The sequence below is a fragment of the Rossellomorea arthrocnemi genome (assembly GCF_904424705.1).
Classification (GTDB): domain Bacteria; phylum Bacillota; class Bacilli; order Bacillales; family Bacillaceae_B; genus Rossellomorea; species Rossellomorea arthrocnemi.
In genome coordinates, this window is record NZ_CAJGBF010000019.1 from 1 (window position 1) to 57,671 (window position 57,671).

The following is a 57,671-nucleotide window of genomic DNA, read 5'->3' on the forward strand; positions in this document are numbered from 1 at the left end:
ATGCATGTGAAGATCCTCCTTAGTTATGAGCGATTGGTTAGCACCTGCATCATAACGGAGGGTCTTTTTTTATGCAATAGATGAATTCTCATCTCACAGGAATAGCTCCTGCGGGAATAGCGGGAAAGTTGAGACCCCGCAGGGCAATAGCCCGAGGAGGCTCAACTCACGCCCCGCGGAAAGCGAGCACCCTTCGTTCCAATCAACTAGCACTCACTAATTAAAAAGCAACAAAGGTTGTGAAAACAGCTTTGTTATTAAAAGGGAGGAGAATTAATTTGGAATTCAGAACTGAAAGGTTATTTATTAGGCCGTTTATGAGTACGGACTTACAAGATGTATTTAACATATATAATAATGATGATACGTGTAGATACCTCTTGCATGATAAGTGGACTCTTGAAAATATGAAGGAAAAATTTAATAAAAAGTTAGAAAATAATGCACTCACAAAAGAAACACTGCTAAGTTTAGCAGTAGTACACCAAACGAAAGTAATTGGTGATATATCTGTGTGGTATACAGATATGAAAGATACTGTAGAAATAGGCTATAGCTTTTCTAAGGCGGCTTCAGGTAAGGGGTATGCTACAGAAGCTGTCAGTAATCTAGTCAAGAAGTTATTTAGTGAGTATCATGTCCACCGTATACAAGCCAACCTTGATGTACGAAATACATCCTCCCAAAAGTTGTGTGAGCGTATTGGGATGAGAAAAGAAGCTCATTTTATAAATGATTTTTGGAACAAGGATGAATGGACAGATAGCATTGTGTATGGAATGCTACTTTCAGATTTGAAATGATGTAACGAGCAGTTTCTTTGAAATACGAGACACGAATTTAAACAATCTGAATAACATCTAAAGAATTTATTCCAACGTAAGGAGGATTCAAATGGATAAACGAGTTCAGTTTGATTTCGAAATAGATTTTACAAATGGAGGCGGGATACAGGGACAGGAATTCCGTTTGGATATCGATGGAGATGACATCTCTGATGAAGAGCTGGCCGAATATATTGTAGAGGACATGAGGTTATTGATGGTAGGAGAAGTGAGAATATTGAACAAAAGAATTATTAATGAGAAACATAAACGAAACTCAGTTGAAAAGAAAACGGAATAGTGGTAATTTATTGTGAATTATTCAGCAAGAATGTACTTTTTAATTAAAAGGCTGTTCTTGTAAACATTGTTACTTTTGAAGAAGACAGTAGTAGTTGATTTCCGCTCCAATCAACTGTCCAAGCGTTCGCTAAAAAATGTCAGGATTGCTTTCTTGGCTAATAGTACGAATGCTCTTTTTCTTTTCTGATAAATATGGACCATGTAGCTCTGACACCAGATGCTCCTTTAGAGGGTGAGGGGAACTGGGTAGACTCCTACGGAAAACGGGCGTGCCGAGACCCCGGAAGCAAAGCTGAGGAGGCTCGGCCGAACGTCCGTGGAAAGCGGAGCAGTTCCCCTCACCCTGTAGCACACACTCCATGTCAGAGCATGTACAAATAGTGTATTGGTAATCATAACCACAATCTTTGAGAAAATAGCTATTTAAAAAAGGAAATAACCAACTCTAAATAGAATGTAATCACTTGAAGAGGAGAGTGATTTCGTTGTGAGAAAATCTTTACAAGTCACATCGTTACCAGGATATGAAGAAGAAATTGGTCGATGGTTATGGTGTTTAGAGGATGTTCGCCGTATTCTTTTGAAAGAAATAACCGGGATCAGCCAAAGCACCCTTGACACAAAAAGGGATGGTAGACAAACAATTGGCTCATTGTTATATCATATCGCCCTGGTGGAGGCGGATTGGTTATATGTAGAAGTTCTTGGTACTGAATGGGATCCGAAAATAGAATCGTTGTTTCCATATAACGTCCGTTCAGAAAACGGCTCATTAATCCATATTGAAGCACAAAGTATAGAAGAACATTTTTACCGTCTTAACAAGGTGCGCGAAGTATTCCTTTCCCACTTTCGTTCAATGGACTTAAAGGATTGGCGTAAATTGAGGACAGTTGAAAAGTATGATGTCTCACCTGAGTGGGTGGTTTATCACTTAATCGAACATGAATCACATCACAGAGGGCAGATTTTTCAATTGCTTAGGGAATTGCGGGAGGTTTAAGTGGGGCGATTATTTCACTTCGCGCTTTTTTGCTGAGTAAAATGATTGTAAGGCTGCGTTCAAAAGGGACACTTGATAGGGGGAGAAGCTATGCTGAGTAAGCCAGAAGCAAACGAGTATGCTCCATATTACAAGGGCTATGTGAGCAATGTACCAGAAGGAGGTTTGCTCAAGATTCTTGATATTCAACTAAAGGAAACCATGAATTTCTTAAATGATTTAAGTGATGACATGGCTGAGTACCGGTATGCTCCGGAAAAGTGGACAATCAAGGAAGTCATAGGCCACATAACCGATACGGAGCGCATTATGTGCTACCGCCTTCTCTGTATAGCGCGAGGGGAACAGGAGATGCTGCCGGGATATCATGATGAGGAGTACGTGAAAAGGGGAAATTTTAATCGGTTTTCTTTACCGGAGCTTTTACATCATCAATCTCTTGTCCGTCAACACACTATTCTCCTTCTGAGTAGTTTGGATGAAAAAGCCTTGCTCCAGCGTGGAAAAGCAAACGGGTCAGAATTGACTGGACGTGCTATTGGATATATCATTGCGGGCCATGAAATTCATCATCGAAGGTTGATTAGGGATCGATATCTGAATACCGATTAAAGGGAAACTTTCATTTCCACTACGTAGGCATACCCGGACAGGGTGGGATTCTTGTTTATAGGCGAATGGTTTTGAAGGAATTTAAGATTGATAAACATACATATGTAGACGACCTGCTTATGTATAAGTTTGTTAAATAGCAGTAAGTTAAGTCAAAAACTGGCTGATGATCTTTGGAAATTTACAGGAAAGATACTGATGTAACAAAATTGTTAGTATGAAGTTAGGGGGATTATTATAAAAAATATTAAACCATTAAATAGTATAATCGGCTATATAATAGCTTTTATTGCCTTTACGCAAGCTTACAATAGTCGGTTAGAGGGAAGAGAGATATCCTATTATATCTACTTAATTGGAGGATGCTTCCTCATCATTTTATACACCACTTCTTTCATCATCATCATCCGAAACAAAAGAAAAAATAAGAATGTAAATCCCACCTCAAATAATTAACCATTTTATTTTTTAATGAAATGAAAAAAATCGAAACTTTCACTCTTTGGCCCCCGTCTAATTAATAGTAAGTACTAGTAGAGAAATCATTTCGTAATTAATAGCTCCTCTCCGGCTTTCTTTCTCTAGTTAACGGGCCGTGACGGGTGAATGGGGGAAAAATCATGTGGCAACAAAAAATAATTAAAACAGAACGAGGGAATTTCGAAATATTTGAAGCAGGGAATGGTGAACCCTTATGTGTGACTCATTTATATAGCGAGTTTAACGAGGGCGGCTACCACTTTGCTGACGGGTTTGTGGACGACTTCAAAGTGTATCTTGTAAACTTGAAAGAAACGGGAAATTCCACTGAGATTCAAAATGAAGATGAATTAAGCATGAGTGAAACAAGCAAGGATTTAGAAGCGATCCGATCTGCTTTAGGATATGGTAGCTGGAACTATGCGGGACATTCCACTGGTGGGATGTTAGGGTTGGTTTATGCTGCCGATCATCCCGACTCTCTAAAACGATTAATTGTGGGTGGAGCGTCAGCTACTAATGGATATGTAGAACATCAGGAAAGTATTTATAGTGATAGAAATCCTCTTAACAACAGAATAAAAGAGGTATTTTCCATCCTTCAATCCCAAGATGCAACAAAAGAAGAGCGGATACAAGCAGGCAGGGAATGGACAGAAATGTCATTAAATGATCCGGGCAGATTTGATGATTACTTTTCTAAGCCAAGCAGTGGAAAAGTGGTGCAAAAACGTTTAGAATATTATTCTTATACCGAACTGCCAACGTATGATATTAGAGAAGACATCTCAAGGATCAAAACCCCGACCATCGTTTTTTGTGGGAGATATGACTCTCAATGCCCATTTGTGTATTCAGAGGAAATTTTCAACCTTGTTCCCAATTCAACCTTTTATATCTTTGAAAATAGTAATCATTCACCTCATTTAGAAGAAAAAGAAAAATTCAGCGGGATGGTTAAAGACTCTTTTCATTTGGTCTGAACTGATCTTCAGCTATAACTGAATGTTAAAAAACAAAGGAACTTCTATCTACCGAAGTTCCTTTGTTTTTTTCCATGACATACATTATGGGTGAAAAACAAGCTTCCAATAAGCGAAACAGATTAACGTACAAATCCAAGAAACAAACCCGAAGACTGTGACAATGGTCGTTTCAGACCAACCGTATTTTAAGCCATAGTGATAATGAATCGGTGTCATTCTGAAGATGCGTTTCCCAGAAAGTTTATAGGAGGCCACTTGTAAGATAACCGACAGTTGTTCTGCGAAATAAATAAAGAATAATACGGGAATGAGAATCTCCACTTTCTCAATAATCGCTAGAAATGAAAGTGAGCCCCCAATCGCCAATGATCCCGTATCCCCCATAAAAGCTTTGGCAGGAAAGATATTATAAATGAGAAAACCGAGTAAACATCCAATCATGATTAAACAAAAAAGCTGGACCTCTGATTTATCTGAAATCATAACAAAGAAAAAATAGGTAGGAATGGCGACCACTCCTAACAGACCGTCCAAGCCGTCTGTGAAATTAATGGCATTTGCAGAACCGACAACAAATAAGGTGATCACACTGAAATAAACGACCATTGGAAGATCCAAAGAGAAATGGTGATAAATCCTAATTGTCGAATCTATTCCGAGTTCGTTCATCACGTAGTAAAGCAGAGCACCGGTAAAAAGAAACTGGAAAAACAACTTAGTCTTCCCCGATACCCCTCCAGGATCCTGCCGGGACGCTTTCCAAAAATCATCCAAGAAACCTATAAAGCTGAACAAAATATATGTAGTCGCCAGGAAATACATCAGTGGTGTAGGTGAAAAAATTAAAGATACGATCGTTCCTACAAAAAGAATGATTCCAAACATTAACGGAGTCCCTTTTTTGATTTGGTGATTGGTTGGAAGTTCTTTTCTAATTGGTTGTAGAAGTTTTAATCTTCTTAAGAGTGCAATGAAGAATGGAGATAAAACTGAGACTAATATAAAAGCAATGATAGCCGGAATGATTTGATGAATCACTTCTTATCTTCCCCTTTTCTGGTTACCTACTATAAGTAAGTTCGATGGAGATTATTGATATCCTTTAATCTATTTTTGAATTTACAGAGTTGGGGTGAAATAAGCATGGAGAATCTGGCGTGGAGAAGGGTGTTTGGGTTCAGCAGCTGAATAAATCAAACACCGGTGCTTGGCACCAGTAAACCGATTTATACCTGGTTCATGTCCAGGATCAGAAGGATTAATCAAGCAGGTTAGTGAAAAATGAAAGAGGATGGGACCAAATTGATTTAATCTAGGTAAAACCCAAACAAATCTGCTTCGTATTGGGCAGATTTGTTTGGGTTTATTTTAGGTACATTTTATCTCCTGCGGGAAAAGTAGCTTATGTGAGACCACGCAGGCCTGCTGAGGAGGCTCAAGGGCTACCCGCGAAAAGCGTAGTCTTGCACGGAAATCATTAGCGGTTTAAAAACGTAAACTACTATTGTTCGTCTTTATATCGTAGTTTTTTAGTTTTGTCCCAACTTCTTTTTATTGGAATGTCTGACCTCCAGAAACATTCATCATGAACAGATATTCTTACGTCATTATTGAGCTGCCTTTTCTTCACTTTCTAATTGTTGAGCCCGTTGTCGCTTCGATTTTCTGAAGTAGAGCAATTCGTAGAACACAGGGACTACGACGAGCGTCAGTACTGTGGCTCCGGCAAGACCACCGATGACGACAACAGCAAGGGATTTCGATACTAGACTTCCATCTTCTGTGTGACCGAATAGAAGGGGAAGCATGGCGCAGATCGTGGCAATCGCAGTCATGACGACAGGCCGTAGTCGAGTGCCGCAGGCTTCTAAAATGGCATCACGAATAATCATCGTTTCTTCATTCTGTTTGACACGGTCGATCAAGACGATGGCGTTCGTAATGACGATACCAATCAGCATTAACGCACCGATGAGAGCCGTCGCGTCTGCAGGTACCCCGGCAATGAGCAGTCCAAGGACGGCTCCGATTGAGGCTAGGGGCAGCGTGATCAAAATGGCCAGTGGAGCTTTCAACGTCTTAAAGGTCAGGACCATGATCAGGTAGACAATTAAGATGGAAGCAAGCATCGTCATTCCAAGGTCCTTAAAGTCGTCTGCCTGCTGGGCAGCGGCTCCGCCCGTATCGAGAGAAACGCCTTTTGGCAGATCGATATTCTTGATTTCGGTATCAATATTTTTCGAAATGACTGAAAGTTCTTCAGGTTTCACCTCTGCTGTGATCCGGACATATAAGTCACCATCTTTATGAAGGACGGTACTTGGTTTCTCCTCTTCCGTGATGGAAGCCACTTCCGTAAGAGGCTGGATACCTGAGCTTGTTGCAATCGTTAAATCTTTCAGATCAGACATTGTATCAGGATTGACGCCGGCGTCCAGAAACACAGGAGTTGTTACATCATCCAAATTTACGGCTCCTATCGGCTGCGGGTTCAACAAAGAACGGATTTGCATAGCCGTTTGTTGGGCATTCGCTTTCTCCGTGTCGACGTTCACGGTGAAGACAGGTGACGTTTTCTCTTGATTGCTTGAGACTTTCTTCACACCATCCACATTCTCGATCTTATCCATAATCGTTTTGGAAGTGATCAGGAGTTCGTTGGTGTCATTTCCGACGACGTCATAGGTGATGCTTGAGTTGGAAGAGCCTCCGAAGATGGACGATGGAGATGCCGTAATCGTTACACCTTTTTCATCCTTTTTCGTTTCATTCACTTTTTCAATGAAGGAATCAGCATTGGCTCCTTCCTCCAAGATGATGGTGTATACCACCGTGTCCGGATCGCTCACGGCTCCATATTGAGCATTTTCTTCACTTGAGCCGTACTGGGTGATCAGGTAATCGTACCCTTGAAACCCGGATAAAGTGTCTTCGAATTCCGTTGTGCGCTCTTTGATCGTGTCTTCCGGTGTATCACTCGGGAACTCCATTGTCACAGCTACAAAAGAGGCGTCATTCGCACTTGTTGCAGCTTTCGGTAAAGCGATATATAGAGCGATGGATCCTCCGAATACAAGAACGGCCAATAGAATTGGAACAAATTTATGATTGAGTGACCAGCGCAGTACATTCACATAACGATGCGGCGTGTTGTGTTTCGGCAAGGTAGTATTTTTCAACATGCTGCGGCTTAATAATGGCACTACCGTCACGGCTACAAGCAGGGAAGCGAGTAATGAATACGTAACGGTCAATCCGAAAGGAAGCAGGAACGCTTTCAACGATCCGTTGACGAGTCCCATCGGCAGAAACACGGCGACTGTAATGAGAGTGGACGACGTAATCGCACGGGACACTTCCTTTGTAGCGAGTAGAACATTCTGCTTGGAAAGCTTCTCGTTCTGGCTTCGCCGGAAAATATTCTCGACCACGACGATACTGTCATCCACGAGCCGCCCGACAGCGACTGCTACCCCTCCCAACGTTAGGATGTTCAGTGTGACTCCGGATAACCAGAGAAGGAAAAGGGTGATACAGAGTGACAATGGAATCGAAACGACGGTAATCAGCGTCGGCTTGAATTTTCTTAAGAACAAAAGAATAACTAGAGTGGCGAATAAAGCCCCTAAGGCTACCTCGCGAACCATGCTGTTTACCGAGTTCTCCACCATATCTCCTGTGGTGAACAATGTCGTTGCTTCGACACCATCATAGTCTTTATTGATTTTATCCACGGTGTCCTTCACTTCTTCTCCAGCAGTAACAGCACTGGCATCACTTTCTTTAAACAAGACGAGTGCCAGGGCTTCTTTCCCGTTTACACGAGTGATGGTATTGTCAGCCTTCACTTTCTCAACGGTTGCGATGTCTTTCAGTTTAACGACAGGAGCATTTGGGACTTGCAGAGGAACGGGCAAGTTCTTAAGCGCATCAACGGAAGTCAAATTGTCCGAGACGTTGATTGTACTCTTCTGTCCATCAATCGTGGTGCTTCCGGCAGAAGCAGAGACATTTTGTCCTTGTAGCACTCCCATTACCGCGTTGACCGGGATATGTAACTTTTCCAGTTTGTCGTGGTCAAGATTGATTTGGACCCGGGCACTGTTTTCACCGGCGACACTTGCTTGAGACAAGCCCGATTGATTCTCAAACATCGGTTTCAATTCATCGTTGACGAGGTCAAGGTTCTCTTTCGTCAGTCCATCATCAAATGTCACCGATACCTGACCGATTGGAATCATAGAGGTATTCAGCTGAGAAACTTGCGGTTTCCCGACACCCTCAGGAAGTTGGATTCCTTTAATGGCATCCTCCACTTTATTTTTGGCTTCCTTCATATCTGTTTTGGAATCAAAGTTGATGGAAACCTGGGAATATCCCTCTCCAGTGGTGGATAGGATCGATGTCTTTCCTGAAATGGATGTGACAGCCTGCTCCACGGGCTCTGTGATGTTAGATGTCATGGAGCCGGCGTCATACCCCTGTCCAAGGGTGACGACCGTGACTTGTGGATTATCCGCTTCTGGCAAGAATTCCATAGGCAGACGGAAATAACTAATGATGCCGATAAGCAAAGTGATAATAACAAATAGTGTCATGGCTGCCTTATTGCGAAATACCCAATTGGTTAAAGCTTGCATGTGTTTCCCTCCTACTCATAATTTGGTTTTGAACCTTCTTTTCTAAGATACTTGATTACTGCCTGCATCACAGCCATCTCCAGGCTAATATTCACCTAGGTCTTGAGGCGTAGTTCATCCTTCTTTCCCAACAGTGGCCACAAAATTCATTTTACTAATGAGCAGGACCTTGTATTCTTAAAAACTTGTAAAATTTATGTAAGGTCCGATCATCTCAGTAAAAATATTCCTGCCACAATATAGTATTATAGTATTAATGGTAAGAAGTGGGAATGAGGAAATTCCAAAAGGCAAAACAAATGGCATGTAGACAAAAGTTTTACAAACAGATTGTCTAATGAAAGAATTTTTGAAATAATTGGAATTGAGTTAAGAATTTAAAAGAGAAGAGGGACCGTGTGAAAAAGAAGAAAAAGGTTTTAATCATAAGTTTACTGATCGTTGTGGTGTTGATGATCTTCCCGCCAATACTAGCCCCGGTGGTTCATAAAGCTGATTCACCGAGGTCTGCCTTAAGAGAAGCGATTTACAAGGATGGCCATTCCTATCAGAGCTTCTTGGCCTTCATTAAAAAAGGGGATTATCAAGATCAAGAATATGGCCAGCAATACCATGTGTATTGGTATAACTATAATAGTCCTACGGGGGATACAGCCACCATCTGTTATGCCAAGCTGAAAGAGAGTGAGGAGTATGAAGTGGCTTGTGGGACAGGGCCGTAATCATTTTATTAAGGGAAGGAACATCATAATGACACAAGCACTGATTTTCGATATGGATGGAACACTCTTTCAAACGGAAAGAATATTAGAGGTATCCCTTGACGATGCTTTTAATCGTCTGCGTGCATTGAAGAAATGGGATGGTGAGACCCCGATTGAGAAATACCGGGAGATAATGGGAGTCCCCTTACCAAAGGTATGGGAAACGTTGTTGCCTCATCATTCTTTGGAAGAAAGAGAGCAGACGGATGCTTTTTTTCTGGAGAGGTTAATACAAAATATAAGGGAAGGAAAAGGTGCCCTATATCCTCATGTTCAGGACGTATTCCGTTATTTAAAAGAAAATGATTACTCCATTTACATAGCCAGTAACGGTTTAATAGGATACTTAAAAGCGATTGTTGATTATTATGGCCTGAATCAATGGGTATCGGAAACATTCAGTATTCAGCAAATGGAATCACTGAATAAATCTGATTTGGTTCGGCATATTGTAGACAAATACCAGATTACAAATGGAGCCGTGATAGGAGACCGGTTATCGGATATCAATGCGGCGAAGGACAATGGCCTGGCGTCAGTTGGCTGTCGTTTTGATTTTGCCCGGGAAGAGGAACTGGCTAAAGCGGATGTGATCATGGAGGATTTAATAGAAATAAAAACTCTTTTTCCTGCACAAAAACAACGTATTAAATGAATTCGTTCTTTTTTAAAATGGAGATGGTGTAAACACGGGTTGTAATCCTATTTGTAAAAAAGATAGCGTAAGTTAGTACTGGAGGTGGCTATTTGAGTCGTAATCAAACGATCCATATTCTGAATGGCACAGAGATGTACAAACACTTCAAGGAGACACAGTTTCTTGAAAAAGAATGGATGGTCCCTTTTAACGAAGCCATGTGTTATGGAGAGACGCGGGAAGACATATTTTCAGATGAGTTTATTGCGATGCGTTCAATGGTTCATCATGTAAAGCCTGCTCAATATGCTGACATCACACTCAAGCCGTTGCAGCCGCTCTTTAAAGAGAATGTGGACCATATTGTCTTGTGGTTCGATGAAGATATGTTTTGTCAAATGAATGTGCTGACGATACTCGCCTGGTTGGATCAGAGAGAGTATAAAGGATCGATTGATCTGCATCTTGTGGATTATGAGTATAGGACAGTGAATGATTATAGCTTGGAAGCGAAGGGGTATGTTGATCTTTACAAACATGTGATGATTCATAAAATGATGCCTGAAGACGTTGACCCAATGCCTTTAAAGAATGGAATTGAACTTTATTTGAATTACCAAGAGAAGGATAGCGATTTGATGTGGTATATTCAAAGGCATTGGGACGTTCCAATAGAGAAGCTGGTTTCACTTATGATTGAGAATTTTAGACAGTATGGGTTAGGGGATACGCAATATTTTGAACTGATTGAGGAGCACCGTCAATATTGATGACATTTATTCAAGATGATGTTGCTAACAGGGTCGGAAGAAAAAAGAGTATTAAAGGAGATTTACATTGAATCAATATGCGCTGGTGTTTAGCTTATTTCTATTAGCTGTAATCATTGAATGGATCGGCCACGCATTTATCAAGCGTTATGATGATATAAGGATTTCACATACATTCTCATTTTTGGTGTGGGGTGGTCTTATGGTCACTTTCATTATCCTCTGGTCCGGAAAGGTAGCTGGCGGTTAAATGGAATAGAGTTCAAATCTTTTTTGAACGTCATGAACCATTTCATCAGGCATTTCCCTGACTTTGAGATCCTTTCCGAGGAAAAGCATCCAGTTTGTGAATTCGGTCAATTCTTCAGGTTTTCGGACATCGACATAAGTCTTTAGAGTGGCTGTAGTTTGGTAAGGATTCGTATAAGCGATTGATACACTTAAAGGATGATATTTCTTATACTGGGCAATTGCTTTCGGACCAAGTTCCAGGACTACGTTTATTTGTTCTTTACCGGTGTTTATTCTTTTGAAAATCTCTTTTTCACCTAATTGTTCCTTCGGCGAATATGGTTTAACGTCGATGAGTTGGTCGGCGGGAAATGTACGCTTCTTTTCTTCCTTTAAGTCAAAGCCTTCAATGATCCAGAAGCTTTTTTCATGATGAAGATGCAACAAATAGAGGGGATAAGATTTGGTCTCCTCACCTTCCCGGATTGTAAATAGTAAATATCGATCCATAAGAAGCATTTGGAAAAGGGTTTCCACCATTGGATGGGGGAGGTCAGAAAGGTCTAGTAAGTCGGGATTATAGGGATTGGTCCCTTCAAACAGCAAAAGTTGGTTCAGGAGAATCAGGTCATCCTGCTGGCTTTGTGAGATGAGGCTGAGTAATTTCTCTGCTATGGATCGTCGGCTTTTCAAATAAGGGAGCTGCTGATTACGAGTTGCCATAAAGGCAATAAACAGTGCTTTCACTTCATGATCGGTAAAACGGACTTCAGGCAGGACAGAATTATGCATAACAAAATAACCCCCATCCCTCCCGGCTTCAGAGACAAGCGGCATGCCCATTGACTCAATTTCTCTGATATCTCTAATAGCTGTCGAGCGTGAAACGTTAAATTCCCGCATGATTTCTGAAATTGTAAAGTGAGCTCGGTTGTTGATATATCTCATCATGACATTGATCCGTTCAACTTTTTTCATCAGGACCTCCAAAAAAGGTATCATTTTTTGATACTATTTAACGCTATTATATATGTATCAAGTGATGCAGACAAATCACTTGAAATCAAATAATAAAAAGGATGGTTTTTGAATATGGCAGAGTATCGATTAGAGGAAAAAGACGGTTTTATCGTAATAGGGTTGGGAACAGACCTTAAGAGTGATTATACTGATTTTGCTGGATTGAATAAGGAAAAGGCGGATTTTTGGCAGGCAGTCAGCGAAGACGGAAGGCTTGACACGTTAAAGTCCATGGCTGCAAATGACTATATCTTTGCAGTGAATGAGGCGGTGAATAACAAGATGATGCATTATGCAGGCGTCATGGCAGAGGGATCGTCACCAGTGCCGGATGAGGCAAGAGTGATTCAATTTCCTAAAGGGGAATACCTGGTTGTACAAGGAGAAGGTAAAACAGCTGAAGAGCTGAATAATAAGGTATCTGCCATAGCATTTGGTCAAGTCTTACCAGAAGCAGAGGATGTTGCTTACGTTGGGGCGCCTAACGCAACGGTTGAGATGGGGAACCGAAACGGGATGATATTTGGAGAAATGTGGATACCTGTTGTTCGGAAATAAGGAAACATCATTCTTCAAGAAATAGGAGCTTATCCAAAACAGGATAAGCTCCTTATTTTGATATTTGTCTTGAGTATGTTGTTTAATTTTGGAATAATTGGTAGTAGGCTGGAGGGGGATATAACAGAATTCATCCACCGTTGAAAGAATTATCCCATTTATTTGAAGAGCGGATTGAACGTCATGTATGGCATGAGTGCCACAGACACACTTTGGGATTAGATGAGTATGACTGTGGTCATTTCTTTTTAGTGTTAAAAAATGAACGGGGTGATCAAATGGGATTTTATTATTTTGCTATTTTAGTTATTGGTGTTTTTCTTGTGTTTGGAGCTGGTTTACAAGCGTTTAAGCAGGGCTCATTCTTAAAGCCGCGGGTATTTCTTTATGGGGGAATGGGTGTGGTGTTGATTGGGTTATCTATTTTTATGTTTACTCCGGGAAGCGCTGATCTTGTTGCTGAGCTTTTGGGTTTGACTGAAGGTTGATTCAAGAGGAGGATGATGGGGGAACTTTTATGCTCAAAAGAAAATATGGAAACCGTCGTGATTGGAAAAGGGTAACTCAAAGGAAATATGCTCAAACACATCTTAACACGAAGAATTTCCAAGGGGATCTTACTCTGTTGAATACAATGAAAGTAAAAGAACCCCTAATCACCCGATATGGTGAAAAAGAAATATGTATTGTGGACAATGGGTATATGTGGCTCCAGCACTTCCCCTTGGGGAAATTTCATTCCATCACTACCATGTTTGATTCATATGGACATGTCGTGCAGTGGTATATAGATATATGCCTTGAAAATGGGGTGGAAGATGGTATCCCCTGGATGGACGATCTCTTCCTGGATATTGTGGTGCTGCCATCGGGTGAAATTTTTCTATTGGATGAAGAGGAATTGGAGAATGCATTTAATATAGGAATGCTTTCTAAATGCATCTATGATTTAGCTTGGAATGAAAGCAGAACCATTATGAAACAGTTAAACAACAACGAATTTCCGTTAATTAAACTTGCCCATGAACATAAAAAGATGCTGGAGAAGGAACTTATATAATGTTTTAAACGTATGAGCTGGACTGAAAATCACCTTTTTGAGGGGTGGTTTTTTTATAGGCTCTTTTCGGATAGATTGTTGTTTTTGAACAATTTGTTGCATGAGCTCTATCAGCTTTATATAGGTCTATTTCAGACACACACGCTTAGAAAGTTGATTGGAACGGAAGGTGCTCGACTCCTGCGGGAATAGCGGGAAAGTTGAGACCCCGGAGGGCAAAGCCCGAGGAGGCTCAACTCACGCCCCGCGGAAAGCGAGCACCATTCGTTCCAATCAACTAGCACTCACAAATTAAAAAGCAACAAAGTTTGCGAAAACAGCCTTTTTATATGAATGAATACCCTTTAAGGGGGATTAGTTTTCTTGATTCGAATTTCGACTCTACAAACATCTCTTCCTACTATTATTATACCACGCTGAAAATCCATATTACAGACTGTTTCTTCCCACCCAATACTGCTAAACTCAAAGAACATTGATGAATAGGGGTGTTGCAGTATGAGTTCGTTGGTTCTCAGCTTTGAAGAAATGGAACAGTCCCAGCTTTTGCTCGTAGGTGGAAAAGGGTTGAATCTAGGTGAGTTAACAAACATTCATGGGGTAGAAGTGCCGGAAGGGTTTAGTGTGACAACGGTCGGATTTCAAAGAGCGGTTGAACAAAATGAAGTGTATGATGCTTTGTTGAATCAATTAGCCATGCTTAAACCAGAGGACCGGGATCAAATTGGTGAAATCTGCAGAAAGATCCGGGGTGTCCTCCTTGATGTAACGATTCCTTCTGAAGTAGTGAAAGCCGTAACACACTATCTCTCCAGGTTCGGTGTGGAGAATGCTTATGCTGTTCGTTCAAGTGCAACGGCGGAAGACTTGCCACATGCCTCCTTTGCAGGACAGCAGGACACTTACCTCAATATCATCGGCAGGGAATCCATCCTGAAGCATATCAGCAAATGCTGGGCATCCCTCTTCACAGAACGCGCTGTCATCTACCGGATGCAAAATGGGTTCGACCACAGACAAGTTCACATTTCCGTCATCATTCAAAGAATGGTTTCCCCCCAGGTTTCAGGGATCCTTTTTACAGCTGATCCAGTGAGCTCCAACCGGAAGGTAGTATCCATAGATGCAGGCTTTGGACTTGGTGAAGCATTGGTCTCCGGTTTGGTCTCTGCGGATCATTATAAAGTGCAGGACGGAATAATCGTGAATAAGAGGATTGCAAACAAGAAGTTGGCTATCCATGGACGAAACGGAAGAGGGACGGAGACTCAATCCATCCTCCCTGATCAGCAGAAGGAACAAGCCCTTACGGATCAACATATAGTACAGCTGGCACGCATCGGAAGACAGATCGAATCACACTTTGGTTCTCCGCAAGATATTGAATGGTGCTTGGAGGGTGACACCTTTTACATTGTCCAAAGCCGGCCGATTACGACCCTGTTCCCGATTCCCGAAGCGGCTGATGGGGACAATCGTGTGTATATATCGGTCGGTCACCAGCAAATGATGACGGATGCCATGAAGCCGCTCGGGTTGTCCTTTTTCCTCTTAACGACCCCTGCACCGATGCGAGTAGCCGGTGGAAGGTTGTTTGTCGATGTCACCCCTCGTTTGGCTTCAGCTGCCAATAGACAAATGTTCATTGATACACTGGGGAAATCCGAACCACTTGTAAAAGATGCCCTCTCGACGATCCTAGAACGGGACAATTTCATCAAAACAATAGACGATGAACCTATGCCTGTGCCAAGTAAGGAGAGCGTGGATCCCATCGACAGCGATCCAGTAATCGTCTCTGATTTGATCAAAAGAAGTGAAACCTCGATAGAAGAGTTAAATCAAACCATTCAAACGAAATCAGGATCGGAATTAGTAGACTTTATTTCGGAGGACATCCAGGAATTAAAGAAGATTCTTTTCGATCCTGTAAGTTCACGGGTGATCATGGCTGGGATGGATGCTGCATTCTGGATCAATGATCATATGTACGAGTGGTTAGGGGAAAAAAATGTGGCCGACACGCTGTCTCAATCTGTTCCCAACAACATCACTTCTGAAATGGGCTTAGCCCTGATGGATGTCGCTGATGCAATACGTCCCCATCATGGAGTGATTGAGTATTTACGACTTGTAAAAGATGATCAATTTCTGGAGAAACTGGTGACAATCGATGGTGGAAAGGAAGCACGGGAATCAATCGAAGCCTTTCTCACCAAATACGGAATGAGATGCAGCGGGGAAATCGATATTTCAAGAGCACGTTGGAGTGAAAAGCCGGAGGAACTTATTCCGATGATTCTTACTAACATCAAAAACTTTGAGCCTCATGCCAGCCAGCGGAAATTTGAGCAAGGACGACTGGAAGCGATTCATAAAGAACAAGAAGTACTAGAACGATTGAAAGCACTACCCGATGGAGAACAAAAGGCCATAGAAACGAAAAAAAGGATCGACATCATCCGGAATTTCAGCGGATACCGTGAATATCCGAAATACGGCATGATCCATCGATATTTCGTCTATAAGCAGGCTATGTTGAGAGAAGCAGAACAACTCGTTCAACATAACGTCCTAAATGAAAAAGAGGATATATTTTATCTCACATTTGAAGAGTTGCGGGACGTCGTACGGACCCACGAACTGGATGAGGGTCTCATACGTGAGCGAAAAGCCGACTACACCTTATACGAGAAGCTAACGCCACCACGTGTGATCACATCTGATGGTGAAGTCCTTACAGGGGAATACAAACGGGATAACCTCCCGGCAGGAGCGATCGTTGGTTTAGCTGTCTCATCAGGAGTGATAGAGGGGCGGGCCCGTGTGATTGTAAATATGGAAGATGCGGACCTGGAAGAGGGCGATATATTGATCACCAAATTTACCGACCCGAGCTGGACACCGTTGTTTGTATCCATAAAAGGATTAGTCACGGAAGTGGGTGGACTGATGACCCACGGAGCCGTTATCGCACGGGAATATGGCCTGCCGGCTGTTGTCGGTGTTGAACGCGCTACGGAAAGGATACAGGACGGACAGAGAATTCGGGTGCATGGAACAGAAGGGTATATTGAAATAGTGTAAATAATAAGCTCTAGATTAAAATGGCGAAACGTGATGCCGTTCAGTTAAGGAACAAGCTGAAGGATATGTGAAATCACCATGAATAGCAGACAAACAAGCTCAGGGTTAAGTTGCTCTGAGCTTGTTTTTTAAAAAAGTTTGTATCCCCGGTCTTATTCTTTTAAACGACCAATAATGAAATTCATCAGCTAATTTCCTCATGAAGGAAGAACACGTCTCTCTATCTTTTTTTTTGAGAAGAGTAACTTATTTCCATTCTCCCGCTCTAAGAATTTGTAATGTTTCCATTAGGGGCAGTACTGATGTACAATTTTCATAAGGCGGTCTGAATTCTCCGATGAGACATTTTCAGATAATCTTGCACCAGCAATAATAGGTGCCCATTGAAATATGTCAGACCTTAACAGTCCACTCTTTTCACAATAAAGCCGTAAGTACAGATCAGCTAATTCAGGTGAAAAATGAGAATATAAAAGATAGGTACGATATATATCGGCACGAATATCCCCAGCACTCGAATCAACCCAGTCTATAATGACTACTTGGTTATCTGTCTTTATCAAATTAAATAAATGAAAATCTCCATGACAAAGCCTCTTCTCATATGTCATTGAATCCAATTTCTCTAGCAAAAAGGATTTTTGTCTTTTATCTAAACTAGTGGCCATTTCAATTTGACGGGATAATTTATCATGCATGGGTTCGATTCTATCAGGCTTAATGCTATGAATTTTAAATTGTATATCGACGGAGATATTTAAATAATATTCTGCTTTTCTTTCATCTTGGAACATTAAATCTCCTAGTGTTTCTCCTTTAATATACTCCATCACAATGGCTTGTTCCCCGTTTATCTTGGTAACATCTAAAACCTCAGGTACAGGAAGCCCACATGAATAGGCATATGATTGTTTATTTGCTTCATTTAAACTTTCCGTATCGGGCAAATAATTATTGAAAATTTTCACTATATTATTATCAAGAAGATAAATTTTTGCCGTATTTCCCTTTGCAATCGGATAACCTAAATTCATTGAGTTCTCTCCCTATCTATCTAAATTCTTCTCTGTCTATTTTAACATCATTTCCTATTTGGTCCGTTTGGTTTTCGTTCTTGTCGTGACCCCGGAGGTGAAGAGGTTTTCCTTATCCAGTATACACGTTTATTTAAATGCAACAATTTTCACTAGAAGGTTTGGCCTAATAAATGGACAATATATAGTAGGGTGTATATAAATGTAATAACACAAAAAACTGAAAGTGAGTGGTAGATGTATGAATAATCTCTCTCAAATGAGAATTCAGAAACCGGCACATGAAATTTTTGAAGCATTTGTTGATCCGGAGAAAATAGGTAAATTCTGGTTCTCATCAAGTTCTGAAAGATGGGAAGCAGGAAAGACTGTTACTTTAAAATATGAAGAATATGACGCACAAGGTGAGATACGCATACTGGAAATTCAAGAACATCAAAAGATTATCTTCTTGTGGGCAGGAAACCATAAAGTCACCATAACCATTGTTCAAGAAGAAAAAGGAAGCACCGTTGTAAAAGTCAAAGAAGAAGGGTTCGATGAGACCAACGAAAACGTAATCAGTCAATTACTAGACAACAAGGAAGGCTGGGTATATATGCTAACATGCTTAAAGGGGTACATGGAGTATGGGGTCGACCTCAGAGCGGCACTGGTTAAGTGAGATTTAGACACAATGGTGATTGACCCGAGAGAGCAGGGGAAAGATGTAAGATGTCACCTTCACAAAGAACATTATGAAAAGGGAAGAGCGTGAGGGGGATGGCTAAGTTGGACTTCACTTCTTTAGAGGAATAGATCATCTAACCCATTTTTCTTCTCCATTTTATCTGTCATTCCCTTTGATGGTATGAGAAACGATTCAAATAAAGACTTATGAAAGGTTTATATTAGAAATTATTCTCATGATCCCTGTCATATGAGCCGCTTTGGAGATATATGAGCCAATTTTCGGTTATATGAGCCGCTTTTTGGATATATGATCCAAAATTCAAAAATATGATCCACTTTTCGTATTTTATGAGCCATTTGTCGAAAAATACTATTTCTAAATTCAGAGATATACGGAAAAGTGGAAGTTTCATTAACAATAGAGTTTACGAAGATGCGACCTATCAAAATATGAACGGGTTAGAATGACAGTCCATAAAAACCTGAAAAACAGGGACGGACCTTTGCTTATTAGATAAGCAGAGGTCCGTCCCTCTTGTCTTACAACGGTGGAAGGTCAAATTTTCCTTCTTCGAATAGCTCTTTTAACATGTGCTTTGTGTAGCCGGCTGCCTGGGAGAATTGGATTTTTGCAGGCATTGGTGCTTCTTCGGCATCGACGACTACGTCGATGATGCATGGCTTCTTTTGTTGGATGGCTTTTTGCAGAGAAGGCAGGATGTCCTCTGGCCTTTCAACACGGTACCCGACCCCACCGCAGGCTTCGGCATATTTGGCGAAGTCAGGGTTCTGAAGGTTCGTTCCGAATTCGATATTCCCCATGACTTCCTGTTCGAACTTGATCATGGCGATCTTATGATTGTTCAGTATCACGACGATGATCGGCAAGTCATACTTGACCGCAGTCACGAAGTCCGCCATCGTCATGGCGAATCCGCCGTCCCCGCAAATGGCAAAGACCTGTCTATCCGGATAGGCGATTTGACCGGCAATGGCACCAGGCAGCCCGCAGCCGAGGGTAGCGAGCCAGCTCGATATAATGAAGGACTGATTGGTGATCGGAAAATGACGCGCCATCCACACGGTGACGTTTCCAACATCCACAGACAGGATGGCATCATCGGAAGCGACTTCCTTAAGAGCATGAATCAGCCGTTGCGGTTTAAGTGGAACCGATCCATCATCCTCTTGTGACGCTAACTTTTCCCACCATTTCTTCGTTCTTTCCTGATTTTTTTCCAGGAATGTTCGATCTTCTTTCCTTGAGACATGTTCGGTCAACCACTTAAGAGAGGTGGCGGCATCCCCGGCGAGACCTGCGTCAACCGGGTAGCGCTTTCCGATTTGAGTAGGATCGATGTCGATGTGAATAGTCTTCGCTTTATCCGGGAGAAATCCTGTGAAGGGGAATGAGGTCCCGATCATCATAAGCATATCTGCTTCCTGCATCGCTTCATACGAGGGTTTTGTCCCGATCAAACCGAGACCTCCTAAACAATATGGGTGCTTATCAGGTATGACCCCTTTACCCGGCAGGGTCAACACGATCGGTGCTCCCACTTTTTCAGCAAAGGATAGTAGTGTTTCCCGATGACCGTGAACGCCTTTTCCGGCAAGGATGATCGGTCTTTCCGCACTCTCGATGATTTCCTTGGCTTTCTGCAAATCCTCTGTGAGCGGGGAAATGTCCTGCTTTACTGAAAAATTGGAAGTGACCCGTGCTTCTCTTCCGACTTCAAAGCGGGGGATGTCATCGGGAATGGTCAGAACGGATACTCCTTTTTTCGCATAAGCGGTACGGATCGCTTGATTGACAACGGCTGGGAGCTGCTCGGCGGACATGATGCGCTGATTGTACACGGCGACATCGTCAAACATCCGGTCAAGGTTTACCTCTTGAAAGGAATCTGTTCCGAGAAGGTCTGTTTCCACCTGGCCAGTAATCGCTAGAACCGGAGCTTTATCCAGCTTAGCATCATACAATCCGTTGAGAAGGTGAATCGCTCCTGGTCCGGCAATGGCCGTGCACACTCCCAGTTTTCCGGTTAATTTCGCATACGCCGCAGCGGCCAATGCCCCCGCTTCCTCATGCCTGACCTGAATGAATTTAATTTTGTCCTGTGCTTTTCTGAGTGGTTCGATAATGGAGTTGATAGAGTCACCCGGCATCCCGTAAATATGGTCGACTCCCCATTCGATTAACATTTCAATTAATTTTTCTCCGGCAGTTTGCTTAAACATCTTTCAGTCTCCTCTCATAAATTGGTTATTCCTATTTTGGTACAATTCTTCCTAAATTACTCAATATTTCTATTCCAACCTGCACATACTGAAAAAAAAAAGACCTGGGGTGTTGAAGGTGAAGAAGCTTGTATTGATTCGACATGGTGAAAGTCTCTATAATCTAGAAAATCGATTTACCGGCTGGACGGATGTTGACCTGACAGATGACGGCTATAAAGAGGCAAGAAAGGCAGGGGAGATCCTGAAGAAACATGGGTTCATATTCGATGTTGCCCACACATCTGTCTTAAAAAGGGCCATCCGAACATTATGGATCACTCTGCACGAAATGGATCTTGTGTGGATTCCCGTACATAAATCATGGAGACTAAACGAGCGGCATTATGGCGGGCTGCAGGGATTGGATAAGCATGAAGTGACAGAGAAATTCGGTGAAGAGCAGGTGCATGAATGGAGAAGGTCAGCGGATATCCGGCCACCGGAGATTTCAGAAATCGGACATCGGGGGGACCTGTCCGATCCGAAATACGCTTCAGTGGGTAAGAAGAATATGCCATTATCGGAAAGTCTTCTTGATACCGAAAAAAGGGCACTTGTCTATTGGCATGAAGACATCGTCCCCAGCATCCGTAACAATAAGCGGATCATCATCTCTGCTCATGGAAATACGTTACGTGCCCTCGTGAAATTCCTTGACCACATCCCGGATGATGGAGTTGTGAGTCTCAATATTCCTAACAGCATTCCACTTGTGTATGAATTGGATGATGACTTAAAGCCCATTAGGCATTATTACTTGGACGACGAGGGAGAGGTGCCACATGAAAAAATTCCGCGGCATATGGATTTGGATGATAGGGAGAATTGGGATTGGATAGGGTGAAGACAGGCATTAATATGGGGTGTGAAACACATGGTTACATGAACATAAATCAGACAACAGATAGACGGAAAAAATGCTCTGCTAAAAATGAATAATTTACTTTTTATGGTATAATTATTTGAAATGAACAAAGAAAACCTTACCAATGGCGCTACAAAAAGGAGATATTGATGAAAAAGACATTTTTTATCTTGGTTTTTTTAATCATTGGTTTAGCTGCGGCATTTCTGTTAAGTAAATCATCGATGTCTGTATCAGATAAAATCAAATCGTTTTATTCAAACACAGAAGAAGTACAATCTGCCGGAGAGGGTCCACCCATCAAGATCAAAGCAGATGAGCTCTCAGTATTGGAGGAAGCTCCTGACCTTTCAGATGCTGTCCGGAGACGCATAATAGTGATAGGTGAGGTTCCGCTTGAGACCTTTACGTCTAAAGGCTCAACTTTAAGAAATACCATGATAACGGTGGTGGTTGTCTTATCTGTTATAGTAGTAGCGGTTTTATGGTATAGGTTTTATAAAAAAAGATCCAATGTACAAGAGGAGCAGTTTATTAGTGACTCTCCCAAACAGAAAAATGATGAAGAGAAGTTAAATCAGAACAGTAAAGTGTTATCGTTATCCAATACAGAAATAAATGAAGTAAGAGTTATGCTTAGGCAATGGGAGAAGCGATTATCAACATTTAATAAGAGAAGAAATAATGAAACCATTTCAGAGTGGTTTCAAAGAATAAACGGTCCGGTTGAAATTATTCCCCTTTATGAAAAAGTTCGATATGGTTATGCGGAAATTTCGAAAGATGAGTTTGAAAAATTTACTGCAATGCTTAAATAGTTACCGAGTTAAAAAACCGGTCAGGGATTCTCATCCTTGGACCGGTTATTCTTTGATTTTATTCTTAGTCTTCATGGTTCCGTTGAAAGTTGAGTGCGCCACTCGATGCGACTAAACCAAAATGTCCGTTTCAAGCTTGTCCAACCAGCTATGCACAAGAGAATTGAAGACATCCTCTTGCTCAATCTGCACATTATGTCCACCCATATCCAGCACAGCAAAGGTGGCCCTTGGATAGTTCTCGATTAATCGCCAGGCGTCCTGATATCCGACTACATGGTCTTGCCGACCAGTCACAATCAACGTTGGATAGTCAAGTTTCTGTGAGAGCCCGAAGGTGAAGCCATAACCATTCCCCCGGATCCTGTTTGCGAATTCCTCATTCGTTTGGGTGGAAGGAAGCAATATGTCATCCCGGAACCTTTCCCATTCCTTTTTCCCTTGAACAACACTCATGGAGGCAAAGGCTTCGGCTTCTAGTGGAGAGAGGTTCGACAGCAAGTGAGGATCCTTTTTCAAAACAATCTGCTGTGGCAGTACTCTTTTATCAGAATCAGGTATGACCATAGGTGCCAGAAGCATTAAGCCGCGAATCCTGTCATGTCGTGCCTGAACGATCCCCCTCGCCATATATCCCCCATACGAATATCCGCAAACGATGAAGGGTTGATCGGGAATCAGCTCATCCAATAGCCCAACCACCGCTTCCAACATATCGTCTGAATTCTTGATGGATGATTGGGGTTCTGACAGCCCCATTCCCGGCAGGTCTATGTATATCCTCTTCCAACCGCTTCTATTCTCAAAGCTCGGTTCCATAGCATGCAGCATCGCCTGATGATCAAGTGTCCAGCCATGAATCATTACAATGGGAAAGCCTTGTCCGATTACTTTATGATGAATAGCCACTAATTTTCCCCTCCTTTTCATCTATTAAAAGTATAGGTTATTTTCTGGATTAATCAAAGGGTTGTACTAGATGTGTGTGAATTCCGTGGGATTTAAAAAAATTCGATATGATCATGTACCCTCGTCCGTAACCATTCGAGAGAGCATGGTGCTTTATGCGGATGGTAAGTTGCTTGATGTAATCGTATATGAGATTACCAGCTGAGTATGCTGGGACAAGTAGACCTGTTTTCAGGATGATTTGGGCGGTTAACCCCCGATTTTTAAAAAAATCTTCTTTAAAATGGTCTATTTTAGCCGGGGAGTGAGGTCCAAGACATGTCTCAGGACGGATTTGGAAGATGATTTCTTCGTTTGGAATCTGAATCATGCGAGATCTAGAAGAATCATGCCGGATGAGAGATTATCGAGCGGGATCTGGTTTGTTCATGCGGGAATTCAATTTATCATGCGAGAATTCAGATAATCATGCCGGGATGTCAAATTTCCTTTATAAACGCATCCTGGGCATGACGACATAAATCCATTAATTGAATCAACCTTGGTAAACAACAATTTTCTCTATATCCCGAAGCCATTCTTTAGCTCCAGTACCATCCATGTTTCCAATCCACAGATCTCTTTTCGTATCGGTAAGGGACGTCCCCCTCAGCCAAACGAGTTTTTGAATGGAAGGGATGAACTGAGGAGCATAATCTCCAAATCCTTTCGGCGGACTCGTTATCTTCATTTGTTTCTTCGAATCGATATTCAAGGTGTAAAGGGAAGGAAGCGGGTGCTTGCTGAAGTCATTGGTCCACTCCTGCTCCCTGAGTCTCGATACGACCAGAGACTTGTTGGATATCCAATTGAAATCAAGGTCGGCGTAATGCTCAGGAGTGTACGTTCCAGCAACAGGCATTTCTTTAACCTTTAGATCCTTGTTCTTAAAACCGAATACGATTCTGCCACCGCCAGCAATGTAAGCCAGTGTATCCGTTGATGGTGACCACTTCGGCTGACCAACATCCAAGATCATCTCGTCCAATACTTCGAAGTTCTTTCCTTCTTTATCGATGACACATACCATATTACTGTCCATGGACCAGGAAGCGGTTGGAGACACAACAAATGAAATCCACTTGCCGCTCGGTGAATATGCCAGCTGTTCAGCATAGACGGCAATCAATTTATTTTGATCATTTGTCCCGACTTCCCTTGGGAGTGTGAAGAAAGGCTCCACCCCACCAAAAAGAACAATATCCTCATAGTTATCACCGACTTTTTTTATAAACAATGATGCGCTTGACCATCCATCAGGATTGAGGTTTCCCGATGAAGATAGAAGAAATCCACTGCCGTCCGGCATCCAGGTGAAATCACTGACCCCGGTTGCGATGTTGTAGAATCGGTTGAGATCTGAGATATCTAAAATTCCTTTGTTATGATAGGCAACATGGTTTTTATGTGGAGCCCATTCTGGTGAATGGCCATTATATGAGATTCGCTTCTTTTTACCGGTTTGGAGATTGTAGGTCCATAGCTCTGACTGAGTTTGTCCGATATCGAATTCGGAAGCGGTCTCTACTTGATATGCCAGCCAGGCGCCGTCTTGTGACCATTTGGGTGTAGAGTGGACGTTGCCGGAATTCGTTATTTGTGTTTCTTGGCTATTTTGTAAGACCCACACATTTCCGTTTCTGATATAGGCAGCTTGCACCTGAGATTCTACGGATGCGGAAGAGACTGATGGAAATAAGAGAGAAGTGATCAGTGTAAAGAGAAACCATTTTTTCATTTATTTCTTCTCCTTTTATATGTCTGTTCTTACTATTTTCCTGGATTGGTTACTTTATGTGAAAGAAAGATAAGGTCTGGTCCTTTTTTTATATAATCTCTTCTGAAGGAGGAGTTATCCACTTTTTGATGAAGTACTTCTAATATGAAACATTATTATCTAGGAGGAAAATATTCATGAATCGAACAGACCTGCTCTTAAGAATGCTCGATACTACGTACGAAGAGGAAAGTTGGTATGCCCCAATCAAACCGGCAATAGATGGCCTCACTGCAGAACAGGCTAGTTGGAGACCAGTTGGAGAAGCCACCAAAACAATATGGGAGAATGTTAATCATCTTATTTACTATAAGGAGCGGCTTGCAGCAAAATTAGAAGGCCGGGAATGGACAAAAACTCTCGATGGGAATGAAACCTTCTACCTTACCGAGCAATTACATGATGACAAAGAATGGAGAGCAGTCGTTGAACGTGTTAAAACGGCTCATCGAGGATTAAGAGAAGCGCTCAGTAAAACAACAACTGAAATGCTTGAACAAGATTCTCTTGAAGGAAAGCTTTTAGACATCATGCTTCACGATGCATACCATACAGGTCAAATTATTCAACTGAGGAAGATGCAGGGTTCGTGGCCTTCACATCGTTGATGAATAAAACTTAAAGTAAGGTGGTCGGAAATAGTTTAGCGGGTATGATTGCCAGTTTTTCGATCATCCCCGTTTTCCATTTGGTTATTGTAACTATTTGTCTTGTTTTTGCTCGAAGTATGTACGGCCTTTCATCTCTATTAAGAATTCGCGGGTTCCTATCAAGGTCCATCAATCGTCTTGAAAAATCTTCGTCCAACCCAGTATATGCACTGTTTGTCGGAAAATCGGCATTGTTGATCACCATTTTTTCATTAGCAGGTTGTTTTCATCCAATAGAAAATAGTGTTGTTGGAAATTAGAAATTAATGGATAATGGTTGTATGATTTTGTATTAAAAATGGGCTTAATCAAAGAAGTCGGGAGGTTTTCAAAATCATTACTCCAACAGAACACCATACTCGTAATCTAACCTATACCATAAGATCCGCAAGGGAAACGGATGCGGGAAATTTGTCTAACGTACGATTGCAGGCAGATGGTGAAACTGAAAACATGGATAGAGAAAAAGGAGAAGCATACATAGATGAATCAGGTTTCAGACAAATAATCTTAGAAGATTCAGAGAGTCCACGTAATCTCTTTTTGGTTTGTGAAGTGGACAACAGGATTGCAGGTTTCTCCAGGTGTGAGGGGAAATTATTAAAGCGGGTCTCTCATAAGGTGGAGTTTGGTGTATGTGTATTACAGGAATTCTGGGGATACGGCATTGGGAAGAATCTATTAAAAGAGACCATCCATTGGGCAGATGCCAACGACATACAGAAAATATCGTTGAATGTTCTTGAAACTAATGAAAAAGCCATTATCCTCTATAAGAATAATGGGTTTGAAATAGAAGGTGTATTGAAGAGAGATAAATTATTATCGGATGGGCGTTACTACGATACTGTGGTGATGGGACGGTTCCATCCATAAGGAGTGGTTTATATGAATCTGGCATTACAGGAAATCAATGGGGACAATTGGGAGGAATGTGTAACCTTATCTGTTTCAGAGCATCAAAAGGAGTTTGTCGCAGATAACGCTTATTCATTGCTGCAGTCAAAATTTGCAGAAGATCAGTATCCATTTGCCATTTACCATCGTGAAGTCATGGTAGGCTTCATCATGTATGGGAAAGACCGAGACACTAAACGGATGGAAATGAGCCGGTTAATGATCGATCGTAAATATCAAGGTAGAGGCTATGGAAGGAAGGCGAGCCAGTTACTTTTAGAAAAACTATTGGATACATACGGTAATATTGATTTATATACAAGTGCGGAACCTGAGAATGTGAACGCAATAACGTTATATGAAAGTCTGGGATTTGAGAAGACGGGTGAAATCATGTGGGGGGAAATTGTGTTGAAGAAGCAGTTGTAGTGTGGAGAAAGAAGCTTATCCGCCGAACGCCAAGATGAGTGAAGATACGAAGGTTGAGGTATTGGTCAAGAGAAAACGTTTATTTTGTCAAAAAAATAGGCTATTTCGTAAAGATTGTTGCTTTTGAACAATTGATGTTTGAAATATGTCAACCGGTGTTGGGTGAATGGGACGAACTTCTTCAGCTAAAACGATTGGCGTTATCGGCACGCACGATCCCCTCCGGAGTCTATGCAATTCACCTCGCCGTTAAACGCGATTTGAGTGACAAATGCTTACTAGTGACACGAGGCAATCGAAAGAGCGGGACGTTGAATCGCTCAATACTTAGAAAGAAGCTAGTTAAAATGTAAGGGATTTATATATGTCTATTTCAGACACACACGCTTAGAAAGTTGATTGGAACGGAAGGTGCTCGACTCAGGCCCCGCGGAAAGCGAGCACCTTTCGTTCCAATCAACTAGCACTCACTAATTTAAGAGCAACAAAGTTTGCGAAAACAGCCAAAAAATAAATAGGGTTTGAATGATAGGTCAGAAAAAAAGTTTCAAATGAAGTTGTGGCTGATAGCTGTTTTGGTCTCTCTTTCCATGTTTGTTGTGACGAAATTACTTTGGAATGGAGTTAATGATTTACTGCTGTTGGTTTATTTAATAGTAGGGTTTCTTCTAAATTTCCTTATTTCGATATTAAGAAATTTGAGGACTAAGGAATAATCATTAATGATTAGGATTCAGAAATAGGTGTTCCTAACAAATGAAATTCGAAATGGATGTTAAGTTATTTTCGGGATTGAATGTGGATTCATTCTTATACGGGCAAATTATTTTCTAAATGACTAGATACGGAATTTCACGAAAGGAGGGAAACAATGAACTACGTCAAAGATCTGCGAAATCTGGTTGGTACCAGACCTTTAATTCTGACAGGTTCTGTCGTCCAATTCTGAATGAATACAATGAACTCTTGTTGCAGCATCGAGTAGACGGCGGCTGGGGACTTCCTGGAGGATTGATGGAATTAGCTGAAAGTTTAGAGGACACGGCAAGGAGAGAAGTGAAGGAAGAGACGGGACTTGATGTAGGGAAATTGAAACTGTTAGGGGTGTTATCGGGTCCTGATTATTATTTTAAAGTATCAAATGGGGATGAACTGTATTCCGTCACGGCCGTTTATGTGTCAAAGGACGTGAGAGGGAAGATTGAAGTGGATGAAGCAGAATCGATTGAAGTCCGGTATTTTAAACTAAATGAACTACCTGATGGGCTAACCGAAGAATACAGGAGCTATATAACTCTATTCATAGATCAAATAAAGTGAGAATTCGAGGTGCAAGAATGATCGCTTCAAACAGTATTTTAATGACGTGGGAGAAGTTTAAAGATTTTCCTATGGAAACGTTAACGAAAGTCTGGTTTTACAACAGGGGAAGCGTGAAGAAACAGCGGGATGTCTCTCTTATGCGTGAGCATCGGGAACAATTCGGAATGTCGGGGAATTGTTTCGACCTTGCACTCTGGTTACTTGATGAATTTATGAGGGATGGGGTCGAGGCGTATCCCGTCGGTCATAACCTGAACTCGGAAGATGCCCATGCGGCCGTTATCGCATTAAATGAAAAAGGGGAACGATTTCTCTGTGACCTTGGTGACCAATGGTTGAATCCGATTTTAATAGATACGAAGAGCCCTGATTATACCAACGAAAAATTAGGTGGTTTCTTTCCCGCTGCAAGTGTGCAGGTTCAGTCTCATCCAACGGGTACGGAAATCCTGTATCATCGACCGAATGGAAAAATATCAAAGCAAGTATTCCCGACGCAACCAATCGAGAGGAATCTGTTCCTAAAGGCTGCTGAGCATTCTCAACATTTGATCAAACCTAACCCATTACTGGAGTGCAGAATCCCATATAAATCTGAAATCGCTCATTGGGAGTTTTATAAGTGGGAGAGTTTCCTGAGTACGTCAGAGGGACTGATGAAGGATTCCAAGCTGGAAACGGTGGCAGAGTGGGCAGAAAGAATTCATGGGAAAACGAGATACGATAAAGAGATTTTAATCGATATATTAGAGTATTACAGAAGAATTCTTTATGAAGGGGAAAACTAGTATGATGACCACTCAATGGCCAAAGGTACAACTCAGAGAATTGACCCTGCACGATACGGAGGATCGATACCAATGGTGCTTGGATAAAGAAGTTACGGAGCACCTAAACATGCCCGGAAAATATCCTCCCTTCAGTCGGGAAGAAACTCAGTCCTGGATTGAAATGTGCATGAACAAGACGAATGGATATGAACAAAAAGCGATCATAACAGAAGAAGGCAAACACATTGGCTGGATTGATTTGAAAAACATCGATCGACTAAACAAACACGCAGAATTAGGTATAGCCATAGGGGATAAACGGTACTGGGGAAGAGGGTACGGATTAGCTGCGATGCATGAGATGCTTCAATGGGGATTCGAGGAATTAGAGTTGAACAAGATTTGGTTAAGAGTCGAGGTCGATAATGAAAAAGCGATCAAGTCATATAGAAAAATGGGGTACGTGGAAGAAGGAATATTAAGGCAGGACAGATGGAGGAACGGAGAATTTGTCGACCGGCTGCGAATGAGCATTATCAGAGAGGAGTTTTTCAATGAAGAAAACGGATCTTCACAAATTTAATGAGTTTATAGAAATAGCCAGGCACCTGAATGATATAGGTATCACTCCATTGCTGATGGGATCGGTTGGATTGGAAGTGATCACTGGCAGGAGTTGGGACGCACAGGACCTGGACATACATGTACCTGGAGATAAGAGAGGCTGGGAAGTGCCTCCTGAAACATCTATTCATAACTGGAATCAGGTTGTGCAGATTATGAACTCAATGGGCTATACCCTGATAGACTTGCATGAACATGAATTCTCGAAAGATGGATTATCCGTTGAGTTTGGGATCATCGATACGCTGCCGGAATTCGCTGGGATACGATTGGAAGATTTAGAGATTCATCAAGAGGGGGAAGTGACATATTATCTGCTGAACCCCGGACAATATTTACGTGTTTACGAGGCATCCTCAAAAGACAGTTATCGGGCAGATCAGAATAATCATAAGGACTTGGGGAAGATCCATTATTTAAAACAAGTGATTTAAGCTTTAATTAAGCAGAATCCCAAGTTTCTTATCCATGTATGGTACAGTAAAAATGGAACGAGTACGAAATACTGGAGGTGTAATGATGTATTTCTTGATTTTTCTCGGAATGGTCATTTTGTATTTTGCTATCCGTGTTTTCATTGGTTCAAGGAAAATGAAGTTCTACGGTGATAGTATAAAAAAACATAAACCGGACCCAAGAGAAGAAGCTTATCAAAAATCCGCGCAACATTCTCAACAGTCCACGAATGCAAATAATCATACTGGTGGTGGAGGGCCTTTTGCATAATCTTAGTTGCAGTACGACCGTTTCAATTGTTAAAAGGAAATATGATTTTCAAGATAGAGACAGAGTCAAAAATAGAAAGCGAGATGTTTCCCTTGAGGTACATAACTTTCTCTCTTTTCCTCATATTTGTTCTGTCAGCTGGCTGTAGCAAAAGTGGTGTTGAACATAATAAAGACTTTGAGGAGACCTTGTATTCAATCGTTAAAGATCCAAATAGCAGGGAAATAAAGGTCAATTCATTAGCGGATTTCAAATGGGATAAAGCTTACTTGTTTGAACCTTATTCTCCTCAAGAGAGCATTGAAAAGCAATTGGGTACTGAATTTGAAGATCCGAGCAATATCAGGAGTAGAGATGATATTTATTTAATTGTTTTTCTTCATGAGGGTAAAGTGGTTCAATATGCAGAAATAAATCGTCAAGAAGCGTATTTTTCAATCGGAGAGAAAGAGTATTTATCTCCTTCCGAGGATGTAGTGAAGATTGAAAGACATTAATTTTATACCCAATTAAAAGGGAACTTCTTTATTGAGTAGTTCCCTTTTGGCCAAAGCTTTACTGGTTCATTTTCTTCAATAATCCCCCATCATCCAAATTCCGGACTGTCACAATTTTTCCATTGTCATTAAGGTTAATTCTCCCACTGACAGTAGCAGTATTGGTTTCACCATCTTTGCCGTATTCCACTTTGACCTCAAAATCATAAGCGGAATTTTGATCCTTATTCATCTTGATCTTGGTTGGCTTCAGTTGATACCCGTTTTCAAAAGCCATGCGCTGAAAAAACAAGATTTGATTAGTATTCAACATATCTTCCCAATCCATCACAAGAGGCTTATAGTCCTCTTCTACATATTCTTTTAATTCAGGTGGAAAGGCCGCATCTTGTTTAAAAGCTTCCGATAGCTTTTCATCAGGTCCGGTGAATTCATTTTTCAAAAAGGTTTGAATGGTTGTTACGTTCTCATCGCTATCCTTAGGTGCACTGCACCCTGTGAATAAAGCCAACAATGATGTTAAAATCACCAAGTTTATAACTAGGTTTTTCATGTGCTTACCCCCCTTTGTTTATCTTTACGAATGGGGATGGGAAATGTTTCAATTAATGAAGTGCTTACCGATAATTTTTCGGATATGAACGGGAATCAGGCTGCTGAAATGGTATCTTGATCAGGAGGAAAAACAGTATATCCTAATAAGGTTTGTACCTTAGACGAAGGTTGTGGGGGACAGTCTTTTGTGCCGGTAATGAAAATAGCATGTCTCCGACTGCCAGTTTTCGACAAACAGCTTATAAAATAAATGTGTGGCTCATAATGTTTGAATACAGGCTCCTAAAATCTGTGAGAGGTAAGGTAAATGGAGGGCAAAGAGCTATCTTTGATTGATTTTGTGGTATCTGGAATGAAGCAATTTCATTTGAAAGATAAATAGAATTTCAGCAAAAATGAGGACGATTTTAATCAAAATCAAATTGAAACTACCTTTTTAAAGTAGATAGAGTAAAAAATAATAGAAAGTGAGGCTATCCTTATGACCAATGTAATGATCCTGAACGGTGGTTCAAGCTCCGGTAAAACAACGCTCGCAAAATCTCTCCAACATTCATCAACCGAATCCTGGCTGAGATTCAGCATCGATGATCTGATCCAGGCTATGCCTGGTGCCATGCGAGAGAAAGACAGTGGAATTAAGTTGGATGAAGATGGATCTGTCACTCCAGGTGAAGAGTTCCGTAAGCTTGAATCGGCATGGATGCACGGTATTGGGGAAATGGCACGCAGAGGTGCAAGAATCATCATTGACGATGTTTTTCTTAGTGGAGTAGAAGCCCGTAAAAGGTGGGAAGCTTCTTTGGAAGGCCTGCAGGTGCTTTGGGTAGGCGTCTTCTGTGATCCTCCTGTCGCAGCTTTGCGAGAGAAAGAAAGAGGGGACCGCATTGAAGGAATGGCTGTTACACAGGCAGCTTCTGTGCACGAAGGGATGCTTTATGATATTAAGGTGGATACCACCAAGATATCTCCAGAAGAATGTGCACGGTTCATTATCATGAAGGCTCGCCTGTGAAAGTACTTAATAAAACATGAAAATAAAATGACAGGGGAGATGAGTTTGTCATGAAACAAAACAAATATGATGACGAAAATTTTTTCGCTGCATATGAAAAGATGCCACGTTCGGTTAATGGGCTTGAAAGTGCAGGAGAATGGCACGTATTGAAGGAGTTACTACCGGATTTTCGTAATAAAAGTGTACTGGATTTAGGATGTGGGTATGGTTGGCACTGCCGCTATGCCCGTGAGCAACAGGCTCGTTCAGTGATTGGAGTGGATATTTCTGAAAAGATGCTTGAAAAAGCTCGTGAGTTAACGGATGATCCTGCTATCTCATACATACATAGCGCAATTGAGGATGTGGATTTTTCAAGCCATCAATTTGATGTGGTACTTAGTTCATTGGCGTTCCACTATATTCAATCGTTTGATGAGATTTGTAAAAAAGTATATACCTATCTAAAGCCTGATGGTACATTCCTTTTTTCAGTGGAACATCCCATCTTCACTTCTAGGAATGAACAAGATTGGTACTATGATGATCAAGGGAATCGTAAGCATTGGGCAGTGGACGATTACCAATCGGAAGGTTTACGGGAAACGACCTTCCTTACTGGAAATGTACTGAAGTATCATCGTACTTTTGCAACCTACATGAATGACATACTCCAAGCGGGTTTTATAATAAAAGAAGTCAGGGAGCCTGTTCCTTCTGAAGAGATGGTAAAAAATATACCCGAAATGAAAGATGAATTCCGAAGGCCCATGTTTATCCTATTCTCAGCAAAAAAATAGAGGACTCCTTTTATCTAATACAAATAAGGACCCTTGGTTTTCCAGGGGAAATTATTCAGATGGAAGGGTTTGGGACATAGTAAATGAATCCTTCCAATAATGGGTATTTATGTTAATATATTTGTACTGACTATTATCTGGAGGAAGAATCATGAACGACGTATCGAAAGGTCTCCTATTCGTATTAGGAGGAATCGTATTCTTACTATTATCCTTTATTCTGCCACTCCCTGCTCCATTATGGGCGGTTATCCTGAGTGCGAGTATCATTCTGAACTGCACAGGGACAGTGTTTCTTATTAGATTCATTAAGAAATCCGATCAAGTGGAGAAGAAGTCGGAATAGAGGAGCATATTTTGAGAGCTTCACACCTTTCATGGGGTGGAGCTCTTCATTTTTTTGAGAAAAATAGGTTTACCATCGAACCCTTTCATCAGTTTGCTAGTAATTGTAGTGAGTGATGATAAAAGGAGGGGGAGATAAGTTGAAAAATGATAATATTCTACTCATGCTTGTACTTCTGGTTCTGACGTTGAGTGGATGTGCTGCCTCCTTCTGATTCTCACCCCTCTTGCAAGTTACTATCTCATCAGTCCAGAACCGGACTCACATTCCTCTCAAACTGTGACTAACAATAAGGAAAGTGATTACGCCCTATCTGGTAAAGTGTATAACTTTCCAAACCAAATCGTCCTAAAGGGAGAGACCGGGTTACCAGAAGGAGCAGTACTTACAATTAAACGCTTTGAAAGAGATGGAAAAACGCTTATTACGAAAGAAGAAGTGAAGACAGTTTCAGATGGTTATTTCCATTTTACGACTGACCGCCTTGAACGAAATAAGGAGTATATCGTCAAAGTGATGATATACCCACATTTACAAAATGAATCAATTAAAAAAAAGCTTGGTGGAAGGGGAGAGAATTTGAAGAATGGGGAGAGTGTATTCCATTATCATCATGAGGAAATGGAGTATTCGGGATTAATGATGGTCGGACTTGTGAATAAGATCGAGGATACAACGCAATATGTTTCAGCTGATTTTTTGATGAGTGAACAGGAATTTAAAGAGGTATACAATGTTGCACAGTAATCGTTTGTAGCTTAATTAAGACAAATGCCAAGGTTTAGAAATTCAAAATGAGGTCACAAAGCTCAGGTAACAACACTAATTTAATATACGCGAACAGGAATATTCTATTGTTAGAATATTCCTGTTCGCGTATAATGAGTGTAGACGAAAAGTGAATTTTTATGATCCCGGAGACCATCATTTGAAGAGGTGAGCAGCATGTCAGAGAAGATTCCGGATGTGAACTTGACGACGCTGAACGCTTTGTCTGAACCAACCCGTATCAATATCGTTGAACTCCTCCGTGACGGTCCACTTACCGTAGGGGAAATCGCAGATGAGTTGGGGTTGAGGCAGCCTCAGACGTCTAAACACTTAAAAGTACTTAATGACAACAGGATTGTAGAGGTGGAGTCAGAAGCAAACCGCCGCATCTACAGACTTCGTCCTGAGCCCTTCGTAGCGCTGGGTGATTGGGTACAGTCCTTCAGGCGTGTGATGAAAGACAGATTCGACAATCTGGATCATCACCTGAAGGAAATACAAAGCAAAGAATAATCATGAATGCATTTCATTTCAAGGAGGAATTAAAATGTCAAACCATGCAATGGTATCGAGAGTAGAGAACGAACGGGAACTGGTACTGGAACGCACTTTCAATGCGCCCCGCGAATTGGTATTCAAGATGTTTAAAGAGGCGGAACACTTGAAACAGTGGTGGGGCCCAAGAGGATGGGAGGTTCCGGTTTGTACCGTCGATTTCCGTCCAGGAGGAGTTTGGCATTATTGTATGAAATGCGCAGACCGGTCCCAGGGCGATTTTTTTGGAATGGAATCCTGGGGTAAAGGGGTTTATAAGGAAATTATCGAACCTGAGAAGATCGTCTACACGGATTATTTTTCAGATAAAGAAGGCAATAATAATGATTCTATGCCAGAGACTGTAGTCACAATGGAATTCATTGATGTAGGTGGAAAGACGAAGTTGATAAGTCGATCTGAGTATGTGTCTGGTGAGGCCCTTAAGACCGTCATGGATATGGGCATGCTGCAAGGCATTACAGAAACGTGGGATCGCTTGAACGAGCAAGTGGAGTTGCAGAAGTAACGATTCAGGCTGAAGGGGTCGTTCATGAGAGTCCTCTTATGCTCCGGCAGTAGTGGTCAAGACCAGGGGCTTCCCTGGTCTATTTTCATGTTGTCTGGATTTAGCAAGCTTCCACGCTTGAGTACATACGATAATAGAGTGCAGTTTCAAAAAAAATAGCTTACCAGTGACACTGGTAAGCTGCTACAAAAAAGGAATTTTTCGATTTACATTAAGGGGTCTGCCTTAAACCACTTTCTTCAAGATGAAGAATATATGTTTAGTATACTATGGAAATCTGGTTAGTAAAGGTGATATGCCTAGATGAATATTTTTTATTATCCATGGCCATCATCTTATCTGCTAAAACGATTCTGATTAATCGTCCTCCTATGGTCTTTCAGGTCGGAGCCTTATCAATCGTGCGCTTTAGAACCCCGATTAAAGACCCCATGGATATTGTGTATATCTTCTGGGCGATTGTTTCCGGTATCTTATGCGGGGCAGGCTTCATTCCCCTCGTCATCATCGGTTCTATCCTAATCGGGCTGGTATTGATTTTATTCATTAATCGCATTACTGTGGAAAATCCCTATTTATTAGTCGTACGATACAATGAATCGGCTATTGAAAGCTCTTTGGAACATGTGATTTCCGGACTTTCAAAGAAACATTCCCTTAAATCGAAATCGGTGATGCCTGGAAATGACTTTGAAGTAACTTATTAAATACGCGTCAAAGAGAATGATATGAGCTTCATTAACAACATTTCAAGCTTGGATGGTGTTAAATCAGCGATTATGTTAAGTTATGACGGTAATTTTACTGCTTAATCCAAGAGAAATTTTGTAGCCTGATAAAAACTAATCTAAGTAAAGCCCGAATACTTTCCCTTCTAAGGGACAGAATAGTTCGGGTTTTTCATTTGGTCAATGATGTAAATTTTCCTTTTCTGGGGGTGATGGGAGGGGATCGCAGCTAATGAGAGACCAATGATTTTTTTGTTTTATCTCGGCATCCGGCGAAAATATTGACCACAATGGTCATTTTTGTTATATTAAAAATGACCATTGTGGTCATCTTTTGAAAGGAGGCAGCATAAGTATTAGTACTAAATTTAAAAATTTGAAAATAGAGAAACAAGCACGAATTATCAATGCAGCAATGAAAGAATTTGTTAACAGTGGATATGATAAGGCATCAACAAATGAAATAGTAAAGGAAGCACAGATATCTAAAGGATCCTTGTTTAACTATTTTAAAAATAAAAAGGATCTGTACCTGTTTTTAATTGAATACTCTATGAACATCATTGAGGAAATCTATGAAAAAATAGACATGAAAGAAAGGGACCTATTCAAGAAAATCCACCAGGTGGGGATGGTCAAATTAAATATACAAAAAAAATCCCCCTTAGTATTTGATTTCCTTAAATCGCTTGGTAATGAAAACGGACCGGAAGTGAAATTTGATATTGATCGGATAAAGGGAAGCATTATGGATGATGGCTTGAAAAAAATCTACCAAAATATAGATTGGTCCAAATTCAGAGAGGGTGTTGATCCGGAAAAGGCAGTGCATATCCTTAATTGGACAATGGTGGGTTTTGCAGAATTACAAATGGCAAAGATCGATTCTTTTGATCAAGTCGGGTTGGAGATATTCAATGAATGGAACAGCTATTCTGAAATTCTGAGACGTTGTTTCTATAAAGATGGGGAGGAATGAACAAATGAGCTTACTGAATGTAACCAATTTATCAAAGAAGTTTGGAAAGTTTACTGCCTTGGACAAGATCAATCTTGAGGTGAATAAAGGAGAGGTTGTAGGATTTATCGGTCCCAATGGTGCAGGGAAATCAACCACAATTCGTATTTTACTAGGAATCTTAAAGGCAACAGATGGTGAGGTGAAGATTTTCAACAAAGACGCATGGCAGAATGCTGTAGACATCCATCAAAACATTGCCTATGTCCCTGGTGATGTGAATTTATGGCCTAACCTGACAGGGGGAGAGGTCATTGATTTATTCGTGAAACTCAATGGTACCGCGAATAGGGAAAAACGTGAGGAGTTGATAAAAAAATTTGATTTAGATCCCTCCAAAAAGTGTAGAACGTATTCCAAAGGAAATCGACAAAAGGTAGCTTTAGTCGCGGCCTTTTCATCTGATGCGGATCTCTACATTCTGGATGAACCCACTTCCGGACTAGACCCATTAATGGAAAAGGTGTTTCAGGAATGTGTGATGGATGTTAAAAGACAAGGAAAAAGTGTCCTGCTTTCCAGTCACATTTTATCAGAGGTAGAGAAGCTGTGCGACCGTGTCAGTATTATTCGCCAAGGTAAGATAATAGAGTCAGGGTCATTAAGCGAGCTTCGTCACTTAACACGAACACAAATGCTCGTTGAAACCAGAATGCCGATTACAGGTTTACATGAGCTTGAAGGCATCCATGAAATTGAGGAAAGCGAGCATGGGATATCATTTCAGGTTGACACTGAGCAAATAGATGCTGTTATCAAGCATATAAGTCCATATGGAATTGTTAAGCTGGAAAGCGCCCCGCCAACGCTGGAAGATTTATTTATGAGTCATTATGAAGGAGCGAAGGATTCAAGAGAGGGAGGTGTACACTAATGGCAGCCAATTTAATGGCTAAAACGGCTTCCCTTTCTACATTCATTTTCCGTCTTGATCGTATCCGGATCCCCATCTGGATCATCTCCCTTACGTTTTTTACGATTGTCGTCCCAACTTCATTTAAGGGTTTGTACAGCTCACAACAGGAAAGAGATGCAATGGCCCAAACAATGGCCAACCCTGCGATGACAGCCATGACTGGTCCAGCCGATTTAAGCAACTATACGATTGGTGTCATGACAGCACATCAGATGTTACTTATGACCGCCGCAGTGGTAGGGTTAATGTCCATCCTCCTTGTCACTCGCCACACCCGTGCTGCTGAAGAGGATGGCCGTTTGGAAATGCTTCGTTCGTTACCGACGGGACGCCTTTCCTACTTAAATGCAGTCTTACTTGTCATAACGGCTACGTGTGTGGGACTTGCATTGATCAATGGTTTTGGCCTATTTGCCCTTGGGATTGACAGCATAGATCTTGAAGGCTCCTTACTGTATGGTACGGCATTAGGGGCGACTGGTTTATTCTTTGCAGGGGTAACAGCCATATTTGCACAGCTGTCGGACAGTTCACGTGGCACCATCGGTTACTCGATCGCCGTACTTCTTCTTTCTTATCTGCTCCGTGCCATCACGGATGTAAGCAATGAAGCGCTGTCGTGGATTTCCCCACTGGCATGGGTAACAAAAGCGGAAGTTTACGATTCTAATAATTGGTGGCCGATTATTTTAATGATTGCCACTTCAATCATTCTTTATGGGATAGCAAATTATTTGAACGTCATTCGTGACTTGGATCGTGGCTTTCTACCATCCAAGCCCGGAAAAAAACATGCGTCCCGCTTTTTGCAAACTCCCATCGGTCTTGCAATAAGATTGCAACGAACCGGTATCATCTCTTGGGCCATTGGTATGTATGTGTTAGGTGCCTCTTACGGATCCGTTCTAGGAGATCTGGAATCCTTTTTTGCTGAAAGCGAAACGATGAAGCAATTGTTACAACCAGCAGAAGGGGTAACGTTGATAGAACAATTTATCCCAATGTTAATGATCGTCATTTCACTGCTGGCAACCATCCCACCCGTTATGTCCATGAATAAGCTGCGCGGGGAGGAGAAGAAGGAACGAATTTTCCACCTGTTAAGCAGAACCGTTTCTCGAACAAAACTATTGGGCAGTTACTTCATCCTTGCTATAGTCAATGGTTTCATCATGATTTCCCTTGCAGCGCTTGGACTATGGTCGGCGGGTAATGCAGTGGTGGAAGGGGGATTATCCTTTGAGATGATCTTTGGCGCAGCCCTGTCCTACTATCCAGCCATGCTCGTCATGATTGGGATAGCAGTATTTCTTATGGGCTATTTGCCAAAGCTAACGAGCATGATATGGCTTTATGTTTTTTATTCTTTTATCGTGTTGTATCTGGGAGGATTATTCCAATTTTCAGATTGGATAGGCAGCATTTCACCTTTTGGTCACGTCCCACAAACACCGATTGAAGACTTCTCTATCGTGCCACTTCTCCTTTTATGCATAATTGCATTTGTACTGACAGGGGCAGGGTTTATTGGATTTAACAAACGTGATATCGAAACCTGATTGAAAAAGAGGACCTCCAATGAGTGATTGGAGGTCCTTTTATTCCTTATGATAAAAAGAAGGAAGGTTGTACTATCACAGATTAGAATTTCATAGATTTACTAAATATATCTTTACAGGTGAGAATGATAATTGTTATCATTTAAAGAGATCACTATTATGTAAGGGGATTGTACAATGGGAAAAACAAAATCAAGTTTAGCCGAAATCATTCGAGAACGTCGTTCGATTAAAAGTGGATATATGGATAAAGAAGTGACAGAGGAAACCGTACTAGAGATCTTAAACGATGCCATCTGGGCACCGAACCACGGATTAAGAGAGCCTTGGCGCTTTATTTTTGTGCCAACGAAAGAGAAGGAAGACTTTGTTGAAGGTCTAGTAAAGACATTTTCCCCGGACATGCAGGAAAACAGAAGGAATTATTTCAGCCAGCCGGCTGCATTCCTTATTGTAGTCATGGAGGAAGATCCGAGACAAAAGCAATGGGAAGAGAATTTCGGTGCGGTCAGTTCGTTAATTCAAAACTTCCAATTGCTGGCTTGGGAACAGAAGCTTGGCGTCGTATGGAAGACGAATCCACATATATATGATCCAAAAGTGCGGGACTTATTAAATGTGAAACTTGGAGAGAAAATTGTTGGATTTTTGCACATGGGGTATTTTGAAAAAGCTCCTCAAGTGAGACCTCGAACAACAGCAGAAGAGAAGTGGACGGTTTACAGGAACTGATTCCATTATGAAAAAGCATACGACTCTGGACTCACCTTGACGGTTGGGTCTTTTTTTGTAGTTGTCAGCAAAGTTTCGGTCTTACCACCACTCATAATCAGATTGCTACCTTTTATCTTTTCAACAAACGGGTAGTATAATAGGTTGTAAGAACCTACCTTTTTTAGGAGATGTAATAGTTATGATCATCAGAAAACGAAAGCCGGATGAAAATTATCCAATGGAATTGTTGCTCCTGGCAGATCCTTCAGAGGAGATTGTAAAGGAGTACGTTTCAAGGGGAGAATGCTTTGTAGCGGAGCTCGAAAAGAAAACCGTTGGCGTTTATGTCTTGCTCCCGACAAGACCCGAAACCGTCGAGCTGGTGAATGTGGCGGTTGCAGAAAAAATGCATGGCAAGGGGATTGGAAAACAATTGGTAATGGATGCCATAAAGGTGGCCAGGGAGAGAGGCTACAAGACCATCGAAGTGGGGACCGGGAACTCAGGTGTCGGTCAGTTGGCCCTTTATCAAAAGTGTGGATTCAGGATCGTAGGGGTCGATTTGGACTTTTTCATCAGGCACTATCCTGATGAAATATTTGAAAATGGGATCCAGTGCAGAGATATGATCCGGATGTCTCAGGAATTATAGAAGAGACCCTTCCCCCTGATTTGGGTCTCTTCCGTTTGGTTTAAGGAATTAATAAAATCTTTCCTGTACTTTTTCGGCTTTCTAAGTATTTATGTGCTTTCGCACCTTCGCTTAAAGGAAAGACTGTTGGTTCAGAAACCTTTAACGTTCCTTCTTGAATCCAGGCGAATAATTCGTGTGAGCGGGTCACCCGTTCTTCGTGGGATGTCAATACATTCCACAAATCTCCGCCTGTCAGGGTCTTCGAGGTGTCCATCAGCATCCGGGGGTCAACGGAAACAGGATCTCCTCCGGCCATTCCAAAAAATACGACCGTCCCTCCGATGCGGGTGACTTCGAAACTGTCCATCAGTGTGGAACCTACGGATTCATATACAACGTCCACGCCGTTACCACTTGTCACATCCTCAACGTGCTGTTTCCAGTCTTCACGGTATAAAAACATGTGATCTGCTCCAATGGACAACGCGGCTTGTCTCTTTTCTTCCGAAGATGTTAACCCAATGACGCTTCCCCCTAATATCTTGATGATCTGTACTAGAAGCTGCCCGACTCCACCTGCAGACGCATGGATTAAAGCAGCATCCCCATTTTTGATACTATAGCTGTCTTTTGTTAAGTAATGAGCAGTAAGTCCTTGTAATAGTAGGGATGCAGCTGTTTCGTAAGATATATCATCAGGCAGTGGAATAGCTTTCTCTTTGGGCACGGCTACAAGTTCAGCATTGGCATAAGGTACATCGGCAAAAGCGATGCGGTCACCAACTTCTATTCCTGTCACGTTGCTTCCTACACGTTGGACGATTCCCGCTCCTTCATACCCGCATATATAAGGAGGATTGCCTGCTAAGTGGTAATTCCCCTTTCTTCTGTATACATCCGCGAAATTCAGCCCGATTGCCTTCATTTCTAGTAACACTTCATCCGGTCCCATTACGGGAGAATCGATCTCCTGGTAATGGAGGACATCCGGTCCACCGAATTTTTCAAATATGAGTGCTTTCATCATTTACTCTCCTCTATAGAAACAGTCCATTTTAGTGTAACCAGTTCTTTTTCTTTTGACTAGCAATGAGCTTTCTTCTTCCTATGGGTACTTCCAGGTGCCTATGCCACTTTAAAGTGCGTTCTTCCCAAAAGGATAGCTCTCCTTCATAATTCAGTTTAGCTTTTCAAACAGTACCTATTTGATTTGACAGAAGAGGTTTGAAAGGCATATAGGCACTTAAAGGTCTTTAGGTTACAAAAAAGTACCTACATGACTTAAAAGTGCGTACTTCCATAAGTCATTTATACACATTATCATGATGTGTACAGAGAAACGGAAGGCGCCTTCGTTTCTCAATTCAATAAACGAATGGTCCATTTAAGGAGGAATTTACATTATGAGTACAAGCTCAGCTACTATAAATCAGTCGAAAACGAAAGGTGGAACCCCGGCGTTACTTGCACTCGCCATCAGTGCCTTTGGAATCGGGACGACAGAATTTGTGCCCGTTGGATTATTATCATCGATTGCCGATGATTTATCGATATCGATTACACTTGCAGGATTGTTGATTTCTGGCTATGCCATCGGAGTCGCCATTGGTGCTCCTATCCTGACCGCATTGACCAGTAAGGTGAGCAGGAAGACCCTTCTCATGTCCTTGATGCTCTTGTTCATCGTTGGGAACTCGGTTGCCGCCCTTTCCACAAGCTTCGGATTATTGCTCGTTGCCCGGTTTATCACGGCATTCTCCCACGGTATTTTCTTCTCGATCGGATCGACGATTGCTGCCGATCTGGTGCCCGTAAATAAGCGGGCAAGTGCGATTGCCTTTATGTTCACGGGGCTGACGGTTGCAACCGTTACAGGTGTACCACTTGGAACCTTCATCGGACAGGCATTCGGCTGGAGAGCTACATTTTGGGGAGTCGCCCTTCTCGGTGTTGTAGGAATCATTGCCAGTTCCATCCTTGTACCGAAGAACTTAAAAGAGTCACCACCTGCTAAATTCAGCGATCAATTGAAGATTATGACGAACGGCCGGTTACTATTAGCTTTTGCCATCACTGCACTTGGATATGGCGGAACGTTCGTCGCATTTACGTATTTAACACCATTACTGCAAGACGTGACAGGGTTCAGCGCGAAATGGGTGAGCATCATCCTTCTTGTATACGGAATTGCCGTTGCCATTGGGAATGTCATCGGAGGGAAAGCATCGGACAAGAGTCCGTTAAAAGCGTTGTTCTGGATGTTTGTTATGCAAGCCATCATTCTACTCGTCCTTACTTTCGCAGCACCATTCAAAGTGGCCGGTCTGATCGCGATCTTTCTTATGGGCTTATTCGCTTTCATGAACGTGCCCGGACTTCAAATCCTTGTTGTCAACCTGGCTGAAAAATATGTACCGTCAGCAGTCAATGTGGCGTCAGCACTGAACATCGCAGCGTTTAACGTCGGGATCGCGATCGGTTCCTTTGTTGGAGGACTGATCGTAGATGGAATCGGATTGATTCATACGCCATGGATCGGTGCCATCATGGTGGCAGGAGCTGTCCTGTTAACGGCTTGGCTCCGCGGGATCGAACGGAAATCAGCCTAAAAGGTATGGCAAATTAGAGGTTCTCATCGATTATGTTATCAAATTAACAAGTGAAATAACATACTGATTAACGGAGTGCGATTTAGTCATTTGAAGTATAAGAATAATCAAAATGAATAGGGGAATTAGGTGTAAGTTAGAGAAGTAATGTATGTTAAAGAGGAGCATAAGGACTTAAAGTTGTACTCGATAATAAAAAAGGAGAGTAAAGCCTTTTCATTGGTATGATGGGTAGAGAAAATAAAGAAGAGTCGAATTCAAGGAACATTTCGAAAATACGAAATGTTCCTTTTTTTAATGCTATAATATGTTTGGATAAAAAAGGGAGTTGTCGTCGTGGAGTTTATATCGTTACCGGTCATTTCAATTGCACTATTCATCTTAATCATACATAGCATTGAAACACTTGCTTATGCAGTCAGGTTATCGGGGGCAAGGGTGAAGTTAATCGCCTCTGGTCTTTCCCTGTTTAATATGATGGTCATTGTGTCACGAATGTCGAATATGATGCAGCAGCCTTTCACAGGAGGTCTCACCGATTCTGCGCCAGATGGTCGAAAATTAGAAGTGGTAGAAGAGCAATTCAGGGTGCTGATCGGTGCCTCGACTTTAGGGACTCTCATAGGGGTCGTGTTATTGCCTACGTTCGTCGCTTTGTTTTCCAGGGGTATTATCCATCTTTCGGAGCAGGGAGGTTCTGTGCCGAGATTAATCAAGCTTGGGTTTCAAAATGATTTTTATAAAAGAGGGGTCCGTCATTTCGCCAAGCCGGGAAGAAGATATTTATCGGGAATCAATTTCAGGAGGATTCCAAAGAGACTATTTTTCATCAATATGCTGATTACAGCCGTTTACACGATTGGTGTTCTATCAGCCCTATATGCTGCCCTCATCGTACCGGATCGACAAGGCAGTGCCACCATGGCTTCGGGATTGATCAATGGTATCGCAACGATCTTATTGACGCTTTTCATTGACCCGAAGATATCCGTCCTGGCAGATGATGTGGCAAATGGGAAGGGGAATTATCAAGAGCTAAAGGGTCTTTCCATTATGATGGTCATCTCCAGACTGTTCGGGACACTGCTCGCTCAACTAATCTTTATCCCGGGTTCCTATTATATTGCCTGGATGAGTCAATTTTTTGTTACGAAGTAAGTAAGGAGGAGGGATTCCTTGTCTGGAACTACATATTTTTACGCATTGGCAGTGCTTGTGCTCTTTTTTTTGATTCCTTATTTAACCTTAAGGGACATAAAGAAAGGGAGAAAAATCTCGGCTGTTTTTACTTCAAAAGTCATGCTGGTGATCTTGCTTTTTGTGGCGTTAGGGGAAGTGTTGAACGTTTTTTTTGATGAAGCATCTATGATGTATTACAATCAGATATTCTTCCTTGGTATCATCATACTTATCGTTTTGCCGCTGATCCTGCTCTTCTTTTACACGTTGAAAAATGATTGGAAGAAGTGGAAGGATCCAAATGAATATAAATACCAGTGGCTGTACAAAGTGAGGTACTTATTGATGACTGCTGTCGGTGCATTATTCATAGGGGCGTTGTTTCGGTTTTACCAGATTTTTATGGTTCTTTTTTAACGAAAGCACTATTTAGACTTTTACGTAAGGAGATAATTTATGCCAACAAAAGATGACAATTGGAAAAAAGATCGAATCGGATCTGCCCATTCTGGCCGTAATCCCATGGTCCTGTCCAACATGAAAAGTGGGTTCGCCGTAATGGGGGATACACAATTTCTGCCCGGGTATTGTGTCTTGCTACCATACGTTGAAGTGAGTTCTTTGAACGATTTGAGTATGAAACATAGAACTGATTATTTGCTTGATATGAGCATTATTGGAGACGTCGTAACAGAAGTGTGTAAGCCGAAAAGGATCAATTATTCGATTTACGGAAATTCAGATGCTTTTTTACATGCTCACATTTTTCCGAGATACGAATGGGAAGGGAAAGACTATATAACTAAACCGGTGTGGAACTATTCTCAGGATCACTGGATCGATGGTGGTTACTTGTATTCGGAGAAAAAACATTTGAAATTAAGAAAGAAACTGATGGAGTGTTTTCGAGAAAAGGGCTACACGTTATAGATATTTAAAAGGGGGATTTGTATGAAGAATCCAAAATGGCTGTGGTTGCTTGGAATCATTTTCGTCCTTCTTACAGGATGCCAGGAATCCGATCAAGCTGCACAACCTACTAATAAAAACGACTCTGCACTGAATGCGGATGTGGTGGATGAGCACGGTGGCATTTCAGGATTGGATAAAATGGAGAACTATTTTCAGCAGGTAGGAAAGAAAGAAAAAGGAGATTTGAGAGTAGTATCCTACACGATTGAGGGAGATCCCATACTCACGGATTTAGCTTACGATGGGAAACAGATAGAGGTGAAACATGACTCAACTAGAGATCAATATGGCAGTGGCGGGGTGGACACCTTTCAATGCGGAAAATTAAAACGGGAAGAGAATCCTACCAATCTGTCTTATTATCTTACAGATTGTGATGGAGTACAGGGGAATATGTGGGATATTCTTACGGCTTCGTATGATGTACAGCGACAGGATGTTTTTGAAGTGGAGTTAAGGTACGGTAAAGAAGGTGAAAAACAAACGATCGAACTGAATGATGAGGATAAGCAGGAGGTCTATAAGCAGCTGGTGTTGGCGAATTATTTAAATTCCAAGCCTGAGAGTGATGAATGCCCTAAAGAAAAACAGGCGGACAATTACTTCATGAAAGTGAGGATAAATGGAGGCAATCACACGCTTAACTGGAATGCCTGCGGATCTCATGAACGTTCGAAGCCGTTCACTGATATTGCTGAGTACATTATTCATGCATCCCAAAATCCTGCGAAAAGCAATGAAAATGTCATTTACGGTTACATCATGGAGGTGAAGGAAAATCAAATCCTAATTGGTAAAGATTTAACTGCCACCGATTTAGTGTCACTGGAAAAGGTGAAAGGGGAAGAGTTATCGAATTTTAATATTACTTTTTTATATGTAGAAACAGAAGACGCCGAAGAATTTTCAGAGGGAGACAAAATTGTCATGAAAGTCGATGAGGTGTTGGAGGGAGGTTCTCCTGGGAGGGTCAGGGCAAGTGATATTAAGAAGATAACTGAATAGAAATAGGTAATGATCAGCCTTACCTATATCGTTATCCTACGAAAATATTGAGATGTCCAATCGGATTTGAAATAATTGGTACAGGAGATGGGCATTAAAGGAGTGAGTTTCATCAAGGATTCTCCATAGGGGGGATAAAACGAGGCGTATGTTTTATAAAGTGGGAGAGGTTAAACTTGGTGAAAGGAAGTGTACGCAATGGTACATACAGTTACTAAAGGTGACTTGCGTGGTACGGCTTCGGGTGTTCTATTCATGGCGTTTTTCGGTACTTTATGGTCGTATACAGGAGTCATGGGGCTGCAAGGATGGGGAAGCCCCTGGTTATTAATCGTTGCTTTAGCAATCGGAATATTGTTAGTCGTCGGTGGGTTCTCATTAATCTCCGCATCGAAGGAGTTTCCTCAAGGGACGTCGATCCACAACGGGAACGACGGCAGGAAAATGAGAATGTGGTTTAACATCATTTTCGCTGGGGAGGGGATAGCAATCGGAATCGCAATCGGTGTGTGCAATGCTGTCGGACATCAGGAATATATCCCTCTCATTATTGCCATCATTGTCGGTCTTCATTTTCTCCCATTGGCACGGCTGTTCCGGGTCAGCATTTATTATTATACTGGCTTATTACTATGTGTGGTTCCTGTTATTACCTGGCTTTTCATTCCTGAGACTGTTACATTGAATGGTCAGCAGCTCGATGCATATATGTCTGTCGTCGGTTTAGGATCGGCATTGATTCTATGGGTGACGAGCCTTGCCATATGGATGACAGGCAGAAGATTAATAGGACTTGTTCCTGATCCGTTGACAAACGATATGACTCATTAGTATTTATTGAAACATCCCGGCAGCGGAGAAGTCCTTCCATTGCAGGGGTGTTTATTCGTTTCAGCTTGAAGATTCGAAATATTTATGAAATAATTACCATTACCAGTAAAAGAAAGGAAGGAAGCTATGGTTCCGATCATTTTTCAAAAGCCCTTCGATCATTAGACCTCATGCATTGTGTGGAAACCGCCTTAAGGTTAGCGAATTACCACGGGTTATTTGCTAATGATTAAAGGAGGATTTCCATAGATGAATAAACAACTAATGATACTGTTGACAGGCAGAATCATCACAAATTTTGCTGACAGCTTTTACATGATTGCGACGATCTGGTATGTGAAATCAGCTACGTCTTCCCCCTTTTTAATCGGGCTTGCAAGTGCAGTGGCGATTCTGCCCGTAACGATTCAATTTCTGTACGGTCCGGTTATCGATCGTTTTTCAAAGCGGAAGATTCTTTATGTTGCCATGCTTGGTCAGGGGGCGTTGGTCGGCGTCATCGCTGTCTTGTATTATACGAATCTATTATGGCTGCCACTGTTATTCACATTGATGTTTGTGGCCCTTTCGTTATCGGAATGTACCTTCCCGACTGAAAGTGCCCTGATTGAAAGCCTGACTCCCCGTGAACAGCTTACAAAGGTGAACTCGATTTTTGCCTTTTCTTATCAAACCCTTGATATCATATGTGATGCTGTATCGGGGATCCTGATCGCTTTTATTGGATTAGGTTTGATTTATGTGGCAAATAGCGTTTTATTGATCGGGACGGGACTGCTGTTTTTATTTTACTTAAACGTTCCTAAGTCGAAAAAGGAAACGGAAGGGCGAACGGTTCATTTCATTAAACAGTATAAGGAAGATTTCAAAGAAGGATTTTTAGTCGTGAAAAAACGTCAGACACTTCTAAGCATCGTGTTCGGTATCATCGGGATGAACGTGATGGCGACCATGGGGATTGCCATGCTCCCTGTCATCTCGGATTCATCTGCGGAATACGGATTCTGGTTGACGGCCATGTCTTTAGGCACTCTGATAGGGACCATCCTATCCAGTAAGGTAGAGAAATTTGCCCTTAATCGCAGTTTGCCGCTACTGTCATTATGGTCCGGGATATGTTGGATGCTGACGTTTGTATGGAAGGACGCTTCGATTCTGCCTTATTTATTGTTTGCTCTATCATGGGCGGGGATTGGCATCATAGGGATTTATGTGCAAACATTGATTCAGGTCAATCTGCCACAGGGATATATTGGGATCGGGTTTGCCTTCATTTCTTCATTGCTAGGGTCCTTAAGTCCCTTAGGGTATCTTCTCGGAGGGGTGATCGGAGAGTACACTTCTGGAAGTTTCCTTTTGGGAATGTCAGGTGTGGGTTACCTGACATTTGCCTTGTACTTCAGGATGAATCCTAAGTTGAGAAAGTTGAACAAACCATTAAACGTCCGTTTTGAAGATTCGTGATTTATCAGGTTTCCCGAGTTGGGAAGCCTTTTTTCAAAGCTGAAAAGGGCTGTAAGCTGGTATTGTTTTTATAGATCGATTAAAACTAGTATATATGTATTTTTTATACAATTGAGGTCGGTGTGGGTATGGATAATTTTGGAATTTGGCGCAATTATAGATGGAAATGACGCAATTAATGCCGTTTTTGACGCAATTATCAAAAAAATGACGCAATAAATTACATTTTGACGCAATTCTAATGAAAAATGACGCAATCAAGGCAAATGAGAGGGCTGGAGCTAATTGAAATGCCAGTCAGCAAAGCCAATGAACCGAAATAACCAATCTCATCCACAAAATGAACAAAAAAAAGAACCCGTCACCCGACAGGTTCACCCAACAAATCTAATCATCCTCATACTGCAATTCCAACGTAATTTGCGTAGTCGTATAAAAGTACATTTCCTTCACTTTCAATCGGAAGTTTTTATCATTCAGCTTGACGGTTTTATTTTCAATTATTTTTTTGATGAGTTCTTTATTCCCGAACACCGTTTCCAAGTCCTTGGTCAGTAGGCTCCGCAAATCTTCACTCAACTTATCCTCGGTTTCGTGGATACTAAGCAATTCCACTTTTGTTTTCGTATTGTTAATGATCTTCACCTTAACTTCCTGAATGGTTAGTTCGTCTTCGTTTTCCTGGTTCAATTGTTTATATTCTTCCTGCAGGTAGGACAGGGTGTGTTTCAGTTTGCTGATGTCATTTTTTTGTTCTTCTATTTTTTGGGCCTGTTTTTCATGCATGGTGCCGAACATGAATAAGAAGATCATCCAGCTGATGATGCCTCCCACGACCATCCCTGCGAAGAAACGCTGCCAGGAGGGTAGCCGGTAGAAAGGGGGGATCCTCATGACGGCATATGCTCCTGGGTGAGCCAGGTAATGATCATGGCCGCCGTGTTTGCTCCTCCGAGGGCAGACAAGATCCATAGGAATTGTTTGAAAAGTTCTTTTGTTTCCCCGTTCAGAAAGCCTTTTTCAAAGCTGTATACTGTATCGAATGTGCCCCCGATAGCTGCAATGATGGCCCAGATGCGCAGGAAATCGGATAGTCGTCTCATTTCAATGAATAAAGGCTGCCCCATGGCAAAAGACGCCAAGCCCCCAAGCAGTGATCCCCCAAGCAATACCCCCATAGCGATAAAGAAGCTTTTGAATAATTCGGGAAAGAAAGCTTCTGCCATTTCATCATCTCCATCTATTACGTGTCTTTACGATAACTATATGGGACAAGGGGGCAAGATATGAGGGAGAACATATTTTCTTTTTTGCAGTTTCTTTCCTATAATAAAAGTATATTAAGAAAAAGGTTGTGCATAACATGTCATTTGTTCATTTACAAATAGCGAGTGCCTATAGTCTCTTGTCTAGCACGATATCGATAAATGGACTTGTACATAAAGCGAAGAATTCCGGGTATAAAGCATTGGCTTTGACCGATAAGAATATGATGTATGCCGCCATCCCTTTTTATAAGGCGTGTTTAAAAGAAAAGATCAAACCGATCATCGGGTTGACCGCAGATATTGCGTCAGAGGAAAGCTCATATCCTCTTGTTCTCCTCGTGAAAAATCAAACGGGCTATCAGAATCTATTAAAAATCTCGAGTGCCATCGGGGCGAAGTCGAAAGACGGATTACCGTTAAAGTGGCTTTCTTCCTACAGTGAGGGTTTGATTGCCATCACTCCAGGCATCAAGGGAGAGATTGAAAGTCTGCTATTAAATGATGAAAGAGACAAAGCAAAAGAGTGCATCCACACCTACCAGCAGATGTTTGGTAGAGACTCCTTTTATGTAAGCATTCAAAAGCATGGAATTCCGTCTGAGGATACACTTATCCCCTTACTACAGCAGGTGGCTGAAGAGACAGGGGTGGAATTGGTTGCGACCAATGATGTCCAGTATCTCGACCAGGAAGATCATTTTGCCCATGAATGTATGGGTGCGATCCGGGACGGTGTGAAATTGTCTGAGGATGAACGGGACGTTCTTGGATCACAGGAGTATTATTTCAAGAACAAGGATCAGATGGTTGAATTATTTTCTGATCATGTTGGGGCACTGGAAAACACGGTGAAGATAGCGGAGTGCTGTCATCTGACTATCCCTTTCCATCAGCAACTCCTGCCGAAATATCCTCTGCCTGAAGGAGTATCCGCCCTGGAGAAATTGACGTACCTTTGTGAAAAGGGGTTAAGTGAGCGGGTGGAATCGGTTTCTGATGAGTATATTGAGAGATTGGATTATGAGCTCGAAGTCATCGGGAGGATGGGGTTCAGTGATTACTTCCTGATTGTCTGGGATTTCATGAAATATGCGAAGGAAAGAAAGATTTTGACCGGACCTGGACGTGGATCGGCAGCCGGTTCCCTCGTATCCTATGCCCTCAGCATCACAGATGTGGATCCCATTGAGCATCATCTGCTGTTTGAACGATTTTTGAATCCTGAACGGGTTTCCATGCCGGATATTGATATCGATTTCCCGGATCACAGACGGGACGAAGTGATTGAATATGTGGAAGGGAAATACGGTAGTCTCCACGTCGCCCAGATCATTACGTTCGGGACATTTGCGGCCAAAGCGGCGCTTCGTGATACGGGACGTGTGTTCGGATTGAATATGAAGGAGCAGGAGCAGCTATCGAAGCTTGTGCCGAATCAGTTGGGTATCACTCTGAAGGAAGCTTATAGCAAGTCGAAGGGATTTCGTGAATGTGTGACGGGATCCGAACATTATAAGAGGTTATTTGAGACGGCATGCAAGCTCGAAGGACTTCCAAGGCACACCTCCACTCATGCTGCGGGCGTTGTAATGAGTGAAGGTCCATTGGTCCAGTGGGTCCCCATTCAAGGAAGTTCTTCCGGTATTCACCTCACACAGTTCTCCATGGATATATTGGAAGAGATCGGATTGTTGAAGATGGATTTCCTTGGACTTCGCAATCTGAGTATATTGGAAAGAATCGTGAAGAATGTTCAAATGGGAACCGATCAATCATTCTCCATTGATACGATCCCCATGAATGATGCGAAAACGTTCGAGCTATTGAGTAAAGGGCAAACGAACGGGATCTTTCAGCTTGAATCGGATGGGATGAGGAATGTTTTGAAAAAGCTGATGCCGAATTCCTTTGAAGACATTGTGGCGGTGAACGCCTTGTACCGTCCTGGCCCGATGGAGAATATCCCGATGTATATCAACAGGAAACATGGGAAAGAAGAGGTGGAATATCCCCACCCCGATTTGAAACCGATCCTTGAGAGGACTTACGGTGTCATTGTGTATCAGGAGCAGATTATGCAAATCGCTTCGAAAATGGCTGGGTTCTCCCTCGGGGAAGCGGATCTCCTCAGAAGAGCCGTTTCCAAGAAGAAAAAAGATGTCCTGGATCAGGAAAGGGAGCATTTTGTTTCCGGTTCCATCCGGAAAGGCTATAAGGAAGAAGTCGCCCATACGATTTATGACCTGATTGTCCGATTTGCCGACTACGGTTTCAATCGGTCACATGCCGTTGCGTATAGTATGATCGCTTATCAACTGGCTTACCTGAAAGCTCACTATCCCGGGTTCTTTCTATCGTCACTCCTGACATCCGTAGTCGGGAATGAAACAAAGGTGGCTCAGTACATACGGGAAGCCACGCAGTACGATATTTCGATCCTGCCTCCGTCTATAAATACAAGTCAGTTTGTGTTTACTGTCGAAGGAAAGAATCGGATCCGTTACAGCATAGGGGCGATTAAAGGAATCGGAGCAGCTGCTTTGAAAGAAATCATCCGTGCGAGAAAAGAGAAACCGTTTCAGGATTTGTTTGATTTCTGCATGAGGGTGTCTCAGAAGGCCATCAACCGGAAGATCCTTGAGAATCTCGTGCTTGCAGGGGCGTTTGATGAATTTGGAATCGATCGTGCTACATTGCTTGCGAGTCTGGATGTGGCGACGCAGCATGCGGAACTCGTGAATCCCGAAGATGATCCTGATTTGTTCCATGAAGAAGAGGCATTTATGTTAAAGCCGAAATATGTGGAAGTGGACGCTATGACCATTGATACGAAGCTTCAGTTTGAGAAGCAGGTCCTCGGACTTTACTTATCGGATCATCCCGTTTCTTCTTATCGTTCCTTGTTTCAGGAACTGGGACTGATTCAAATAGCTGATCTTGAGAAAGGAACAAAAATCAGACTTGGTGGCTATATTACCGCTGCTAAATCCATCCGGACCAAGAAGGGGGAAGTAATGGCTTTCCTCGAAATCGGTGATGAAAGCGGAGAGATGGAAGCTGTAGTGTTTCCGAATGTATACCGAAACAACATGCCTCTCTTGAAAGAAGGGAATATTCTACTATTCGGGGGTAATGTGGAAGATCGCAATGATAAACTGCAGTTCATCGTGAATCAGTTGGAAACGATGGAAGAAGTTCAGGCAAGGGTAAATGAGAGCAGCCAAAAGCTCTATTTGAAAATCGCCGTGGATCAGGATGAAGAAGCTTGTATGGAACGGATTCATCAAACCATTACCCGGTTCAAAGGGAAGACTCCGGTCATCGTTTACTATGAGCATACGAAAAAGAGTATAAGGCTTCCGGACCATCTGTGCATAAGTCCGTCACAAGAGGCTCTTAAGGAATTGCACCGTATTCTTGGCGGGGCAAATGTCATATTACAATAACATACTTTACTAAAATCGATATTTATATTATTGTTTAATAGAAAAAGGTGGTCAGACCACCTCTGAACTTATTATATTTACTTATTATTTTTACATTTAAAAGATTCGTCTGTGCACGTATCGATCTATAGCATGTAAAAGAATCAGAAGGAGTGAGTCAATTTGTCATTACGTGAAGAAGCTCTGCATATGCATCGAGTGAATAAAGGGAAATTAGAATCTAAATCCAAGGTGGAAGTCCGGAACGCTGATGACTTGAGTTTAGCTTACTCACCAGGGGTGGCAGAACCATGTAAGGTGATTTATGACAAGCCTGAAACCGTCTATGATTATACAATGAAAGGGAATATGGTCGCAGTTGTGTCAGATGGTACGGCTGTTCTGGGTCTGGGGAATATCGGTCCGGAAGCGGCTCTTCCCGTCATGGAAGGAAAAGCGGTCCTATTCAAGAGTTTTGCAGGAGTAGATGCATTCCCAATCTGCCTGAATACAACTGATGTGGACAAGATTGTTGAAACAGTCAAGCTTCTTGAGCCAACATTCGGAGGTGTGAACCTTGAAGATATCGCCGCACCGAATTGCTTCGAAATCGAAGAGCGCTTAAAGAAAGAAACCAATATCCCTGTCTTTCATGATGATCAACATGGTACAGCGATTGTAACCGTGGCTGGACTTGTGAACGCTCTCAAGATTGTCGGAAAGAAGATGTCTGAAATCAAAGTAGTGGCGAATGGTGCTGGGGCAGCCGGTATGGCCATCATTAAGCTTCTCTATCGTTATGGTGTGAGAGATATCATCATGTGTGATTCCAAGGGGGCGATCTACGAAGGGCGTCCTGAGGGGATGAATGGTACGAAAGACGAAGTGGCGAAGTTTACGAATCGTGATCACATTAAAGGCGGCCTTTCAGAAGTATTGAAGGATGCCGATGTATTCATCGGTGTATCCGTTGCAGGAGCTTTAACGGAAGAAATGGTTTCCTCCATGAAACAGGATCCGATCATCTTTGCCATGGCGAACCCGGTTCCTGAAATCATGCCGGAACTTGCGAAAGCAGCAGGAGCGAAGGTCGTCGGGACAGGTCGATCTGATTTCCCTAACCAAGTGAATAATGTCCTGGCATTCCCGGGTATTTTCAGGGGAGCATTGGATGTTCGTGCGACTCACATTAACGAAAAAATGAAGCAGGCTGCCGTTGAAGCGATTGCCTCCCTGATTACTGAAGACGAGTTGAATGCGGACTATGTGATTCCGGCGCCGTTTGATAAGCGTGTGGCACCAGCCGTTGCAGCTGCCGTAGCCAAGACAGCTATGGAAACAGGGGTGGCACGCTTAAAGGTGGACCCGGAAGAAATCCGTAAGAAGACAGAAGATTTAGCGGTTATCGGGAAGAGTGAATGATGACAGAAGTGAACTCTCTCCATACTCACGCTAAGGTATATATTGGAATTGTTCACCAGTTGAGAGAAATGATATCGAAGGACTGCCTTAAGCCCGGAGATAAGATTCCTTCCGAAAGGGAGCTGTCCGAACGTTTGAACGTCGGACGCTCTTCTGTCAGGGAAGCACTCCGGGCACTTGAACTGTTGGGGCTGATTGAAACACGCAGGGGGGAAGGTACCTTTCTGCGGGATTTCAGGGACCATCATCTGATTGACCTTCTTGGTATGTTCATCCTACAGGACGACATGGCACAGGAAGACATTCTTCAAACGAAGATGATGATCGAGAAAGAAGCGTTAAAAGCCCTGTTTCTAGAAGGGGAAAAGACAGAGGGTCTCTTAGAGAAGATTTCTGAAAGTGTAAACCTGGACGACGTCTTCAGGGAGATCGTGATGTTGAGTTCGAATTACTTGTCTCAACGTATCTGGAATATCCTGAATGATTTTGAAACGTTGATCTGTGGTGAGAAAACGCTCACTGCAGCTATGAGGGAAGAGATGATCAGGATGCTTCACGGCATCGACCATCAAGAGAAGGAAACTGTGCAAGAGACATATAAAAGGGTCAGGAAAATTGTCGATGAAGACGCGACAATTTCCAACATCTTTTTTTAAACCTTTCCATTAAACTGATAGTCAAGCAGTTTTAGATCATGCATTTACTATATAGAAGCGAATGGACAGCTGTCGTGAAAGGGAATTAATACCCGCTGAAGTAAGCTACTGTCATTCGGTAAGGAGGTTTCACCTTGCTAAAGGAACTGTTTAACAAATCGAAAAAGAAAAAATATGCAACGATTCCTTCTGAAGCGGCCAAACATGACGTTCCGGAAGGCATCATGACGAAATGTCCTGATTGCAAAAAAATCATGTACACAAAAGAACTTCAAAAAAACTTAAAGGTGTGCATTCATTGCGGGTATCATCACGGAATGGGCTCACCAGAAAGAGTCGATAGCTTTATAGATGAAGGTACATTCAAAGAGCTTGACCATGACCTTACTTCCGGTAATCCTTTGAACTTTCCTGACTATGAAGGGAAAGTGGAGAAAGACCGGAAAAAGACGGGGATGAATGAAGCCGTGCTGACCGGATCTGGGAAGGTGAACGGGGTTGAAGTCGTCACTGCCATCATGGATTCCCGTTTCAGAATGGGAAGCATGGGATCGGTTGTCGGAGAGAAAATCACGAGAGCCATTGAAGAAGCCGATAAACGGAAGGTTCCGTTCATTATCTTTACCGCTTCAGGCGGAGCGAGAATGCAGGAAGGGGTCCTCTCCTTGATGCAGATGGCCAAGACCAGCGTGGCCCTGAACCGATTGAGTGAAAATGGGGGTCTCTTCATCTCGATCATGACTCATCCAACGACAGGCGGTGTATCGGCAAGCTTCGCGTCCGTCGGTGATTACAACTTTGCCGAACCGGGAGCACTAATCGGCTTCGCCGGCAGACGAATCATTGAACAGACAATCCGGGAAGACTTGCCGGAAGATTTCCAGACATCCGAATTTTTATTGAAACATGGACAACTTGACGGAGTCATTTCGAGACTCGAGTTAAAAGAGAAGATCGGGACAATACTTGATATACATCAGTGGGACGGTGATCTGCCATGGTAAATGAGATGGAATTTGAAAAGCCTGTATTTGAGCTGAAAAAGAAAATAGCCGAGCTGAAGGAATTCACTCAGAATTCAGACGTCGATTTATCCAAGGAAATCGAGAAACTGGAAAACAGGCTCACGAAACTTGAAAATGATATCTATGAAAACATGAAGCCGTGGGAAAGGGTTCAGGTGGCACGTCATCCGAACCGCCCGACTACTCTTGATTATATCGGCTACCTCTTTACGGACTTCCTCGAAATGCACGGAGACCGTCTGTATGGGGATGATGAAGCGATTGTCTCAGGAGTAGGGAAGTTTCAAGGTGTACCTGTGACGATCATCGGGCACCAGAGAGGGAAAGATACGAAAGAAAACATCCGCCGGAACTTTGGTATGCCTCACCCTGAAGGATACCGGAAAGCTTTACGCTTAATGAAGCAGGCGGACAAGTTCAACCGTC

At 42.1% G+C, this 57,671-nt stretch carries 60 protein-coding genes (1 of these 60 running past the window's edge); 49 read left to right on the top strand and 11 right to left on the bottom strand.

Annotation, left to right across the window (positions count from 1 at the left end; all coding sequences use genetic code 11):
* Positions 1-278 precede the first annotated feature (278 nt).
* From BAA9072_RS19100 to BAA9072_RS19120, 5 genes are all read left to right on the top strand, one after another.
* The gene (locus BAA9072_RS19100) at positions 279-803 is read left to right on the top strand and encodes a GNAT family N-acetyltransferase (RefSeq protein ID WP_201716280.1); all 525 of its coding nucleotides are present in this window, start codon (positions 279-281) and stop codon (positions 801-803) included.
* Between the two features lie 91 nt (positions 804-894).
* Positions 895-1,125 carry a cyclase gene (locus BAA9072_RS19105; protein WP_201716281.1) on the top strand — a complete coding sequence of 77 codons (231 nt, stop codon included), beginning with the start codon at positions 895-897 and terminating at the stop codon, positions 1,123-1,125.
* Positions 1,126-1,614: 489 nt separating this feature from the next.
* Positions 1,615-2,130 carry a DinB family protein gene (locus tag BAA9072_RS19110; protein ID WP_201716282.1) on the top strand — a complete coding sequence of 172 codons (516 nt, stop codon included), beginning with the start codon at positions 1,615-1,617 and terminating at the stop codon, positions 2,128-2,130.
* A gap of 90 nt (positions 2,131-2,220) precedes the next feature.
* Complete coding sequence (locus BAA9072_RS19115; protein WP_201716283.1) at positions 2,221-2,742, top strand: DinB family protein; 522 nt, start codon at positions 2,221-2,223, stop codon at positions 2,740-2,742.
* A 620-nt stretch (positions 2,743-3,362) separates the two neighbouring features.
* Positions 3,363-4,205, top strand: coding sequence for an alpha/beta fold hydrolase (locus tag BAA9072_RS19120; protein ID WP_201716284.1), 843 nt, complete (start codon positions 3,363-3,365; stop codon positions 4,203-4,205).
* An 84-nt stretch (positions 4,206-4,289) separates the two neighbouring features.
* Here the strand turns inward: BAA9072_RS19120 and mraY are convergent, their stop codons facing one another.
* Positions 4,290-5,246, bottom strand: coding sequence for a phospho-N-acetylmuramoyl-pentapeptide-transferase (gene mraY / locus BAA9072_RS19125; RefSeq protein WP_201716285.1), 957 nt, complete (start codon positions 5,244-5,246; stop codon positions 4,290-4,292).
* Positions 5,247-5,815: 569 nt separating this feature from the next.
* A complete protein-coding gene (locus BAA9072_RS19130) occupies positions 5,816-8,848 on the bottom strand; it encodes an efflux RND transporter permease subunit (protein ID WP_201716286.1) in 3,033 nt (1,010 codons plus the stop codon).
* A 398-nt stretch (positions 8,849-9,246) separates the two neighbouring features.
* Between BAA9072_RS19130 and BAA9072_RS19135 the strand changes: the two genes are divergently transcribed.
* The 4 genes from BAA9072_RS19135 to BAA9072_RS19150 all read left to right on the top strand — a co-directional run bounded on the left by BAA9072_RS19135 (position 9,247) and on the right by BAA9072_RS19150 (position 11,269).
* Positions 9,247-9,570, top strand: a complete 324-nt coding sequence (locus tag BAA9072_RS19135) for a hypothetical protein (RefSeq protein ID WP_201716287.1) — start codon at positions 9,247-9,249, stop codon at positions 9,568-9,570.
* 28 nt (positions 9,571-9,598) lie between these two features.
* Positions 9,599-10,267 (top strand): HAD family hydrolase, encoded by a 669-nt coding sequence (locus BAA9072_RS19140; RefSeq protein WP_201716288.1) that lies wholly within the window; start codon positions 9,599-9,601, stop codon positions 10,265-10,267.
* 92 nt (positions 10,268-10,359) lie between these two features.
* A complete protein-coding gene (locus BAA9072_RS19145) occupies positions 10,360-11,019 on the top strand; it encodes an AraC family transcriptional regulator (RefSeq protein ID WP_201716289.1) in 660 nt (219 codons plus the stop codon).
* A 67-nt stretch (positions 11,020-11,086) separates the two neighbouring features.
* The gene (locus BAA9072_RS19150) at positions 11,087-11,269 is read left to right on the top strand and encodes a hypothetical protein (protein ID WP_201716290.1); all 183 of its coding nucleotides are present in this window, start codon (positions 11,087-11,089) and stop codon (positions 11,267-11,269) included.
* On the opposite strand, the gene BAA9072_RS19155 is transcribed toward BAA9072_RS19150, so the two are convergent.
* Positions 11,266-12,228 (bottom strand): helix-turn-helix transcriptional regulator, encoded by a 963-nt coding sequence (locus BAA9072_RS19155; protein ID WP_201716291.1) that lies wholly within the window; start codon positions 12,226-12,228, stop codon positions 11,266-11,268. The genes BAA9072_RS19150 and BAA9072_RS19155 overlap by 4 nt on opposite strands.
* 114 nt (positions 12,229-12,342) lie before the next feature.
* On the opposite strand from BAA9072_RS19155, the gene BAA9072_RS19160 reads away from it, so the two are divergent.
* From BAA9072_RS19160 to ppsA, 4 genes are all read left to right on the top strand, one after another.
* Positions 12,343-12,828: a GyrI-like domain-containing protein gene (locus BAA9072_RS19160; protein WP_201716292.1), complete on the top strand. Its 486-nt coding sequence runs from the start codon at positions 12,343-12,345 to the stop codon at positions 12,826-12,828.
* A 140-nt stretch (positions 12,829-12,968) separates the two neighbouring features.
* On the top strand, positions 12,969-13,316 hold the full coding sequence (locus BAA9072_RS24365; RefSeq protein WP_230980944.1) for a hypothetical protein: 348 nt from the start codon (positions 12,969-12,971) through the stop codon (positions 13,314-13,316).
* 29 nt (positions 13,317-13,345) lie between these two features.
* Positions 13,346-13,888 carry a DUF402 domain-containing protein gene (locus tag BAA9072_RS19170; RefSeq protein WP_201716293.1) on the top strand — a complete coding sequence of 181 codons (543 nt, stop codon included), beginning with the start codon at positions 13,346-13,348 and terminating at the stop codon, positions 13,886-13,888.
* A gap of 498 nt (positions 13,889-14,386) precedes the next feature.
* Positions 14,387-16,975 carry a phosphoenolpyruvate synthase gene (gene ppsA, locus BAA9072_RS19175; RefSeq protein WP_201716294.1) on the top strand — a complete coding sequence of 863 codons (2,589 nt, stop codon included), beginning with the start codon at positions 14,387-14,389 and terminating at the stop codon, positions 16,973-16,975.
* A 287-nt stretch (positions 16,976-17,262) separates the two neighbouring features.
* On the opposite strand, the gene BAA9072_RS19180 is transcribed toward ppsA, so the two are convergent.
* Positions 17,263-18,009: a phosphotransferase family protein gene (locus tag BAA9072_RS19180; RefSeq protein WP_201716295.1), complete on the bottom strand. Its 747-nt coding sequence runs from the start codon at positions 18,007-18,009 to the stop codon at positions 17,263-17,265.
* Positions 18,010-18,250: 241 nt separating this feature from the next.
* On the opposite strand from BAA9072_RS19180, the gene BAA9072_RS19185 reads away from it, so the two are divergent.
* Entirely contained in the window at positions 18,251-18,673 is a 423-nt protein-coding gene (locus tag BAA9072_RS19185) for an SRPBCC family protein (RefSeq protein WP_201716296.1), read from the top strand.
* A 548-nt stretch (positions 18,674-19,221) separates the two neighbouring features.
* Here the strand turns inward: BAA9072_RS19185 and BAA9072_RS19190 are convergent.
* Positions 19,222-20,922, bottom strand: coding sequence for a pyruvate oxidase (locus BAA9072_RS19190; protein WP_201716297.1), 1,701 nt, complete (start codon positions 20,920-20,922; stop codon positions 19,222-19,224).
* A 118-nt stretch (positions 20,923-21,040) separates the two neighbouring features.
* Between BAA9072_RS19190 and gpmA the strand changes: the two genes are divergently transcribed.
* Together gpmA and BAA9072_RS19200 are read left to right on the top strand one after the other, a co-directional pair.
* Positions 21,041-21,808, top strand: a complete 768-nt coding sequence (gene gpmA / locus BAA9072_RS19195) for a 2,3-diphosphoglycerate-dependent phosphoglycerate mutase (protein ID WP_201716298.1) — start codon at positions 21,041-21,043, stop codon at positions 21,806-21,808.
* Between the two features lie 170 nt (positions 21,809-21,978).
* Positions 21,979-22,647, top strand: coding sequence for a hypothetical protein (locus BAA9072_RS19200; protein ID WP_201716299.1), 669 nt, complete (start codon positions 21,979-21,981; stop codon positions 22,645-22,647).
* 111 nt (positions 22,648-22,758) lie between these two features.
* Here BAA9072_RS19200 and BAA9072_RS19205 read toward each other — a convergent pair whose 3' ends face one another.
* Positions 22,759-23,556, bottom strand: coding sequence for an alpha/beta fold hydrolase (locus BAA9072_RS19205; RefSeq protein ID WP_201716300.1), 798 nt, complete (start codon positions 23,554-23,556; stop codon positions 22,759-22,761).
* 535 nt (positions 23,557-24,091) lie between these two features.
* Positions 24,092-25,333, bottom strand: a complete 1,242-nt coding sequence (locus BAA9072_RS19210) for a TolB-like translocation protein (RefSeq protein WP_201716301.1) — start codon at positions 25,331-25,333, stop codon at positions 24,092-24,094.
* A gap of 176 nt (positions 25,334-25,509) precedes the next feature.
* On the opposite strand from BAA9072_RS19210, the gene BAA9072_RS19215 reads away from it, so the two are divergent.
* The 9 genes from BAA9072_RS19215 to BAA9072_RS19255 all read left to right on the top strand — a co-directional run bounded on the left by BAA9072_RS19215 (position 25,510) and on the right by BAA9072_RS19255 (position 31,288).
* Entirely contained in the window at positions 25,510-25,980 is a 471-nt protein-coding gene (locus BAA9072_RS19215; protein ID WP_201716302.1) for a DinB family protein, read from the top strand.
* Between the two features lie 375 nt (positions 25,981-26,355).
* The gene (locus tag BAA9072_RS19220) at positions 26,356-26,898 is read left to right on the top strand and encodes a GNAT family N-acetyltransferase (RefSeq protein ID WP_201716339.1); all 543 of its coding nucleotides are present in this window, start codon (positions 26,356-26,358) and stop codon (positions 26,896-26,898) included.
* A 12-nt stretch (positions 26,899-26,910) separates the two neighbouring features.
* Positions 26,911-27,348 carry a GNAT family N-acetyltransferase gene (locus BAA9072_RS19225; protein ID WP_201716303.1) on the top strand — a complete coding sequence of 146 codons (438 nt, stop codon included), beginning with the start codon at positions 26,911-26,913 and terminating at the stop codon, positions 27,346-27,348.
* 834 nt (positions 27,349-28,182) lie between these two features.
* Positions 28,183-28,668, top strand: a complete 486-nt coding sequence (locus tag BAA9072_RS19230) for an NUDIX hydrolase (RefSeq protein ID WP_330999315.1) — start codon at positions 28,183-28,185, stop codon at positions 28,666-28,668.
* A gap of 17 nt (positions 28,669-28,685) precedes the next feature.
* Positions 28,686-29,459, top strand: a complete 774-nt coding sequence (locus BAA9072_RS19235; protein WP_201716304.1) for a hypothetical protein — start codon at positions 28,686-28,688, stop codon at positions 29,457-29,459.
* Between the two features lies 1 nt (position 29,460).
* Positions 29,461-30,024, top strand: a complete 564-nt coding sequence (locus BAA9072_RS19240) for a GNAT family N-acetyltransferase (RefSeq protein WP_201716305.1) — start codon at positions 29,461-29,463, stop codon at positions 30,022-30,024.
* On the top strand, positions 29,996-30,499 hold the full coding sequence (locus BAA9072_RS19245) for a phosphoribosylanthranilate isomerase (RefSeq protein WP_201716306.1): 504 nt from the start codon (positions 29,996-29,998) through the stop codon (positions 30,497-30,499). The genes BAA9072_RS19240 and BAA9072_RS19245 overlap by 29 nt, the downstream gene beginning before the upstream one ends.
* 82 nt (positions 30,500-30,581) lie before the next feature.
* Positions 30,582-30,791 (top strand): hypothetical protein, encoded by a 210-nt coding sequence (locus tag BAA9072_RS19250; RefSeq protein ID WP_201716307.1) that lies wholly within the window; start codon positions 30,582-30,584, stop codon positions 30,789-30,791.
* A 188-nt stretch (positions 30,792-30,979) separates the two neighbouring features.
* Positions 30,980-31,288, top strand: coding sequence for a hypothetical protein (locus BAA9072_RS19255; protein ID WP_230980945.1), 309 nt, complete (start codon positions 30,980-30,982; stop codon positions 31,286-31,288).
* Between the two features lie 58 nt (positions 31,289-31,346).
* On the opposite strand, the gene BAA9072_RS19260 is transcribed toward BAA9072_RS19255, so the two are convergent.
* Positions 31,347-31,841, bottom strand: coding sequence for a hypothetical protein (locus BAA9072_RS19260; RefSeq protein WP_201716308.1), 495 nt, complete (start codon positions 31,839-31,841; stop codon positions 31,347-31,349).
* A 483-nt stretch (positions 31,842-32,324) separates the two neighbouring features.
* Between BAA9072_RS19260 and BAA9072_RS19265 the strand changes: the two genes are divergently transcribed.
* The 12 genes from BAA9072_RS19265 (at position 32,325) to BAA9072_RS19320 (ending at position 41,407) form a co-directional block, all read left to right on the top strand.
* Positions 32,325-32,858 (top strand): chloramphenicol phosphotransferase CPT family protein, encoded by a 534-nt coding sequence (locus BAA9072_RS19265; RefSeq protein ID WP_201716309.1) that lies wholly within the window; start codon positions 32,325-32,327, stop codon positions 32,856-32,858.
* A gap of 50 nt (positions 32,859-32,908) precedes the next feature.
* Positions 32,909-33,640 (top strand): class I SAM-dependent methyltransferase, encoded by a 732-nt coding sequence (locus BAA9072_RS19270; protein ID WP_201716310.1) that lies wholly within the window; start codon positions 32,909-32,911, stop codon positions 33,638-33,640.
* Between the two features lie 151 nt (positions 33,641-33,791).
* On the top strand, positions 33,792-33,986 hold the full coding sequence (locus BAA9072_RS19275) for a hypothetical protein (RefSeq protein ID WP_201716311.1): 195 nt from the start codon (positions 33,792-33,794) through the stop codon (positions 33,984-33,986).
* Positions 33,987-34,181: 195 nt separating this feature from the next.
* Positions 34,182-34,733: a hypothetical protein gene (locus BAA9072_RS19280; protein ID WP_201716312.1), complete on the top strand. Its 552-nt coding sequence runs from the start codon at positions 34,182-34,184 to the stop codon at positions 34,731-34,733.
* Positions 34,734-34,931: 198 nt separating this feature from the next.
* Positions 34,932-35,270: an ArsR/SmtB family transcription factor gene (locus tag BAA9072_RS19285; protein WP_201716313.1), complete on the top strand. Its 339-nt coding sequence runs from the start codon at positions 34,932-34,934 to the stop codon at positions 35,268-35,270.
* 34 nt (positions 35,271-35,304) lie between these two features.
* Positions 35,305-35,820, top strand: a complete 516-nt coding sequence (locus BAA9072_RS19290; RefSeq protein ID WP_201716314.1) for an SRPBCC domain-containing protein — start codon at positions 35,305-35,307, stop codon at positions 35,818-35,820.
* A gap of 269 nt (positions 35,821-36,089) precedes the next feature.
* On the top strand, positions 36,090-36,527 hold the full coding sequence (locus BAA9072_RS19295; RefSeq protein WP_230980946.1) for a DUF4956 domain-containing protein: 438 nt from the start codon (positions 36,090-36,092) through the stop codon (positions 36,525-36,527).
* A 355-nt stretch (positions 36,528-36,882) separates the two neighbouring features.
* The gene (locus tag BAA9072_RS19300; protein WP_230980947.1) at positions 36,883-37,527 is read left to right on the top strand and encodes a TetR/AcrR family transcriptional regulator; all 645 of its coding nucleotides are present in this window, start codon (positions 36,883-36,885) and stop codon (positions 37,525-37,527) included.
* Between the two features lie 4 nt (positions 37,528-37,531).
* Positions 37,532-38,440, top strand: coding sequence for an ABC transporter ATP-binding protein (locus BAA9072_RS19305; protein ID WP_201716315.1), 909 nt, complete (start codon positions 37,532-37,534; stop codon positions 38,438-38,440).
* Positions 38,440-40,041 (top strand): ABC transporter permease, encoded by a 1,602-nt coding sequence (locus BAA9072_RS19310; RefSeq protein ID WP_201716316.1) that lies wholly within the window; start codon positions 38,440-38,442, stop codon positions 40,039-40,041. Before BAA9072_RS19305 ends, BAA9072_RS19310 begins: the two co-directional genes overlap by 1 nt.
* A gap of 177 nt (positions 40,042-40,218) precedes the next feature.
* Complete coding sequence (locus tag BAA9072_RS19315) at positions 40,219-40,773, top strand: nitroreductase family protein (protein ID WP_201716317.1); 555 nt, start codon at positions 40,219-40,221, stop codon at positions 40,771-40,773.
* A 181-nt stretch (positions 40,774-40,954) separates the two neighbouring features.
* A complete protein-coding gene (locus BAA9072_RS19320) occupies positions 40,955-41,407 on the top strand; it encodes a GNAT family N-acetyltransferase (protein WP_201716318.1) in 453 nt (150 codons plus the stop codon).
* Between the two features lie 40 nt (positions 41,408-41,447).
* Here BAA9072_RS19320 and BAA9072_RS19325 read toward each other — a convergent pair whose 3' ends face one another.
* Entirely contained in the window at positions 41,448-42,413 is a 966-nt protein-coding gene (locus BAA9072_RS19325) for a quinone oxidoreductase family protein (protein ID WP_201716342.1), read from the bottom strand.
* Between the two features lie 379 nt (positions 42,414-42,792).
* Between BAA9072_RS19325 and BAA9072_RS19330 the strand changes: the two genes are divergently transcribed.
* The 7 genes from BAA9072_RS19330 to BAA9072_RS19360 all read left to right on the top strand — a co-directional run bounded on the left by BAA9072_RS19330 (position 42,793) and on the right by BAA9072_RS19360 (position 49,449).
* Positions 42,793-43,998: an MFS transporter gene (locus BAA9072_RS19330; RefSeq protein ID WP_201716319.1), complete on the top strand. Its 1,206-nt coding sequence runs from the start codon at positions 42,793-42,795 to the stop codon at positions 43,996-43,998.
* 336 nt (positions 43,999-44,334) lie between these two features.
* On the top strand, positions 44,335-45,156 hold the full coding sequence (locus BAA9072_RS19335; RefSeq protein ID WP_201716320.1) for a lipid II flippase Amj family protein: 822 nt from the start codon (positions 44,335-44,337) through the stop codon (positions 45,154-45,156).
* 18 nt (positions 45,157-45,174) lie between these two features.
* Entirely contained in the window at positions 45,175-45,594 is a 420-nt protein-coding gene (locus BAA9072_RS19340; protein WP_201716321.1) for a hypothetical protein, read from the top strand.
* Between the two features lie 39 nt (positions 45,595-45,633).
* Positions 45,634-46,107 carry an HIT family protein gene (locus BAA9072_RS19345; RefSeq protein ID WP_230980948.1) on the top strand — a complete coding sequence of 158 codons (474 nt, stop codon included), beginning with the start codon at positions 45,634-45,636 and terminating at the stop codon, positions 46,105-46,107.
* A gap of 21 nt (positions 46,108-46,128) precedes the next feature.
* Positions 46,129-47,154, top strand: coding sequence for a DUF4362 domain-containing protein (locus BAA9072_RS19350; RefSeq protein ID WP_201716322.1), 1,026 nt, complete (start codon positions 46,129-46,131; stop codon positions 47,152-47,154).
* Positions 47,155-47,352: 198 nt separating this feature from the next.
* Positions 47,353-47,985, top strand: coding sequence for a hypothetical protein (locus BAA9072_RS19355; protein WP_201716323.1), 633 nt, complete (start codon positions 47,353-47,355; stop codon positions 47,983-47,985).
* Positions 47,986-48,234: 249 nt separating this feature from the next.
* Complete coding sequence (locus BAA9072_RS19360; RefSeq protein ID WP_201716324.1) at positions 48,235-49,449, top strand: MFS transporter; 1,215 nt, start codon at positions 48,235-48,237, stop codon at positions 49,447-49,449.
* Positions 49,450-49,836: 387 nt separating this feature from the next.
* Here the strand turns inward: BAA9072_RS19360 and ytrI are convergent, their stop codons facing one another.
* Positions 49,837-50,343, bottom strand: a complete 507-nt coding sequence (gene ytrI, locus BAA9072_RS19365; RefSeq protein WP_201716325.1) for a sporulation membrane protein YtrI — start codon at positions 50,341-50,343, stop codon at positions 49,837-49,839.
* Positions 50,340-50,675, bottom strand: a complete 336-nt coding sequence (locus BAA9072_RS19370) for a YtrH family sporulation protein (RefSeq protein ID WP_034756917.1) — start codon at positions 50,673-50,675, stop codon at positions 50,340-50,342. The genes ytrI and BAA9072_RS19370 overlap by 4 nt, the downstream gene beginning before the upstream one ends.
* 137 nt (positions 50,676-50,812) lie before the next feature.
* On the opposite strand from BAA9072_RS19370, the gene dnaE reads away from it, so the two are divergent.
* From dnaE to accA, 5 genes are all read left to right on the top strand, one after another.
* Positions 50,813-54,163 (top strand): DNA polymerase III subunit alpha, encoded by a 3,351-nt coding sequence (gene dnaE, locus BAA9072_RS19375; RefSeq protein WP_201716326.1) that lies wholly within the window; start codon positions 50,813-50,815, stop codon positions 54,161-54,163.
* A gap of 162 nt (positions 54,164-54,325) precedes the next feature.
* A complete protein-coding gene (locus BAA9072_RS19380; RefSeq protein WP_201716327.1) occupies positions 54,326-55,564 on the top strand; it encodes an NAD(P)-dependent malic enzyme in 1,239 nt (412 codons plus the stop codon).
* A complete protein-coding gene (locus BAA9072_RS24565; RefSeq protein WP_201716328.1) occupies positions 55,561-56,220 on the top strand; it encodes a FadR/GntR family transcriptional regulator in 660 nt (219 codons plus the stop codon). Before BAA9072_RS19380 ends, BAA9072_RS24565 begins: the two co-directional genes overlap by 4 nt.
* A gap of 134 nt (positions 56,221-56,354) precedes the next feature.
* Positions 56,355-57,224 (top strand): acetyl-CoA carboxylase, carboxyltransferase subunit beta, encoded by an 870-nt coding sequence (accD, locus tag BAA9072_RS19390; protein ID WP_201716329.1) that lies wholly within the window; start codon positions 56,355-56,357, stop codon positions 57,222-57,224.
* On the top strand, positions 57,218-57,671 hold the beginning of the coding sequence (gene accA / locus BAA9072_RS19395) for an acetyl-CoA carboxylase carboxyl transferase subunit alpha (protein WP_201716330.1). 527 nt of this gene lie beyond the right edge of the window; 454 of the gene's 981 nt are visible here — the first part of the coding sequence; its start codon is at positions 57,218-57,220; the stop codon falls past the right edge of the window. Before accD ends, accA begins: the two co-directional genes overlap by 7 nt.

Coding starts and splice junctions, on each gene's coding strand:
- BAA9072_RS19240 (WP_201716305.1), top strand. CDS start 29,461: ATGATGACCACTCAATGGCCAAAGGTACAACTCAGAGAATTGACCCTG.
- BAA9072_RS19120 (WP_201716284.1), top strand. CDS start 3,363: ATGTGGCAACAAAAAATAATTAAAACAGAACGAGGGAATTTCGAAATA.
- BAA9072_RS19180 (WP_201716295.1), bottom strand. CDS start 18,009: ATGAATTTAGGTTATCCGATTGCAAAGGGAAATACGGCAAAAATTTAT.
- BAA9072_RS19275 (WP_201716311.1), top strand. CDS start 33,792: ATGAACGACGTATCGAAAGGTCTCCTATTCGTATTAGGAGGAATCGTA.
- BAA9072_RS19310 (WP_201716316.1), top strand. CDS start 38,440: ATGGCAGCCAATTTAATGGCTAAAACGGCTTCCCTTTCTACATTCATT.
- BAA9072_RS19160 (WP_201716292.1), top strand. CDS start 12,343: ATGGCAGAGTATCGATTAGAGGAAAAAGACGGTTTTATCGTAATAGGG.
- BAA9072_RS19285 (WP_201716313.1), top strand. CDS start 34,932: ATGTCAGAGAAGATTCCGGATGTGAACTTGACGACGCTGAACGCTTTG.
- BAA9072_RS19260 (WP_201716308.1), bottom strand. CDS start 31,841: ATGAAAAACCTAGTTATAAACTTGGTGATTTTAACATCATTGTTGGCT.
- BAA9072_RS19185 (WP_201716296.1), top strand. CDS start 18,251: ATGAATAATCTCTCTCAAATGAGAATTCAGAAACCGGCACATGAAATT.
- BAA9072_RS19290 (WP_201716314.1), top strand. CDS start 35,305: ATGTCAAACCATGCAATGGTATCGAGAGTAGAGAACGAACGGGAACTG.
- BAA9072_RS19320 (WP_201716318.1), top strand. CDS start 40,955: ATGATCATCAGAAAACGAAAGCCGGATGAAAATTATCCAATGGAATTG.
- dnaE (WP_201716326.1), top strand. CDS start 50,813: ATGTCATTTGTTCATTTACAAATAGCGAGTGCCTATAGTCTCTTGTCT.
- BAA9072_RS19270 (WP_201716310.1), top strand. CDS start 32,909: ATGAAACAAAACAAATATGATGACGAAAATTTTTTCGCTGCATATGAA.
- BAA9072_RS19225 (WP_201716303.1), top strand. CDS start 26,911: ATGAATCTGGCATTACAGGAAATCAATGGGGACAATTGGGAGGAATGT.
- BAA9072_RS19215 (WP_201716302.1), top strand. CDS start 25,510: ATGAATCGAACAGACCTGCTCTTAAGAATGCTCGATACTACGTACGAA.
- BAA9072_RS19345 (WP_230980948.1), top strand. CDS start 45,634: ATGCCAACAAAAGATGACAATTGGAAAAAAGATCGAATCGGATCTGCC.
- BAA9072_RS19155 (WP_201716291.1), bottom strand. CDS start 12,228: ATGAAAAAAGTTGAACGGATCAATGTCATGATGAGATATATCAACAAC.
- ytrI (WP_201716325.1), bottom strand. CDS start 50,343: ATGAGGATCCCCCCTTTCTACCGGCTACCCTCCTGGCAGCGTTTCTTC.
- BAA9072_RS19130 (WP_201716286.1), bottom strand. CDS start 8,848: ATGCAAGCTTTAACCAATTGGGTATTTCGCAATAAGGCAGCCATGACA.
- BAA9072_RS19355 (WP_201716323.1), top strand. CDS start 47,353: ATGGTACATACAGTTACTAAAGGTGACTTGCGTGGTACGGCTTCGGGT.
- BAA9072_RS19115 (WP_201716283.1), top strand. CDS start 2,221: ATGCTGAGTAAGCCAGAAGCAAACGAGTATGCTCCATATTACAAGGGC.
- BAA9072_RS19200 (WP_201716299.1), top strand. CDS start 21,979: ATGAAAAAGACATTTTTTATCTTGGTTTTTTTAATCATTGGTTTAGCT.
- BAA9072_RS19315 (WP_201716317.1), top strand. CDS start 40,219: ATGGGAAAAACAAAATCAAGTTTAGCCGAAATCATTCGAGAACGTCGT.
- BAA9072_RS19210 (WP_201716301.1), bottom strand. CDS start 25,333: ATGAAAAAATGGTTTCTCTTTACACTGATCACTTCTCTCTTATTTCCA.
- BAA9072_RS19245 (WP_201716306.1), top strand. CDS start 29,996: ATGAAGAAAACGGATCTTCACAAATTTAATGAGTTTATAGAAATAGCC.
- BAA9072_RS19105 (WP_201716281.1), top strand. CDS start 895: ATGGATAAACGAGTTCAGTTTGATTTCGAAATAGATTTTACAAATGGA.
- BAA9072_RS19230 (WP_330999315.1), top strand. CDS start 28,183: ATGACTAGATACGGAATTTCACGAAAGGAGGGAAACAATGAACTACGT.
- BAA9072_RS19325 (WP_201716342.1), bottom strand. CDS start 42,413: ATGAAAGCACTCATATTTGAAAAATTCGGTGGACCGGATGTCCTCCAT.
- BAA9072_RS19295 (WP_230980946.1), top strand. CDS start 36,090: ATGGAAATCTGGTTAGTAAAGGTGATATGCCTAGATGAATATTTTTTA.
- BAA9072_RS19370 (WP_034756917.1), bottom strand. CDS start 50,675: ATGGCAGAAGCTTTCTTTCCCGAATTATTCAAAAGCTTCTTTATCGCT.
- BAA9072_RS19140 (WP_201716288.1), top strand. CDS start 9,599: ATGACACAAGCACTGATTTTCGATATGGATGGAACACTCTTTCAAACG.
- BAA9072_RS19250 (WP_201716307.1), top strand. CDS start 30,582: ATGATGTATTTCTTGATTTTTCTCGGAATGGTCATTTTGTATTTTGCT.
- BAA9072_RS24565 (WP_201716328.1), top strand. CDS start 55,561: ATGATGACAGAAGTGAACTCTCTCCATACTCACGCTAAGGTATATATT.
- ppsA (WP_201716294.1), top strand. CDS start 14,387: ATGAGTTCGTTGGTTCTCAGCTTTGAAGAAATGGAACAGTCCCAGCTT.
- BAA9072_RS19235 (WP_201716304.1), top strand. CDS start 28,686: ATGATCGCTTCAAACAGTATTTTAATGACGTGGGAGAAGTTTAAAGAT.
- BAA9072_RS19265 (WP_201716309.1), top strand. CDS start 32,325: ATGACCAATGTAATGATCCTGAACGGTGGTTCAAGCTCCGGTAAAACA.
- BAA9072_RS19350 (WP_201716322.1), top strand. CDS start 46,129: ATGAAGAATCCAAAATGGCTGTGGTTGCTTGGAATCATTTTCGTCCTT.
- BAA9072_RS19190 (WP_201716297.1), bottom strand. CDS start 20,922: ATGTTTAAGCAAACTGCCGGAGAAAAATTAATTGAAATGTTAATCGAA.
- BAA9072_RS19170 (WP_201716293.1), top strand. CDS start 13,346: ATGCTCAAAAGAAAATATGGAAACCGTCGTGATTGGAAAAGGGTAACT.
- BAA9072_RS19280 (WP_201716312.1), top strand. CDS start 34,182: ATGTGCTGCCTCCTTCTGATTCTCACCCCTCTTGCAAGTTACTATCTC.
- BAA9072_RS19360 (WP_201716324.1), top strand. CDS start 48,235: ATGAATAAACAACTAATGATACTGTTGACAGGCAGAATCATCACAAAT.
- BAA9072_RS19305 (WP_201716315.1), top strand. CDS start 37,532: ATGAGCTTACTGAATGTAACCAATTTATCAAAGAAGTTTGGAAAGTTT.
- BAA9072_RS19330 (WP_201716319.1), top strand. CDS start 42,793: ATGAGTACAAGCTCAGCTACTATAAATCAGTCGAAAACGAAAGGTGGA.